The 56306-nt window shown below is 67.6% G+C and carries 55 protein-coding genes (2 of these 55 only partly in view); 44 read left to right on the top strand and 11 right to left on the bottom strand.

The genetic code is table 11. The annotated features are described in order from the left end of the window. The 7 genes in view from AC3IMC_RS09395 to AC3IMC_RS09365 are tightly spaced (at most 45 nt apart) and all read left to right on the top strand, a layout consistent with a single transcriptional unit that may run on beyond the window. Nucleotides 1-1521 carry the 3' portion of a carboxyl transferase domain-containing protein gene (locus AC3IMC_RS09395; protein ID WP_490918244.1) on the top strand. Its footprint begins 87 nt before the window's first position, so only the last 1521 of its 1608 coding nucleotides appear in the window; its start codon lies off the left edge, out of view; its stop codon occupies nucleotides 1519-1521. Between the two features lie 7 nt (nucleotides 1522-1528). Beyond that, a complete protein-coding gene (locus AC3IMC_RS09390; protein WP_490918243.1) occupies nucleotides 1529-3721 on the top strand; it encodes an acetyl/propionyl/methylcrotonyl-CoA carboxylase subunit alpha in 2193 nt (730 codons plus the stop codon). Between the two features lie 2 nt (nucleotides 3722-3723). After that, nucleotides 3724-4887: an acyl-CoA dehydrogenase family protein gene (locus AC3IMC_RS09385; protein ID WP_490918242.1), complete on the top strand. Its 1164-nt coding sequence runs from the start codon at nucleotides 3724-3726 to the stop codon at nucleotides 4885-4887. 45 nt (nucleotides 4888-4932) lie between these two features. After that, nucleotides 4933-5700 carry a CoA transferase subunit A gene (locus AC3IMC_RS09380; RefSeq protein WP_490918241.1) on the top strand — a complete coding sequence of 256 codons (768 nt, stop codon included), beginning with the start codon at nucleotides 4933-4935 and terminating at the stop codon, nucleotides 5698-5700. A gap of 2 nt (nucleotides 5701-5702) precedes the next feature. After that, nucleotides 5703-6476: a CoA transferase subunit B gene (locus AC3IMC_RS09375; RefSeq protein WP_490918239.1), complete on the top strand. Its 774-nt coding sequence runs from the start codon at nucleotides 5703-5705 to the stop codon at nucleotides 6474-6476. Next, nucleotides 6473-7027 (top strand): MaoC family dehydratase, encoded by a 555-nt coding sequence (locus tag AC3IMC_RS09370; protein WP_490918237.1) that lies wholly within the window; start codon nucleotides 6473-6475, stop codon nucleotides 7025-7027. The genes AC3IMC_RS09375 and AC3IMC_RS09370 overlap by 4 nt, the downstream gene beginning before the upstream one ends. Nucleotides 7028-7031: 4 nt before the next feature. Then, nucleotides 7032-7871, top strand: coding sequence for an HpcH/HpaI aldolase/citrate lyase family protein (locus tag AC3IMC_RS09365; RefSeq protein ID WP_490918236.1), 840 nt, complete (start codon nucleotides 7032-7034; stop codon nucleotides 7869-7871). 6 nt (nucleotides 7872-7877) lie between these two features. Here the strand turns inward: AC3IMC_RS09365 and AC3IMC_RS09360 are convergent, their stop codons facing one another. Then, the gene (locus AC3IMC_RS09360; RefSeq protein WP_490918234.1) at nucleotides 7878-9338 is read right to left on the bottom strand and encodes a lipase maturation factor family protein; all 1461 of its coding nucleotides are present in this window, start codon (nucleotides 9336-9338) and stop codon (nucleotides 7878-7880) included. A 96-nt stretch (nucleotides 9339-9434) separates the two neighbouring features. Here AC3IMC_RS09360 and dxr point away from each other — a divergent pair, with 96 nt between their 5' ends. The 10 genes from dxr (at nucleotide 9435) to AC3IMC_RS09310 (ending at nucleotide 20166) form a co-directional block, all read left to right on the top strand. Further along, a complete protein-coding gene (gene dxr, locus AC3IMC_RS09355; protein ID WP_490918233.1) occupies nucleotides 9435-10619 on the top strand; it encodes a 1-deoxy-D-xylulose-5-phosphate reductoisomerase in 1185 nt (394 codons plus the stop codon). A 17-nt stretch (nucleotides 10620-10636) separates the two neighbouring features. Then, the gene (locus tag AC3IMC_RS09350; RefSeq protein ID WP_490918232.1) at nucleotides 10637-11968 is read left to right on the top strand and encodes a M50 family metallopeptidase; all 1332 of its coding nucleotides are present in this window, start codon (nucleotides 10637-10639) and stop codon (nucleotides 11966-11968) included. A 77-nt stretch (nucleotides 11969-12045) separates the two neighbouring features. Next, nucleotides 12046-12720: a MarR family transcriptional regulator gene (locus AC3IMC_RS09345; protein WP_490918231.1), complete on the top strand. Its 675-nt coding sequence runs from the start codon at nucleotides 12046-12048 to the stop codon at nucleotides 12718-12720. A 50-nt stretch (nucleotides 12721-12770) separates the two neighbouring features. Continuing rightward, nucleotides 12771-13313 (top strand): hypothetical protein, encoded by a 543-nt coding sequence (locus AC3IMC_RS09340; protein WP_490918230.1) that lies wholly within the window; start codon nucleotides 12771-12773, stop codon nucleotides 13311-13313. Between the two features lie 69 nt (nucleotides 13314-13382). Continuing rightward, on the top strand, nucleotides 13383-13676 hold the full coding sequence (locus AC3IMC_RS09335) for a YciI family protein (protein WP_490918229.1): 294 nt from the start codon (nucleotides 13383-13385) through the stop codon (nucleotides 13674-13676). 37 nt (nucleotides 13677-13713) lie between these two features. Continuing rightward, on the top strand, nucleotides 13714-14880 hold the full coding sequence (gene ispG, locus AC3IMC_RS09330) for a flavodoxin-dependent (E)-4-hydroxy-3-methylbut-2-enyl-diphosphate synthase (RefSeq protein ID WP_142134593.1): 1167 nt from the start codon (nucleotides 13714-13716) through the stop codon (nucleotides 14878-14880). Further along, nucleotides 14843-15733, top strand: a complete 891-nt coding sequence (locus tag AC3IMC_RS09325) for a GNAT family N-acetyltransferase (protein ID WP_490918401.1) — start codon at nucleotides 14843-14845, stop codon at nucleotides 15731-15733. The genes ispG and AC3IMC_RS09325 overlap by 38 nt, the downstream gene beginning before the upstream one ends. A 369-nt stretch (nucleotides 15734-16102) precedes the next feature. After that, nucleotides 16103-17914 (top strand): proline--tRNA ligase, encoded by a 1812-nt coding sequence (locus tag AC3IMC_RS09320; RefSeq protein ID WP_490918227.1) that lies wholly within the window; start codon nucleotides 16103-16105, stop codon nucleotides 17912-17914. Then, nucleotides 17911-18705, top strand: a complete 795-nt coding sequence (locus tag AC3IMC_RS09315) for a sulfite exporter TauE/SafE family protein (protein ID WP_490918226.1) — start codon at nucleotides 17911-17913, stop codon at nucleotides 18703-18705. The genes AC3IMC_RS09320 and AC3IMC_RS09315 overlap by 4 nt, the downstream gene beginning before the upstream one ends. A gap of 69 nt (nucleotides 18706-18774) precedes the next feature. Next, nucleotides 18775-20166: a pyridoxal phosphate-dependent decarboxylase family protein gene (locus AC3IMC_RS09310; RefSeq protein WP_490918224.1), complete on the top strand. Its 1392-nt coding sequence runs from the start codon at nucleotides 18775-18777 to the stop codon at nucleotides 20164-20166. Here the strand turns inward: AC3IMC_RS09310 and AC3IMC_RS09305 are convergent, their stop codons facing one another. The 3 genes from AC3IMC_RS09305 to AC3IMC_RS09295 form a co-directional block, all read right to left on the bottom strand. Beyond that, nucleotides 20167-21195: an aminoglycoside phosphotransferase family protein gene (locus AC3IMC_RS09305; RefSeq protein WP_490918400.1), complete on the bottom strand. Its 1029-nt coding sequence runs from the start codon at nucleotides 21193-21195 to the stop codon at nucleotides 20167-20169. A 12-nt stretch (nucleotides 21196-21207) separates the two neighbouring features. After that, entirely contained in the window at nucleotides 21208-21975 is a 768-nt protein-coding gene (locus AC3IMC_RS09300; RefSeq protein WP_490918222.1) for a VIT1/CCC1 transporter family protein, read from the bottom strand. A 61-nt stretch (nucleotides 21976-22036) separates the two neighbouring features. Continuing rightward, the gene (locus tag AC3IMC_RS09295; RefSeq protein WP_490918221.1) at nucleotides 22037-23203 is read right to left on the bottom strand and encodes a DUF4439 domain-containing protein; all 1167 of its coding nucleotides are present in this window, start codon (nucleotides 23201-23203) and stop codon (nucleotides 22037-22039) included. A 103-nt stretch (nucleotides 23204-23306) separates the two neighbouring features. Here AC3IMC_RS09295 and rimP point away from each other — a divergent pair, with 103 nt between their 5' ends. From rimP to rbfA, 5 genes are all read left to right on the top strand, one after another. Then, nucleotides 23307-23921: a ribosome maturation factor RimP gene (gene rimP, locus AC3IMC_RS09290; protein WP_490918220.1), complete on the top strand. Its 615-nt coding sequence runs from the start codon at nucleotides 23307-23309 to the stop codon at nucleotides 23919-23921. Continuing rightward, entirely contained in the window at nucleotides 23921-24901 is a 981-nt protein-coding gene (gene nusA / locus AC3IMC_RS09285) for a transcription termination factor NusA (protein ID WP_490918219.1), read from the top strand. The genes rimP and nusA overlap by 1 nt, the downstream gene beginning before the upstream one ends. A 175-nt stretch (nucleotides 24902-25076) precedes the next feature. Then, nucleotides 25077-25424 (top strand): YlxR family protein, encoded by a 348-nt coding sequence (locus AC3IMC_RS09280; protein ID WP_490918218.1) that lies wholly within the window; start codon nucleotides 25077-25079, stop codon nucleotides 25422-25424. A 152-nt stretch (nucleotides 25425-25576) separates the two neighbouring features. Beyond that, the gene (gene infB, locus AC3IMC_RS09275) at nucleotides 25577-28477 is read left to right on the top strand and encodes a translation initiation factor IF-2 (RefSeq protein ID WP_490918217.1); all 2901 of its coding nucleotides are present in this window, start codon (nucleotides 25577-25579) and stop codon (nucleotides 28475-28477) included. Nucleotides 28478-28733: 256 nt separating this feature from the next. Beyond that, nucleotides 28734-29243 (top strand): 30S ribosome-binding factor RbfA, encoded by a 510-nt coding sequence (gene rbfA, locus AC3IMC_RS09270; protein ID WP_490918216.1) that lies wholly within the window; start codon nucleotides 28734-28736, stop codon nucleotides 29241-29243. A gap of 73 nt (nucleotides 29244-29316) precedes the next feature. Here the strand turns inward: rbfA and AC3IMC_RS09265 are convergent, their stop codons facing one another. Beyond that, nucleotides 29317-30444 (bottom strand): ScyD/ScyE family protein, encoded by a 1128-nt coding sequence (locus tag AC3IMC_RS09265; protein ID WP_490918215.1) that lies wholly within the window; start codon nucleotides 30442-30444, stop codon nucleotides 29317-29319. Nucleotides 30445-30619: 175 nt separating this feature from the next. Here AC3IMC_RS09265 and AC3IMC_RS09260 point away from each other — a divergent pair, with 175 nt between their 5' ends. Beyond that, nucleotides 30620-31105, top strand: a complete 486-nt coding sequence (locus AC3IMC_RS09260; RefSeq protein ID WP_490918214.1) for a nucleoside deaminase — start codon at nucleotides 30620-30622, stop codon at nucleotides 31103-31105. Between the two features lie 2 nt (nucleotides 31106-31107). After that, nucleotides 31108-31545 carry a thioredoxin gene (gene trxA, locus AC3IMC_RS09255; RefSeq protein ID WP_490918213.1) on the top strand — a complete coding sequence of 146 codons (438 nt, stop codon included), beginning with the start codon at nucleotides 31108-31110 and terminating at the stop codon, nucleotides 31543-31545. Here trxA and AC3IMC_RS09250 read toward each other — a convergent pair. Beyond that, complete coding sequence (locus tag AC3IMC_RS09250; protein ID WP_490918212.1) at nucleotides 31542-32714, bottom strand: pyridoxal phosphate-dependent aminotransferase; 1173 nt, start codon at nucleotides 32712-32714, stop codon at nucleotides 31542-31544. The two genes, trxA and AC3IMC_RS09250, sit on opposite strands and share 4 nt — an antisense overlap. A gap of 64 nt (nucleotides 32715-32778) precedes the next feature. Here AC3IMC_RS09250 and truB point away from each other — a divergent pair, with 64 nt between their 5' ends. The 10 genes from truB (at nucleotide 32779) to AC3IMC_RS09200 (ending at nucleotide 42842) form a co-directional block, all read left to right on the top strand. Then, a complete protein-coding gene (gene truB / locus AC3IMC_RS09245) occupies nucleotides 32779-33714 on the top strand; it encodes a tRNA pseudouridine(55) synthase TruB (RefSeq protein ID WP_490918211.1) in 936 nt (311 codons plus the stop codon). 2 nt (nucleotides 33715-33716) lie between these two features. Then, entirely contained in the window at nucleotides 33717-34070 is a 354-nt protein-coding gene (locus tag AC3IMC_RS09240) for a hypothetical protein (RefSeq protein WP_490918209.1), read from the top strand. Nucleotides 34071-34089: 19 nt separating this feature from the next. After that, on the top strand, nucleotides 34090-34566 hold the full coding sequence (locus tag AC3IMC_RS09235) for a hypothetical protein (RefSeq protein WP_490918207.1): 477 nt from the start codon (nucleotides 34090-34092) through the stop codon (nucleotides 34564-34566). A 79-nt stretch (nucleotides 34567-34645) separates the two neighbouring features. Continuing rightward, on the top strand, nucleotides 34646-35629 hold the full coding sequence (locus AC3IMC_RS09230; protein ID WP_490918206.1) for a bifunctional riboflavin kinase/FAD synthetase: 984 nt from the start codon (nucleotides 34646-34648) through the stop codon (nucleotides 35627-35629). 36 nt (nucleotides 35630-35665) lie between these two features. Beyond that, nucleotides 35666-36520, top strand: coding sequence for a tryptophan 2,3-dioxygenase (gene kynA, locus AC3IMC_RS09225; RefSeq protein ID WP_490918399.1), 855 nt, complete (start codon nucleotides 35666-35668; stop codon nucleotides 36518-36520). Then, a complete protein-coding gene (locus tag AC3IMC_RS09220; protein ID WP_490918205.1) occupies nucleotides 36517-37773 on the top strand; it encodes a kynureninase in 1257 nt (418 codons plus the stop codon). The genes kynA and AC3IMC_RS09220 overlap by 4 nt, the downstream gene beginning before the upstream one ends. A gap of 183 nt (nucleotides 37774-37956) precedes the next feature. Continuing rightward, entirely contained in the window at nucleotides 37957-38226 is a 270-nt protein-coding gene (rpsO, locus tag AC3IMC_RS09215) for a 30S ribosomal protein S15 (RefSeq protein WP_009372966.1), read from the top strand. 243 nt (nucleotides 38227-38469) lie between these two features. Further along, the gene (locus tag AC3IMC_RS09210; RefSeq protein WP_490918398.1) at nucleotides 38470-40728 is read left to right on the top strand and encodes a polyribonucleotide nucleotidyltransferase; all 2259 of its coding nucleotides are present in this window, start codon (nucleotides 38470-38472) and stop codon (nucleotides 40726-40728) included. Nucleotides 40729-40842: 114 nt separating this feature from the next. Continuing rightward, complete coding sequence (locus AC3IMC_RS09205) at nucleotides 40843-42204, top strand: M16 family metallopeptidase (RefSeq protein WP_490918203.1); 1362 nt, start codon at nucleotides 40843-40845, stop codon at nucleotides 42202-42204. Nucleotides 42205-42296: 92 nt separating this feature from the next. Continuing rightward, on the top strand, nucleotides 42297-42842 hold the full coding sequence (locus AC3IMC_RS09200) for a DUF1579 family protein (RefSeq protein ID WP_490918202.1): 546 nt from the start codon (nucleotides 42297-42299) through the stop codon (nucleotides 42840-42842). Nucleotides 42843-42852: 10 nt separating this feature from the next. Here AC3IMC_RS09200 and AC3IMC_RS09195 read toward each other — a convergent pair whose 3' ends face one another. Then, nucleotides 42853-43131 carry a hypothetical protein gene (locus AC3IMC_RS09195; RefSeq protein WP_490918201.1) on the bottom strand — a complete coding sequence of 93 codons (279 nt, stop codon included), beginning with the start codon at nucleotides 43129-43131 and terminating at the stop codon, nucleotides 42853-42855. Nucleotides 43132-43297: 166 nt separating this feature from the next. Here AC3IMC_RS09195 and AC3IMC_RS09190 point away from each other — a divergent pair, with 166 nt between their 5' ends. After that, the gene (locus AC3IMC_RS09190) at nucleotides 43298-44422 is read left to right on the top strand and encodes a helix-turn-helix transcriptional regulator (RefSeq protein ID WP_490918199.1); all 1125 of its coding nucleotides are present in this window, start codon (nucleotides 43298-43300) and stop codon (nucleotides 44420-44422) included. A 112-nt stretch (nucleotides 44423-44534) separates the two neighbouring features. Here AC3IMC_RS09190 and AC3IMC_RS09185 read toward each other — a convergent pair whose 3' ends face one another. The 3 genes from AC3IMC_RS09185 to moaA form a co-directional block, all read right to left on the bottom strand. Next, nucleotides 44535-46100 carry an HNH endonuclease signature motif containing protein gene (locus tag AC3IMC_RS09185; protein ID WP_490918197.1) on the bottom strand — a complete coding sequence of 522 codons (1566 nt, stop codon included), beginning with the start codon at nucleotides 46098-46100 and terminating at the stop codon, nucleotides 44535-44537. Between the two features lie 63 nt (nucleotides 46101-46163). Further along, entirely contained in the window at nucleotides 46164-46430 is a 267-nt protein-coding gene (locus tag AC3IMC_RS09180; protein WP_490918195.1) for a MoaD/ThiS family protein, read from the bottom strand. 7 nt (nucleotides 46431-46437) lie between these two features. After that, on the bottom strand, nucleotides 46438-47565 hold the full coding sequence (moaA, locus tag AC3IMC_RS09175; protein WP_473692901.1) for a GTP 3',8-cyclase MoaA: 1128 nt from the start codon (nucleotides 47563-47565) through the stop codon (nucleotides 46438-46440). Between the two features lie 179 nt (nucleotides 47566-47744). Here moaA and AC3IMC_RS09170 point away from each other — a divergent pair, with 179 nt between their 5' ends. The 7 genes from AC3IMC_RS09170 (at nucleotide 47745) to AC3IMC_RS09140 (ending at nucleotide 53402) form a co-directional block, all read left to right on the top strand. Beyond that, the gene (locus AC3IMC_RS09170) at nucleotides 47745-49292 is read left to right on the top strand and encodes a molybdopterin-dependent oxidoreductase (protein WP_490918194.1); all 1548 of its coding nucleotides are present in this window, start codon (nucleotides 47745-47747) and stop codon (nucleotides 49290-49292) included. Between the two features lie 22 nt (nucleotides 49293-49314). Further along, a complete protein-coding gene (locus tag AC3IMC_RS09165; RefSeq protein WP_490918193.1) occupies nucleotides 49315-50565 on the top strand; it encodes a molybdopterin molybdotransferase MoeA in 1251 nt (416 codons plus the stop codon). Then, a complete protein-coding gene (moaC, locus tag AC3IMC_RS09160; protein WP_490918192.1) occupies nucleotides 50553-51047 on the top strand; it encodes a cyclic pyranopterin monophosphate synthase MoaC in 495 nt (164 codons plus the stop codon). The genes AC3IMC_RS09165 and moaC overlap by 13 nt, the downstream gene beginning before the upstream one ends. Next, nucleotides 51044-51574: a MogA/MoaB family molybdenum cofactor biosynthesis protein gene (locus tag AC3IMC_RS09155; RefSeq protein ID WP_490918191.1), complete on the top strand. Its 531-nt coding sequence runs from the start codon at nucleotides 51044-51046 to the stop codon at nucleotides 51572-51574. The genes moaC and AC3IMC_RS09155 overlap by 4 nt, the downstream gene beginning before the upstream one ends. Beyond that, nucleotides 51564-52040 (top strand): molybdenum cofactor biosynthesis protein MoaE, encoded by a 477-nt coding sequence (locus tag AC3IMC_RS09150; protein WP_490918190.1) that lies wholly within the window; start codon nucleotides 51564-51566, stop codon nucleotides 52038-52040. The genes AC3IMC_RS09155 and AC3IMC_RS09150 overlap by 11 nt, the downstream gene beginning before the upstream one ends. Before the next feature lie 108 nt (nucleotides 52041-52148). After that, complete coding sequence (dapB, locus tag AC3IMC_RS09145) at nucleotides 52149-52919, top strand: 4-hydroxy-tetrahydrodipicolinate reductase (protein WP_490918189.1); 771 nt, start codon at nucleotides 52149-52151, stop codon at nucleotides 52917-52919. A gap of 3 nt (nucleotides 52920-52922) precedes the next feature. Continuing rightward, on the top strand, nucleotides 52923-53402 hold the full coding sequence (locus AC3IMC_RS09140; RefSeq protein ID WP_490918188.1) for a hypothetical protein: 480 nt from the start codon (nucleotides 52923-52925) through the stop codon (nucleotides 53400-53402). 41 nt (nucleotides 53403-53443) lie between these two features. Here the strand turns inward: AC3IMC_RS09140 and AC3IMC_RS09135 are convergent, their stop codons facing one another. Then, nucleotides 53444-54679 carry a heparan-alpha-glucosaminide N-acetyltransferase domain-containing protein gene (locus AC3IMC_RS09135; RefSeq protein ID WP_490918187.1) on the bottom strand — a complete coding sequence of 412 codons (1236 nt, stop codon included), beginning with the start codon at nucleotides 54677-54679 and terminating at the stop codon, nucleotides 53444-53446. Between the two features lie 362 nt (nucleotides 54680-55041). Here AC3IMC_RS09135 and AC3IMC_RS09130 point away from each other — a divergent pair, with 362 nt between their 5' ends. Both AC3IMC_RS09130 and dapA read left to right on the top strand, forming a co-directional pair. Further along, nucleotides 55042-55326 (top strand): hypothetical protein, encoded by a 285-nt coding sequence (locus AC3IMC_RS09130; protein WP_490918186.1) that lies wholly within the window; start codon nucleotides 55042-55044, stop codon nucleotides 55324-55326. A gap of 119 nt (nucleotides 55327-55445) precedes the next feature. Further along, nucleotides 55446-56306, top strand: the 5' portion of a protein-coding gene (gene dapA, locus AC3IMC_RS09125; protein WP_490918185.1) for a 4-hydroxy-tetrahydrodipicolinate synthase. The gene runs 48 nt beyond the window's last position; the window shows 861 of its 909 coding nt (coding positions 1-861); it begins with the start codon at nucleotides 55446-55448; its stop codon lies beyond the right edge, outside the window.

Below are 56306 nucleotides of genomic sequence, written 5' to 3'. Positions count from 1 at the left end.
CGGAAGAAACTGGCGGACGCCGCCCTGGGCGGCCCGCAAAAGTCGCGGGACCGCCACGTCGCCCGCGGCAAGCTGCTCCCGCGGGACCGGATCGACCAGTTGCTGGATGACGGCAGCCCGTTCCTGGAAATTGCCCCCCTTGCCGCCAACGGGATGTACAACGACGAGGCACCCGGTGCGGGCGTCATTGCCGGCATCGGCCTGGTGCACGGCCGGCAGGTCCTGGTCATCTCCAACGACGCCACCGTCAAGGGCGGCACCTACTACCCGATGACCGTCAAGAAGCATCTGCGCGCCCAGGAGATCGCACTGGAGAACCGGCTGCCCTGCATCTACCTGGTGGATTCGGGCGGTGCCTTCCTGCCCAAGCAGGATGAGGTATTTCCCGATAAGGAGCACTTCGGCCGGATCTTCTACAACCAGGCGCGGTTGTCCGCAGCCAAGGTTCCGCAGATCGCCGCCGTCATGGGGTCCTGTACCGCCGGCGGCGCCTATGTGCCCGCCATGAGCGACGAAACCGTGATCGTCCGCAACCAGGGCACCATCTTCCTGGGCGGCCCGCCCCTGGTGAAAGCGGCGATCGGGGAGATCGTCACGGCCGAGGAACTCGGCGGCGGCGAGGTCCACTCCAGGGTTTCAGGGGTGACGGACCACCTTGCCGAAAACGACGAACACGCCCTGCAGATCATCCGCGACATCGTCGCCACCCTACCGCCCCCGGCGCCGCCCGCCTGGCAGGTGGAACCCGCCGTCGAGCCCGCCGCGGACCTGGAAGGGCTGTATGGCGCCGTGCCCACGGACGTCAACGCACCCTACGACGTCCATGAGGTCATCGCCCGGCTCGTGGACGGCAGCAGGTTCCACGAGTTCAAGAAGGACTACGGTTCAACCCTCGTCACCGGGTTCGCCCGGATCCACGGCCACCCCGTCGGGATCGTGGCCAACAACGGCGTGCTCTTCAGCGAGTCCTCGCTCAAGGGCGCGCACTTCATCGAATTGTGCGACCAGCGCGGCATCCCGCTGCTGTTCCTGCAGAACATCTCCGGATTCATGGTGGGCAGGGACGCCGAACAGGGCGGCATCGCCAAGAACGGGGCCAAGATGGTGACGGCCGTTGCCACCGCCCGCGTCCCCAAGCTGACGGTGGTGATCGGGGGTTCCTTCGGCGCCGGCAACTACTCCATGTGCGGGCGGGCCTACTCGCCACGGTTCCTGTGGATGTGGCCGGCAGCCCGGATCTCGGTGATGGGCGGGAACCAGGCGGCCAGCGTGCTGGCCACCGTGAAGCGGGACCAGTACGAAGCAGCGGGGGAGGAATGGGCGGCCGATGATGAGGAAGCGTTCAAGGCCCCCATCCGGCAGCAGTACGAGGAGCAGGGCAGCCCCTACTATTCCACCGCCAGGCTCTGGGATGACGCCGTGATCGATCCCGCGGACACCCGCACCGTCCTGGGCCTTGCCCTTGACGTCGTGTCCCGCACGCCCCTGCCCGAAACCTCCTTCGGCCTCTTCCGGATGTGAGCAAGCCATGACTATGCAGACCCAGGCGGACGCGTCCGCCAGCCAGGCCGGCGCCTCCGGCCAACCGTTGTTCAGCGCCGTCCTGGTGGCAAACCGCGGCGAAATTGCGTGCCGCGTCATCCGGACCCTGCGCCATCTGGGAATCCGCTCGGTGGCCGTCTACAGCGATGCCGACGCCGGCGCGCGCCATGTGCGTGAAGCCGACACTGCCGTCCGGATCGGCCCGGCCGCCGCTGCGGACAGTTACCTCAGCATCGACGCGATCCTCGAGGCATGCCGGCGCACCGGAGCCGAGGCGGTGCATCCCGGGTACGGCTTCCTGAGCGAGAACGCCGACTTCGCCCGCGCCCTGGAAGAAGCCGGCATCACCTTTATGGGCCCCGGCGTGGAGGCCCTGAACGTCATGGGCGACAAGATCCGTGCCAAAAACCACGTGGCCGGCTACGGCGTCCCGGTGGTCCCGGGCATCGCCAGGCCTGGCATGACGGACAGTGAACTGGTTGAGGCGGCTGCCGCCGTCGGCTTTCCGCTCCTGATCAAGCCCTCCGCTGGTGGTGGCGGAAAGGGCATGCACGTGGTGGAAAGGCCTCAGGACCTGCCGGCAGCGCTGGTAACTGCCCGAAGGGTGGCGGCCGCCGCTTTCGGTGACGACACCCTCTTCCTGGAACGCCTTGTCACCACCCCGCGGCACATCGAAGTACAGGTCCTGGCGGACAGCCACGGCAATGTCATCCACCTCGGCGAGCGCGAATGCTCCCTCCAGCGCCGCCACCAGAAAGTCATCGAGGAAGCCCCGTCGCCGCTGCTGGAAGGCCTTCCCAACGGCTCCGAGGTCCGTACGCGGATCGGCGAGGCCGCCTGCAACGCCGCCCGCAGCGTGAACTACACGGGGGCGGGGACCGTGGAGTTCCTGGTTTCCGATGACGCGCCGGACGAGTTCTTCTTCATGGAGATGAACACCCGGCTGCAGGTGGAACATCCGGTCACCGAGATGGTCACTGGACTGGACCTAGTGGAATGGCAGGTCCGGATCGCGGCCGGTGCCGAACTGTCGCTGGGGCAGGCCGACGTCGAACTCGCCGGCCACGCTGTGGAGGCACGGGTCTACGCCGAGGTGCCGGAGAAAAACTTCCTCCCGTCCACCGGAACGGTGCTCGTACTGGATGAGCGTCCGCAGGGCGCGGAGGGCCGGATCCGGGTGGACTCCTCCCTGGTGGAAGGCCTGGAACTTTCGGCCAACTACGATCCCATGATCTCCAAGGTGATCGCCTGGGGTGAAGACCGACAGGCCGCGCTCGCCGCCTTGGACGACGCTTTGGCCAGCTATACGGCACTCGGCATCGACACCAACGTCGAGTACCTGCGGCTGCTGCTCAACGACCCCGACGTCCGGGCCGGGCACCTGGACACAGGCTTGATCGAGCGGAAGCTGCCGGCACTGGAGTTCCGGCGTACCGGCGAAGCGGAGCTGGTGGCCGCCGCGTTGCATGCCCTCAGCATGGAAGCGCAGAACAGTCCGGCACCGGAAAGCGGCCCTTGGCAGGGCAGGAGCGGCTGGCGGCTCGGAGTCCCGGCGCCGCGCCGCATCAGCCTGAGAACACCCGACGGCGGTGTGGCCACCGTGCAGGTCAGCGGCAGCTTCAACGGGGGAGGCGAGGCCTTGGTGGCGGTCGACGGCGGTGCACAGCGGAGTGCGTCGCTGCACTGGTCCAGCCGGCGAAGCCTCCAACTCAACCTTGGTGGCCAGCGACGGACATACAGGCTGGCACCGGTCCTCCCGGTAACGGCCACGCCACCGCGGGACAACGCACTGCCCGGCATGCCCACACACCTCTTCCTCGGCAGCGAAGGCTGGTCCTGCCGGCTGGACATCCTCAGCCGCGAAGCCAGGCTGGAACGCGTCCTCGCCGAGGTCCAGCGGGAAGAAGGCTCCGCCGACCCGGAGGTGCGCTCGCCGATGCCGGGCACCGTCGTGGCCGTCCCGGTCAGCGAAGGGGACACGGTCGAAGCCGGGGAGGTGCTGGTCTCTGTGGAGGCCATGAAGATGGAGCACCACCTGGTGGCACCCCTGGCCGGGACAGTGCACCTCAGTGCACGGACCGGGGATCTGGTGAAGGCCGACCAGGTGCTGGCCACCATCCACCCCCACCGCGCGGAAGCGCATGCAGACACGCAGGAAAACGACGGCGAAGGAGCCTGACGATGACCGGATCCGAACTCAGCGGGGAATACCAGGACCTCAGCGACACCGTCCGCGACTTTGCGGACAACGTGGTGGCGCCGGTATCCGCGAAACACGACGAGGAGCACAGCTTCCCGTACGAAGTCGTCAAGCAGATGGCGGAGATGGGCCTGTTCGGCCTGCCGTTCCCAGAGGAATACGGCGGCATGGGCGGGGACTACTTCGCCCTGGCGCTGGCGCTGGAGCAGCTTGGCCGGGTGGACCAGTCCGTGGCCATCACACTGGAGGCCGGGGTTTCGCTGGGCGCCATGCCTGTGTACCGCTTCGGCACCGACGCCCAGAAGCAGGAATGGCTGCCCATGCTCGCGTCCGGCCAGGCGCTCGCCGGCTTTGGCCTCACCGAACCGGAGGCAGGCTCGGATGCCGGCGGCACCAAGACCCATGCGCGCGTGGAAGGCGGCCAGTGGGTGATCAATGGCAACAAGGAGTTCATCACCAACTCGGGAACGGACATCACGCGGCTGGTCACCGTCACTGCTGTCACCGGGCAGAAAGACCGCGAAGACGGGACCGCCCAGAAGGAAATTTCCACCATCCTGGTGCCCACGGATACGCCCGGCTTCAAGGCGGAGAAGCCGTACAACAAGGTGGGCTGGAACGCCTCCGACACCCACCCGCTGACGCTGAAGGACGTCCGCGTTCCCGAGGCGAACCTGCTGGGCGAACGGGGCAGGGGTTATGCCAACTTCCTGTCCATCCTGGACGAGGGCCGGATCGCCATTGCCGCCCTGGCCACCGGTGCTGCCCAGGGCTGCGTGGACCTGTCCGTCAAATACGCCCGGGAGCGGCGGGCCTTCGGGCAGGAAATCGGCAAGTACCAGGCGGTGTCCTTCAAGATCGCGCGCATGGAAGCGAGGGCCCACACGGCACGGCTGGCCTACTACGATGCGGCGGCGCGCATGCTCGCCGGGAAGCCGTTCAAGACGCAGGCGGCCATCGCTAAGATGGTCGCAGGCGAGGCGGCCATGGACAACGCGCGGGATGCCACCCAGGTATTCGGCGGCTATGGCTTCATCAACGAGTTCACCGTGGCACGCCACTACCGCGACTCCAAGATCCTTGAAGTGGGGGAGGGCACCACGGAGGTCCAGCTGATGCTGATCGCCCGCGAACTGGGGTTGTAACGGTTCGCAGCACGCAGGACTGTAGCCGGCCTGAAAGGATCAAGGATGATTGACAAGGTTGTTGCCAGCGCCGAGGAAGCAGTCGCGGACATCCCGGACGGCGCCTCGCTGGCCGTGGGCGGGTTTGGCCTGTGCGGAATCCCGGTGGCCCTGATCGACGCCCTGCACCGGGCCGGCACGTCCGGGCTGGAAACCGTCAGCAACAACTGCGGCGTTGATGACTGGGGCCTCGGCATCCTGCTCCGCGACGGCCGCATCCGCCGCACCATCAGCTCCTACGTGGGCGAGAACAAGGAGTTTGCCCGCCAGTACCTTGCCGGTGAGCTCGAGGTGGTGCTCACCCCGCAGGGCACGCTGGCGGAAAAGCTGCGGGCCGGGGGCGCCGGCATTCCGGCGTTCTACACCAAGGCGGGGGTGGGCACGCAGGTGTCCGACGGCGGCCTGCCGCAGAAGTACGACGCCCACGGCGGCATCGCGGTTGCCTCCGCCCCCAAGGAAGTCAGGTCCTTTGGCGGCGTGGACTACGTCCTCGAAGAATCCCTCACCCCCGACTTTGGGCTGGTGCACGCCTGGAAGGGCGACCGGCACGGCAACCTCGTCTTCCACGCCACCGCCATGAACTTCAACCCGCTGTGCGCGATGGCCGGGCGCATCACCATCGCCGAGGTCGAAGAACTGGTTGAACCCGGCGAGCTCGACCCGGAGCACATCCACACCCCCGGCATCTTCGTCCAGCGGGTGGTCCTGGCACAGAACGGCGAGAAGAGGATTGAAAAGCGTACGGTAGCCCTCACCCGGCAGGCAGGAGCATAGCGATGGATCCGAACAGCCCCGAAGCACCCCGCCCGGAAGCAGTCCGGCCCGAATATCGGCGCGCCGCCTCCCAGCACGACGCCCCCGGGGACGGGAGGGACACGACGGAAACCAAGGGCTGGACCCGCAACGAACTGGCGGCCCGGGTGGCCAAGGAACTCCACAACGGCCAGTACGTAAACCTCGGCATTGGGATGCCCACCCTGATCCCCAACTACATCCCCGCCGGCGTCGAAGTGGTGCTGCACTCCGAAAACGGAATCCTCGGCGTCGGGCCCTACCCTGCGGATGACGCCGTCGACCCTGACCTGATCAACGCCGGCAAGGAAACGGTGACGGTGAACAAGGGCGCGGCCTTCTTCGACTCCGCAGCTTCCTTCGGCATGATCCGCGGCGGCCATGTGGACGTCGCCGTCCTCGGCGCGATGGAGGTGGCCCAGAACGGCGACCTCGCCAACTGGATGATCCCCGGCAAGATGGTCAAGGGCATGGGCGGGGCCATGGATCTGGTGTTCGGTGCCAAGAAGGTGATCGTGATGATGGAGCACGTGGATCGCAACGGAAACCCCAAAATCGTGCGGGAATGCTCGCTGCCGTTGACGGGGAAGGGGTGCGTGGACCGCATCATCACCGACCTCGCCGTGATCGACGTCGTCCAGGACCAGTCCGGCCCGCGCCTGGTCCTGCGCGAACTGGCGCCCAACGTTTCGGCGGAGGACGTGGCCGCCGCCACCGGTGCGGACCTGTTCGAGGAAGACCAGGAACTGACGGTATGACGCACGGGGTTTCCACGGGGCCGGCCGCCGGGAAGGGCGACGCCGGCCCCCGGGTCATCGAGCAGCGCGGGCTGTACTTCGACGAGCTGGAGGAGGACGTCATCTATGCGCACCGCCCCGGCCGGACGGTGACCGAAACCGACAATGTCCTGTTCACCACCCTCACGATGAACACCCAGGCGCTGCACTTGGACGCAGCCTGGAGCGCCGCGCAGCCTTTCGGCCAGCGGCTGGTGAACTCCATGTTCACCCTGGCCACGATGGTGGGCCAGTCCGTCACACAGCTGACCCAGGGGACCATCATCGCCCAGCTCGGCCTGACCGACGTCTCCTTCCCGAGCCCTCTCTTCCACGGCGACACCCTCTACACCGAGACGGTAGTCACGGGCAAGCGGCTTTCCGCCTCACGCCCCGGCCAGGGCATCGTGACCATGGAGCACACCGGCCGCAACCAGGACGGAACGGTGGTGGCACGGGCCACCCGCAGTTGCCTCATGTGGACCCGGGAGGCACACAGGGAGGCACATCCCGGCCAAAACACCGGAGAATAGCCTTATGACCTTCGTGATGGGCCCTGCCCTCCTCTTCTGCCCCGCCGACCGTCCCGAGCGCTACCAGAAAGCCGCCGCCCGGGCGGACGCCGTGATCCTGGACCTTGAAGACGCGGTGGCGCCCGGAGACAAGCAGCGCGCCCGCGGCGCGATCCTCGCCCAGTTGGGGACTACCGGCGTGGAACCGGAGCTTGAGCCCAGCTGCACCATCGTCAGGGTCAATCCGGTGGGCACGGAGGACTTCGAAAAGGACCTGCACTGCCTCGCGCACACGCCCTACCGCACGGTGATGCTTGCCAAAGCCGAGAGCGCCGAACAACTCAAGGCACTTGAGGGCTACCAGGTGATCGCGCTGTGCGAAACGGCGCTGGGGGTGCTGAACGCCCCCGCCATCGCGGCCGCCCCCAATGTGGTGGGCCTGATGTGGGGCGCCGAGGACCTGCTGGCCACGCTCGGCGGTACCTCCAGCAGGAAGGACGACGGCGGCTACCGGGCCGTGGCGCTGCACGCACGTTCGTCTGTGCTGCTGGCCGCCCGCGCCCATGGCAAGGAAGCGGTGGACGCGGTCTACACCAACATCCCCGACCTGGACGGGCTGGCCGGGGAAGCTGCCGACGCTGTCGCCTCCGGGTTTAGCTCCAAGGCGTGCATCCATCCCAGCCAGGCGGCGGTGGTCCGCAAGGCCTACGCGCCCTCCGAAGCGGAGGTCGCGGCCGCTGCCGCTCTCCTGGAAGCCGCGGAGGCAGCCGGATCCGGGGTCTTCCAGCACGAGGGGAAGATGATCGACGGCCCCATCCTCAAGCATGCCCAGGAGATCATCCGCCGGGCCCAAGGGATGGGCTAGGCCGCCTTACCCCAGCCGCTTGGACCGGCGCAGCGACGACGGCGGGATCGGCTCGTACAGCAGCGTGCGCACCCAGCGGTTGCCGGTTTCCCGGAATTCCTGGCGGGTGGCAAAGCGGTAGTGGAAGCTGCGCACGCGCACCCAGCGGGGCGCCTCGCCGTCGAACGGGTCATGCCGGAGCAGCCGCAGCACCTGACGGTCCGCCTCCAGCAGCTTGCCGAGGAAGGCGTAGAACCAATCCTCGTGCACGCTGCGCAGCGGCAGGAACCACATCAGCCAGTCCAGGCGCAGGTGGTAGGGCGCCCACTGCCGTGGCAGCCGCCGCACGTCGCCGGGCTTTCCCTTGAAGCCGTACTCCCGCCAGTCCGAGGAGTCATCCGGGTCTTCATCGAACGTGCCTTCCACCACGATCTCGATCCGCTGCTTCGTCACGGTGCCGAAGGCACCGTAGGTGTTGACCAGCTGCCAGCGGTTGAAGCTGGCGTTCATCAGCTGGCGGCGGGAGAACAGGTTCCGCAGCGGCCAGTAGCTCAGGACCAGCAGCAGCACGGTGGCGGCCAATGTGATGGCCACCCACCACAACGGGGTGTCCCGGTCTGCTCCCGCGTGCCAGTCTGCGGGAACCGCCGGGATCACCGCGTGGGCCACCGGATCGCTGACTGCGGCAAACGCCAGCACGATCGCGATCCAGTTCAGCCAGGCGAAGTTGCCGCTTGCCACCAGCCACAACTGGGTGACGATGACGACCGCTGCCGCGACGCCGGCCACCGGCTGGGGCGCGAACAGGAAGAAGGGAACCACCAGTTGCGCGAAGTGGTTGCCCACGACTTCGATGCGGTGCAGCGGCTTGGGCAGCAAGTGCGCCTGGCGGCTGAGCGGCCCCGGCATGGGTTGGGTCTCGTGGTGATAGTACAAGGCCGTCAGGTCCCGCCACTCCCGGCCGCCGCGGATCTTGATCATGCCCGCCCCAAACTCCAGACGGAACACCAGCCACACAATCAGGATGAGGATGGTCCGCGGCGGGTCGGTCTGGTTCGAGCCCAGGAAACCCACAGTGAAGCCTGCTTCCAGGAGCAGCATCTCCCAGCCGAAACCGTAGAACGTCTGGCCCACGTTCACGATGGACATGTACAGCAGCCACAGGGCCAGGAAGGCGATCAGCGGAACCCATGGCGGCCCCAGCTGCGGGATGCCGGCCACCAGCAGCGCCGAGACCACCAGGCCGACGGCGCAGACACCGCGCAGCAATGCGTCGGAATACCGCCAGCGGAACAGAGTGGGGCGGCGCAGGCGGCTGAAGCCGGCAAGGAACTCCGGAACCGGAAGCAGGCCGCGCTCACCGAGCAGGGCAGGGAATTGGTTGAGCGTGGAGAGGAACGCGACGAAGTACAGCGCAGCCACCCCGCGCTGCAGTACCTGCCGCGCAAATTCATATTCCGGCGCATCAAACCAGGAGAGCCAGTCCACGAAAACCACGTTACGCCGGGCGGCCCTGTGGTCAAGGAGCAGGTCAAGGAGCGGTTTTGGCGCGGCAGGCCCGGATCGGTGCGGGATACTTAATCAATGCAGCCACGCAGAATCGTCCTCCTCGGATCCACCGGTTCCATCGGCACGCAGGCGATTGACGTCGTCGACGGCGCCCCGCACCTTTTCGAGGTGGTGGCACTCAGTGCCGGCGGCGGCAACCTGGAGCTGCTGGCCCGGCAGGCTGTCCACACCGGGGCCGCCGCCGTCGGCATCGCCGGCGGTGATCCAGCCCAGCTTGAAGCGCTCATCGCTGATGCGGCGACGGCAGCCGGACGCCGCGGCTACCGGCCGGAGATCATTTCCGGCCCGGACGCTTCCACCCGGATCGCTGCGGTTCCGGCGGACGTGGTGCTCAACGGCATCACCGGTTCCATCGGACTGGCTCCCACGCTGGCGGCCTTGCAGGCCGGGGCCACCCTGGCGCTGGCCAACAAGGAGTCACTGATCGTGGGTGGCAGCCTGGTCAAGGCGGCAGCCCGGGACGGCCAGATCGTTCCCGTGGACTCGGAACATTCGGCGATCGCCCAGTGCCTGCGCTCCGGCACCGCCGGCGAAGTAGAAAAACTCGTCCTCACCGCGTCCGGCGGCCCCTTCCGCGGCCGCAGCCGGGATGCGCTCCACGAGGTCACCCCGCAGGAGGCACTGGCCCACCCCACCTGGGACATGGGCGTCATGGTCACCACCAACTCCGCCACCCTGGTCAACAAGGGCCTGGAAGTCATCGAGGCGCACCTGCTGTTCGATATCCCGCTGGACCGGATCGACGTGGTGGTCCATCCCCAGTCCGTAGTCCACTCCATGGTCCAGTTCATCGACGGCTCGACCATAGCGCAGGCCTCCCCGCCGGACATGCGCCTGCCCATCGCCCTGGGGCTCGGCTGGCCGCACCGGGTGGCAAACGCCGCCCCGGCGTGTGACTGGACCCAGGCGGCCACCTGGACCTTCGAGCCCCTCGACGTGAAGGCATTTCCCGCCGTGGACCTGGCAAAGGATGCCGCCCGGCAGGGCAGCACCTTCCCCGCGGTCTTCAACGCGGCCAACGAGGAAGCGGTGACGGCGTTCCACGCCGGCCGCATCAGGTTCACCGACATCGTGGATACGGTGGAGGGCGTGCTCAGCGAACATTCAGGTTCCTCCGGGCTGACAGTGGAATCCGTGCTGGATGCTGAAAGCTGGGCACGCGCCCGCGCCCATGAACGTTTAGCAGTCAGCAGTCTCTAGGAAGCAGCAGCACCTCCATGACCCCTGTCCTACTTTTCATCCTCGGTGTCGTCTTCGTGGCGATCGGCATCGCTGTGTCCATCGCCCTGCACGAGGTGGGCCACCTGGTGCCGGCCAAGCTCTTCAAGGTGCGCGTCACCAAATACATGATCGGCTTCGGACCCACGCTCTGGTCCCGGCGGAAAGGCGAAACGGAGTACGGCGTCAAGGCCGTTCCGCTCGGGGGCTACGTCTCCATGATCGGCATGTACCCGCCGAACAAGGAAGACGGAACCGTCCGGCCCTCCAGCACCGGCATGTTCCAGACCCTGGCCACCGAAGCCCGCTCCATGGCGCACGAGGAGGTGGGGCCGGGTGACGAAAAGCGTGTGTTCTACCGCCTGCCGGTCTGGAAGAAGATCATTGTGATGCTCGGCGGCCCGGCCATGAACATGGTCCTCGGCCTGATCCTGACCGCCGTGCTGCTGATGGGCTTTGGCGTTGCCACGGCCACCACCACCATCGCCGACGTCTCCAAGTGCCAGGTGGCGGCGGGCGAGACCGTCGACCCGGATTCGGCCGACTGCCAGCTGACGCCCGCGGCGGCCGCAGGGCTCAAGCCCAGCGACACCATCACCTCCTTTGATGGCAAGACTGTCACCAGCTGGGCGCAGCTGACCGAATGGATCCGTGCCTCGGCCGGGCGCGAGGTGGCCATTACCGTGGAACGCGACGGTGCTGCCGTGTCCACCACGGTGACCCCGGTCCTCTCGGCCCGGCCGGTGATGGGACCCGACGGACGGCAGGCCACTGACGCCGCCGGCACCCTGCAGTACCAGGACGTAGGCTTCCTGGGCATCGGCGCGCAGACCGCGCTGGTGCCCCAGCCGGCGTCGTCCGTCCTGCCCATGGCGGGGGAGAACATCCGGCAGGTGGCCGGCGTGGTCTTCAACCTGCCGGCCCGCGTGGTGGGCGTGGCGAAGGCAGCCTTCAGCGAAGAACCGCGGGACCCCAACGGCCCCATCAGCGTGGTGGGCGTGGGCCGCGTGGCAGGGGAGGTGGCAGCCATGGAGGCGGTGCCGCTGCAGTCCCGGGTGGCGACGCTGGTGGGCCTGCTGGCCGGCCTCAACTTCGCCCTCGCCGTCTTCAACCTGATTCCGTTGCTCCCGCTTGATGGCGGCCACGTTGCCGGAGCACTCTATGAGGGCGCGCGGCGGCAGGTGGCAAAGCTGCGCGGCCGGCCGGACCCGGGGGCCTTCGACATCGCCAAGCTCCTGCCTGTCACCTATGTCGTGGCAGCCCTGCTGATGGGCATGAGCGTGCTGCTGATCTACGCGGACATCGTCAAGCCCGTCAATCTTTTCGGCTAGTCAGCCCGCAACGGTTGATATGAATATATCAGTCAATTTTGATTGATTATGAACAATCAGCCGGATATGGTTGATGAATGTTCGTTATGACCATCGACCAGCGGGGCAGCACCGGGGACGTGGACAGGGTCCCGGACCTCCTCTCCGAACTGGCCGCCCTCGACCTGCCGCAGGTGGCACGGCCCGCCTTCGAGCGGTCGGTGGGGGATGAGGTGCAGGGTGTGGTGCAGGATGCCGCCGCCGTAGTAGCCATCGCACTGCAGGCCCTTCGAGGAGGGCGATGGTATGTGGGAATCGGCGTCGGAACTGTCTCCCTGCCCGCGTTGGCCAGCCCGCGCGAGGGCACGGGAACGGCGTTCGTTGCTGCTCGGAAGGCCGTCGAACTGGCCAAGGCTGCCGGCTCCCAGGTCCCGTTGTCGGTGGTCGGCGGCACTATTGCCCGTGAAGCAGGGGGAGCGGCGGTGGAGGAGGTGGTGCAGGCGTGTGCCAACGCCGAAGCGGTGCTGCGGCTGCTGGGCCGGCTTGTCCAGGAACGCACCGAGGCCCAGTGGCGGGTGGTGGATGCGCTGCGCCGCCAAGGCCCTGGCCGGCACGGAAGCCAGAAGCAGGTGGCACTGGAACTTGGAATCACCGAGCAATCGGTGAGCCGTACCGTGCTCCGCTCCGGATGGCAGGAAGAATGGGCGGCACGGCCTGCCGCCGCCATGCTGCTGGAACATGCCGATTCCCTCATCCCCGGCGCAGGGGCATAAGGGCCGCCGCTCCGTGGCGGAGTGGATGACAACCCTGGAGGAGGAGTCCAATGGACGCACTGTGGATTGCTGCCGCCCTGGTGGTTGCCGGCTTCGCCGGCTGGCCCGTCACCGCGCTGGTGTTCAAGCTCGCCAGGACCATAGATGACAAGGCGGACGCCGCCAAAGCTGCCGAAGAAGCCCGCCGGGCAGCGGAAGACCCCGCCGCGGACGTCACAGTCGGCCCCGCCTCCAGCGAACCCGCCGACGCAGGCCACCTGGACTCCGGCGGCCAGTCCGTGGACAGCGAGCTGACGGTGCAGCCCGGCCAGCCGGCGTCGGGCACTCCCGCCGGGGCAGCCACCGCCCACGGCCAGCGCATCCTGCGCGGCGGAGCCATCATCGGGATGCTGGAGCGGCTGGGAGTCTGCCTGGCCATCCTCACCGGCCAGCCCGTGGCCATCGCCTACATTGTGGCCATTAAAGGCCTGGGCCGGTTCGCCGAGCTCAAGGAAACGCCCGTGGCCGCTGAACGCTTCATTATCGGGACACTCGCCTCGATGCTGTGGGCGGCAGGAACGGCCGCCGCGGTCAAGGTCCTGTTCCTGCGCTGAGCCGCCCTTGGGCGCTGGGCACGTGCCGCCGGATACGTGCGAAGCCGGCCATGGCGATAGGGTAGCCGTATGACAGTTTTTGCCGTTGAGTATGTTTATGCCGCCAACTCCACCGAAGCCCGCAACGAGATCCGGCCCGCGCACCGCGAGTGGAGCGGCAACCTGGCGCAGGACGGCGTCATCCTGGCCAGCGGCCCCTACGGTGACGGTGCCGGCGCCCTGCTGATCTTCAAGACCGCAGACGAGGCCACGCTCAACTCAATCCTCAAGCAGGATCCCTACGCAGCAGTTGACGTCATCGCCGGAATCCGCATCACCGAATGGTCGCCGGTGATCGGGATGTTCGCCGGGCTCGCCGCGTAGCCGCCGCCTCCATACCGCTTCAACTCAAGGAGTCCACGTGACCTCGGTCAGCCTGGGAATGCCGTCAGCACCGCCGCCCGTCCTTGCCCCGCGCCGCAAGACGCGCCAGATCAAGGTCGGCTCAGTGGGGGTCGGGTCCGATTACCCCATCAGCGTGCAGTCCATGACCACCACGCCCACCACGGACATCAATGCCACCCTGCAGCAGATCGCTGAGCTGACGGCTTCCGGTTGCGACATTGTCCGCGTGGCCTGCCCCTCTGCGGACGACGCGGAGGCGCTGCCCATCATTGCCCGGAAGTCACAGATCCCGGTGATCGCGGACATCCACTTCCAGCCCAAGTACGTTTTCGCCGCCATTGAGGCCGGCTGTGCCGCCGTCCGGGTGAACCCGGGAAACATCCGGAAGTTTGACGACCAGGTGAAGGAGATCGCCGCCGCCGCAAAGGATCACGGCACCTCCATCCGCATCGGCGTCAACGCCGGATCCCTCGAACCCGGCATCCTCAAGAAGTACGGCAAGGCCACTCCCGAGGCGCTGGTCGAATCGGCCGTCTGGGAAGCTTCGCTCTTCGAGGAGCACGGCTTCCACGACTTCAAGATCTCGGTCAAGCACAACGATCCCGTAGTCATGGTGGCCGCATACGAGATGCTTGCCGAAAAGGGTGACTGGCCGCTGCACCTGGGCGTCACCGAGGCCGGACCGGCGTTCCAGGGCACCATCAAGTCCGCCACAGCCTTCGGCGCCCTCCTCTCCCGCGGCATCGGCGACACCATCCGCGTCTCGCTGTCGGCGCCCCCGGTGGAAGAGATCAAGGTCGGAAACCAGATCCTCCAGTCCCTGAACCTGCGCCCGCGCAAGCTGGAAATCGTCTCCTGCCCGTCCTGCGGCCGCGCCCAGGTGGACGTGTACACGCTCGCAGAGCAGGTCACCGCCGGCCTGGAAGGCATGGAGATCCCGCTGCGCGTTGCGGTCATGGGCTGCGTCGTGAACGGTCCGGGCGAAGCCCGCGAGGCCGACCTCGGTGTTGCCTCCGGAAACGGCAAGGGACAGATCTTTGTGAAGGGTGAAGTCATCAAGACTGTCCCTGAGAGCGCGATTGTTGAGACACTGATCGAAGAGGCCATGCGTATCGCGGAAGAGATGGGGGAGGCCGATGGCGAAGATGCTGTCAAGGGTAGCCCCGTGGTTAGCGTCTCGTAGGGACGTCCCGGACCCTGCGGGGCTTTCCGTCCGTACACTCGACGGCCAGGATACCGATGCGCTGAAGCTGCTGGCGCAGCAGGACCCGGTGGCCAACGTGTTCATCCTGGCCCACTTGCGGGCTACGGGCACCGCTGCACCAACCAGCGGCGGCGCAGGGATCATCGGCATTTTCGACGACGGCATCCTTTCGGGTGCCTGTTGGGCCGGGGCCAACCTGGTCCCGGTCCAGCTGGACCCGGCCCTCGCACCCCTCATAGCGGAGGCGGCCAACAGTTCAGGCCGCCGCTACGCCTCAGCCTTCGGCCCCGCGGAGGCCGTCCTCGCCATCAACGCAGAACTGGCGGAACTGGGCCACCGTGCGCACGAAGTCCGCGATGACCAGCCGCTGATGGTCATCGACGAACCTCCCCGGGTGCAGCCCAACCCGGGGCTGGGCCACGGAAACCTGGCCGACTTCGACCGCATCCTCCCGGCGTGCGCAGCCATGTTCGAGGAGGAAGTGGGCTATTCGCCGTACCTTGGCGGCAGGGAGTTCTACAGCCGCCGGGTGGAAGGCCTCATCCGGCAGGGCCATTCCCTCGTCCACCTTAACGACGCCCGTGAGGTGGTGTTCAAGGCCGAGCTCGGGGCTGTCACCGCGGACGTCACCCAGGTCCAGGGCGTGTGGATGAACCCGCTCTTCCGCGGCCAGGGGCTGAGCTCCGGCTACATGTCCGCCGTGGTGGAACAGGCGCAGAAGATTGCCCCCATCACGAGCCTGTACGTCAACGGCTTCAACACCAGGGCGCGGTCCACCTATGAGCGGGTGGGCTTCCGCCAAGTGGGCACCTTCGCTACGGTCCTCTTCTAGTTGCCCTGCCTCTAGTTGCCCTGCCGCCGCAATGGCTTCGATCCCGCTTTTGAAAACTACTTGTCAAACGTGTGCGCGATCACATAGGTTCGTTCTAGCTGCGCTGGAAGTGGGGTGGGCGGTCTCACCAGTCCTCACCAGTACTCAGGCGATAACGGCGTTGAGCCACGCCCGGATGCGATGACCAGCCTCTTTGGGGGGCCAGGGGCTTTGTTATTCCGGGCGTGGCTCTACTGTTTCCCAGGCCTGTCTCCCGGCCCGGGCCGGCCGGCGGGAGTCCGTGGCAGAGCCGCGGTGCCGGTAGATTAGTACCCAGACGAATTGTCCGGCCCTGCTGACCCAGCACTTCCCCAGAAACGGATACCACCCGTGGTCCTACGCCTGTCCCAGCTTTTCCTGCGCACGCTGCGCGAAGATCCCGTCGACGCCGAGGTCGCCAGCCACAAGCTCCTCGTCCGCGCCGGCTACATCCGCCGTGCTGCCCCTGGAATCTACACCTGGCTCCCGCTGGGGCTGAGCGTCCTGCGCAAGGTCGAGCAGGTGATCCGCGAGGAGATGGCTGCCATCGGTGCCCAGGAGGTGCACTTCCCGGCGCTGCTGCCCCGCGAGCCCTACGAGGCCACCAACCGTTGGACCGAATACGGTGAGGGACTCTTCCGCCTCCAGGACCGCAAGGGCGCCGACTACCTGCTGGCCCCCACGCATGAGGAAATGTTCACCCTCCTGGTCAAGGACCTCTACTCGTCCTACAAGGACCTGCCGCTGAGCCTCTACCAGATCCAGAACAAGTACCGCGACGAGGCACGCCCCCGGGCCGGCCTCCTGCGCGGGCGCGAATTCATCATGAAGGATTCCTACTCCTTCGACGTCGACGACGCCGGCCTGGACGCCAGTTACGCCGCCCACCGCGCCGCGTACCTCAAGATCTTCGAACGGCTCGGACTCGAAGTGGTCCCCGTGGCAGCCACCGCCGGGGCCATGGGCGGTTCCAAGAGCGAAGAGTTCCTCTTCCCCACCGAGATCGGGGAGGACACCTTCGTCCGTTCCGCCGGCGGCTACGCAGCCAACGTCGAAGCGGTCACCACCGTTGTCCCCGCGGACATCGACTTCAGCAACGCCCCGGCCGCCGAGGTCCTGGACACCCCGGACACGCCCACCATCGAAACCCTTGTCAGCGCGTCCAACCAGATTGCCCCCCGGGCAGAGTCCGACGGCGGTGCATGGACTGCCGCGGACACGCTCAAGAACGTGGTCCTCGCCGTCACGCTGCCCACCGGTGAGCGCCAGCTGGTGGTCATCGGCGTGCCGGGCGACCGCGGCGTGGACCTCAAGCGCGTCGAGGCGAACATTGGCGCCTTCCTCCCGGTCGCCGGCGAAATCGGGCTGGAGCAGGCGGGCGAGGAAGACCTCAAGAAGCAGCCGCTGATCGTCAAGGGCTACCTCGGCCCCGGCCTGTCCCTGGACGAGCCGCTCCTCGGCGCCAAAAGCGCCACCAACCTGCTGTACCTGGTGGACCCCCGCGTGGTCCGCGGCACCACATGGATCACCGGCGCCAACGAGGCGGGCAAGCATGTCTTCGGCCTGGTGGCCGGCCGCGACTTCGGCTGGGACGGCGTGATCGAATGCACCGAGGTCCGCGCCGGTGACCCCTCACCTGACGGCTCCGGCCCCCTGGAAACGGCGCGCGGCATCGAAATGGGCCACATCTTCCAGCTTGGCCGCAAGTACGCCGAAGCGCTGGACCTGAAGGTCCTGGACCAGAACGGCAAGCAGGTCGTCGTCACCATGGGCTCCTACGGCGTGGGCGTCACCAGGGCCGTCGCTGCCCTGGCCGAAGCCAACCACGACGACCGCGGCCTGGTCTGGCCGCGCGCCGTCGCCCCGGCCGACGTGCACGTGGTGGCGGTAGGGCGCGGCGAGGAAATCTTCGAAGCCGCCGAAAAGCTTTCCACGGAACTCGAAGCGGCCGGCCTGGATGTCATCTATGACGACCGGCCCAAGGTTTCGCCCGGCGTGAAGTTCGGTGACGCGGAACTCGTCGGCGTGCCCACCATCCTGGCCGTCGGGCGCGGCCTGGTGGACGGCGTGGTGGAAATCAAGGACCGCCGCAGCGGACAAGCCGAGAACATCGAGGTGGACAAGGCTGTTGACTACGTGGTCAACGCCGTTCGCAACCAGTGACCTCCGGCTTCGAATCGATCCAGCTCACCACCATCATCCTGATCGTGGTGGCCGGATTCGCTGCAGGGTGGATTGATGCGGTGGTGGGCGGCGGAGGACTGATCCAGCTGCCCGCCCTGCTGCTGGTGCCGGGCATTGCGCCGGTCCAGGCCCTGGCAACGAACAAGATGGGGTCCATCTTCGGGACCGCCACCAGCGCCGCCACGTACTATCGGCGCGTGGGTCCCGACCTGCGCACGGCCGTACCGATGGCGGTCATAGCGCTTGCGGGAAGTTTCGGCGGTGCCACATTGGCCGCCACCCTTCCCGCGGGGGTGTTCAAGCCCATCATCGTGGTGGCCCTGGTCGCCGTCGCGCTTTTCACCGCGCTCAGGCCAAGCGTCGGGGAGCTGACGGCGCTCCGGCACGACGGGCACAAGCACTACGTTGTCGCCTGCCTGATCGGTGCCGTGATCGGCTTTTACGACGGCCTGATCGGACCTGGCACCGGCTCGTTCCTGGTCATCGCCCTGGTGTCCGCCATGGGCTATGCCTTCCTGGAGGCCAGCGCCAAAGCAAAGATTGTCAACATGGCAACCAACGCGGGGGCCCTGCTGTTCTTCCTGCCGCACGGTTCCATCCTGTGGGGCATCGGGCTGCTGCTTGGCGGGGCAAATATGGCCGGCGGCTACCTGGGTGCCCGCACCGCCGTGAAGCAGGGCAGCAGGTTCGTCCGGGTGGTCTTCCTGCTGGTCGTTGCGGCCCTGATCGTGAAGCTCGGTTACGACGTCTGGCAGGAAAACTTCTCCTGACCCGCCCGCCGCAGTGGTCCCGGCAAAGTGGTCCTCGTGGCTTGTCCGGGCCCGGCGTAGCATGCAGGTATGTCACACGGCGACGACGAGTACGCCCGGGCCCTCGCGGCCGCGGCACGCCATTCGGAAGCCTGGCTGCATAGCCTTCCGGACCGCCCAGTGGGGCCCCGCAGCAACGCATCGGAACTCGCCGCGGTGTTCGGCGGCCCACTGCCTGCCTCGGGGATGCCGGCCGCGGACGTCATCGAGTTCCTGGCCCGGGAAGCCGAACCGGGACTGATGGCCATGCCCTCCGGCCGCTTTTTCGGCTGGGTCATCGGTGGCACCCTGCCGGCGGCCCTCGCCTCGGACTGGCTGGTCAGCGCCTGGGACCAGAACGCGGCCATGCGCTACGCCACCCCCGCCACAGCAGCCATCGAGGACAGTGCCGGAAAGTGGCTGCTGGAACTGCTGGGGCTGCCCGGCGGGTGCGACGTCGGCTTCGTCACCGGGGCCACCATGGCCAACTTCACCGGGATGGCCGCCGCCCGCTGGCGGCTCCTGGCTGACGCCGGGTGGGACCTGGACCGGGACGGGCTGTCCGGCGCGCCACGAATCCGCTGCTTCGTAGGCCGGGAAAGGCACGACACGGTCGACCTGGGCCTCCGGTACCTGGGCCTCGGAAAGCCAACCCAGGTGGACGCCGACGGGCAGGGCCGCCTGCTTCCCGCCGCGCTCGATGCTGCCCTCGCTGCCGGCACGGGCCCCGCCCTGGTGTGCCTCCAGGCCGGCAACCTGCACTCCGGCGCCTTCGACCCGTTTGCCGAGGCGATCGCCGTCGCACGCAAACACGGCGCGTGGGTCCACATCGATGGGGCCTTCGGGCTCTGGGCCGCCGCTGCACCCGGACTGCGCCACCTCACGGAGGGCTACGAGGAAGCCGACTCGTGGGGAACTGACGCCCACAAGACCCTGAACGTGCCCTACGACTGCGGGATCGCCGTCGTCCGGGACCCATCGGCGCTGCGCGCCGCCATGAGCCTGCACGCGAGCTACCTGGTGCACGAGGGGGAAGGCCCCGGCGATCCGTTCGAGAAGGTCCCCGAACTGTCCAGAAGGGCGCGGGGCGTGCCCGTGTGGGCCGCCCTCAAGAGCCTCGGCAGGGACGGCGTGGCTGCCCAGGTGGCGGGGCTGGCAGCTGCTGCCTCCGCGATCGCCGAAGGGCTGGGAGCCCTGGACGGCGTGGAGGTGCTCAACGACGTCGGCTACACCCAGGTGTGCGTCGCCTTCGGCGATGACGCCACCACCCGTGCGGTCACCGCGCGGATCATCGGGGAGGGGCGGGTCTGGATGTCCGGCTCGCACTGGCGGGACCGCGACATCCTCCGGGTTTCCGTGAGCAACTGGCACACGGCAGGCGAGGAAGTCGGCGCCGCCGTGGACGCCGTCCGGTCCGCACTGGCCGCGGTGCGCGGAACCTGATTACTGCCCGGGCTCCGGCAGCGCGTGGGCGTGCGGCAGACCCTCCACGGTCCGGCCGGTGAGGGTGCTGGCCACCCAGAGCGAGCGGGCCAGGTCCCCGGGGTGGCCGTGCGCTGCCGACCACAGGGCGTTGTCCACCTCCCTGGCGATGGCCCACTGCCGCGACACTTCCGGATCGAGGCCGGCGGCGGCGCTGAAGTCACGGCAGCGCCGGAGCAGGCCCTTGCCGGGCTGGCCCGCCGGCAGGTCCCGGAGGCGGTTCCACAGCAGCGGCGCCACCGCGAACTCGGGCTCGCCAATCATGGGTTGCGGGTCGATGGCGGCGTACCTGCCGGACGTTCCGCCCCCATCTTCGGCTGCCGGGGCACCTTCAACCGGCGGCGTGGGCCGTGCCAGGATATTGAGGAAATGCAGGTCGGTGTGCACCAGGACATCATGGGCTGAGCGCCGTCCCACCGCGCCACGGGTCTGGCAGACCTCCAGTGCCGCTTCCAGCAGCCAGCGCGGGAAGGGGCGGCCCAGCTGTTCCCACTCGGCCGGAAAGTCATCGCTCCACTGCTCGGCCCGGGCGGCGATGTGGCCAAACTCCTGCCACTCGGACCGGTGGTCCGGGGCCAGTCCCAGTTGCCGTACCAAGCTGCCCCAGACCTGGGCAGCCTCGTCCATCGGCAGCTCCGCCGCGGACCGGCCGGCGTCCAGGCGCTCGAGCAGCATGGAGCAGGCCTCGGCATCTGCTGCTACAAGTGACACCGCACCCCGCCCATCCCACAGTGCCAGCGCATGGCGTTCCAGTTTGGCTTCGTCGTGGGGAAAGGCAACCTTGAGCACTGCGGCACTTCCGTTGTCCCGGCGGACCGGAACCACGATGGCGCCATGGCCGTGCCACGGAACACTGCCGGGCGCCAGGTCAGCCGTGAGCCGCCACTGGTCCAGGCATTGCTGTACCAGCTCCGGAAGCAAGGAGAGCCAGGACCGTCCGGCGCTGCTGCCGGAGTACCGCGCCGACAGGCCAGCGGGAATGGGGATCAGGGGCAACACGCCTCAGACCACGCCCGAGGCGCCCAGCAGGTTGCCGATGATGAACGTCGCCGCGAGCGCCAGGGCGCCGCCCACCACTACCCGGACCGCAGCCCTGGTCCTTGAACCGCCGCCGATCCAGGCGCCCAGCGCCCCGGTCAGCGCCAGCGCCACCAGGACCGCAGCGAATGTCAGTGGTACCCGTATCTCCGGCGGGGGAAGAAGGATCGCCAGCATCGGCAGGACCGCGCCGATGGTGAAGGCGATGGCGGAGGCGAAGGCCGCATGCCACGGGCTGACGATGTCTGTCTCGTCGATATTGAGTTCGGCGGACAGATGCGCCGCGAGGGCGTCGTGCGCGGTCAGTTCTTCGGCCACCTTCGCTGCCGTCTCCGGGGTCAGCCCCTTCGCCTGGTAAATCGAAGTGAGCTCTGCCAGTTCTTCTTCCGGTTCCTCCGCCAGTTCCCGGCGTTCCTTGTCGATCAGGGCGCGCTGGCTGTCGCTCTGGCTGCTGACCGAAACGTATTCGCCCAGGGCCATGGAGACGGCGCCGCCCACTAGGCCTGCTGCGCCGGCGGCCAGGATGGGACCGGTGTCGGCCGTCGCGCCGGCTACGCCCACCACAATTGCCGCGACAGAGACGATGCCGTCATTTGCGCCCAGGACTCCCGCACGCAGCCAGTTCAACCGGTGCGCGATGTCGTTCCCGTGCGGTTCGGTGTCCAGATGGCGGTTCAGCCCGCGGGCGGCATCAGGTGTCCCGGCAGGCCCGGCCGGTTCGTATGGGTCCATGCCTCCAGCAAACCATTACGGCATGGCGGTCGCCACTCTCCGGGCAGCGGGTTCCGAAAGATTATTCCGGTGCGGCCGCTGCCCGGGTTGCCGCCGGGGAGGGAACCTGTGCCGGCCCGGAGGGAAGGTCTGGCAACTGGTCCACATCCAGACGAAGTCCGGGAACAGGCCCCGGGTCGGCGCCCCAGTGGGTGGCGCGGCCGGCTGCCGACTGCAGAGCCGCCAGCGCCCATGCCCGGACTGTCCCCTGCGAAAGTGCCACCAGATCGCCGTAGGCCGCCATTGTTGCCGCCTCAAGCCCGCCAAGGCCGGTTGCCGGCGCTGCCAGGAACTGGGCGTCCAGCGCGTACCCGGGCTGCTGCGGCGCGGCTGTTGCGCAGAGCAGGCGGAGCCGGGTTTCCGCTCCCTCCAGGAGGTCGTCGTGCTGCCCCAGGTAGGTCAGAGCAGTCCCCGCGTCGGCGGCAGCGAGGCGGGGGAGGGCCGCCTGGTAGCCATAGACCGCCTGCTGCTCCGCGGCCAAGGCGGCGGCCAGCGCCGCACCCGGCCCGGCGTCTCCCCGCCCGGCGCTGCCCGGCCCGGTGCTTTCGCCTGTGGGAACGGCAGGGCAGGAAGGACCTGTTTCGGCCGGATCAGGGACTGGCTCCGCTGGCCCCGGATCAGTTGGTGCCACCGGTGCTCCTGCCGCCGTGGCAAGCCGGGCGGCGGCCAGGAGCTGCGCGGTGCCCGTGCCGGCGAGAAGCCGGGCCATCCCGCCGTCGGCTTCCTGCGCGTCCTTGAGGCGTTTGTTGCCGCTGGCCACGAGTGCGCTGGCAAGGCCGCCCACCCCGTCCGGTGCGGATGCCGGTGCGGGTGCCGGCGGGCCGGACGCGGGGGTGGCGGAAGGGGATGCCGAAGCGGGCGCGGCGCTCCCTGTGCCCGCCTGCCCTTCCCCGGCAGCAGGGGGCAGCAAGGCCCTGGCCTGGATGGTCAGCAAGGTCACAACAGGGTCCACCGATGCGGCATCGGCGGTACGGACGGCCGCAAGTTCCAACCCCGCTGCCCGCAGGTCCATGGCGTCCTTCAGGGCGGCCGCGCGGGCCAGCTCGGTGAACGGCGGCTGCGCCGGGGCGGGCTTTTCAGCGGGAATGAGGGCGAAACCGAGGCTCAGGACAACCAGGGCTGCCAGCGAAAGGACGGCGTAGCGGACTCTGCGCATGCGGGGGCTGTTGTCCTGGCTGTCGTCTTTCACAACAGACCATGGTGCCACGGCGGCGGCAACCCGGTGCACCACGGGCCCGGTAAAATAGCTACGCTAGTAACACCACATCATCTATAGGGAGGCGGCCGGCATCGTGAGCAATGCAGAAGCCACGGCTTCACCAGACCACACCGGAACGGGAAGCGGAACCGCACCGGCCCACAACCCCGAAGCCGCCCGGCTCAGGGCCCTCCTGGAACCAGCGGTCCAGGCCAACCGCCTGTACCTCGAAGACGTCGCCATCAACATTGCCGGCTCCCACCGCGTGGTCCACGTCGTGGTGGACCTGCCCCAGGAAGAGACCGGCGGCGTCAGCCTCGACGTCATCGCCGACATCTCAAAGGTGCTCTCGGATGTCATGGACAGCGACCCCAGCGCCGACAGCCGGCCGTACGACCTCGAAGTGTCCTCGCCCGGCGTTGCGCGCCCGCTGACCGAGCCGCGGCACTGGCACCGGGCCAAAGGCCGGATGGTCAAGGTCAACGTCATCCAGGGCGAAAACATCACCGGCCGCATCCAGTCGGTGGACGGCGGGGGAGTGACCCTCGTCCCGGAAATCGCCGTCAAGAAGGGTATGAAACCCCGCCAGGGTGAGCCCGTAAAGCTTCCTTTCGACAGGATCCGCAACGGAAAAGTCGAGATCGAATTCAGCCACCTCACGGAGGACGGTCTGGAACCTGAACACAATGGACCTTCTGAGGAGGCCTGATGGATATTGACATGAGCGCACTGAGACTTTTGGAGCGTGAGCGTGAAATCCCGCTGGACCTCCTGATCCCCACCATCGAGCAGGCGCTCCTGGTGGCCTACCACAAGTCGCCCGGCGCCTTCGAGAAAGCGCGCGCAGAGCTGGACCGCAAGAGCGGCCACGTCACCATTTGGGCTGTGGAGCTGGACGACGACGGCGCCCCCATCGGCGAATTCGAGCACACCCCCGAGGGGTTCGGCCGCATTGCCGCCAGCACCGCGCGCCAGATCATCCTGCAGCGCCTGCGCGACGTCGAGGACGACAACGTCCTGGGCGAGTTCAAGGGACGCGAAGGTGAGCTGGTCTCCGGCACCATCCAGCAGGGCAACAACCCCCACATGGTCCAGGTCAACCTCGGCTCGGTGGAGGCGCTCCTGCCGCCGCCCGAGCAGGTCCCCGGCGAGAAGTACATCCACGGCAACCGGCTGCGCGCCCTGGTGATCGACGTCCACCGCGGCACCAAGGGCCCGTCCGTCACCCTGTCCAGGTCCCACCCCGGACTGGTCCGGAAGCTCTTCGAACTGGAAGTGCCGGAAATCGCCGACCGCTCCGTGGAGATCGTGGCGCTGGCGCGTGAAGCCGGCCACCGCACCAAGATCGCGGTCAAAGCCAAGACTCCCGGCATCAACGCCAAGGGTGCCTGCATCGGCGAAATGGGCTCCCGGGTCCGCGCTGTCATGACCGAGCTCAACGACGAGAAGATCGACATCGTCGACTTCAACGAGGACCCTGCAACCTTCATCGCCAGCGCCCTCTCCCCGTCGCGCGTGAATTCCGTCACCATCACCGATGAAGCCACCCGGTCAGCCCGCGTGGTGGTCCCGGACTACCAACTGTCCCTGGCCATCGGCAAGGAGGGCCAGAACGCCCGCCTGGCCGCCAAGCTGACCGGCTGGCGCATCGACATTGTCTCCGACGCCGCCGGCGGCCGGGACAAGTAACGGGCTGCGGCGCAGCGACAGCCGCGCCGCAGCCGCCCGTTGGGGCAGAACGCCCCGGAGGGGCTAGAATAGATAAGACCGCGCCTAACGGCCGGCAGTCGTGTGCCCTGGGCATGCTCGTTTCCGTCACCGCGGAGCCGGGTTGTCCGTGGCCAGCAGAGTGAACGTCAGGACGATGACCGTGGAAGAAGTGCTTTCCCCCGGAAATCAGCCTGAACGCACCTGCATCGGATGCCGCAAGAAAGGCCCGCGGTCGCAGTTGCTCCGGCTCGTCGCCGCCGGCAGCGGGTCAACCGCTGTCGTGGTGGATGAACGACGCCGGATGGCTGGCCGGGGTGCCTGGCTGCACCCCACCGAATCGTGCCTGGCTCTGGCGACAAAGCGGCGGGCCTTCGGACGCGCCCTTCCGGGCGCGACCGGGACAGCCGCCGTCGAACACTGGATCACGTCAGGTCCGAACGTTGCGGAGGCGCAAGCCGCCACAACACCAACCGTCCAACCTGAAAGCGGGTCAGAAATCTGATGGAAACCCGATGAGTTCCCAGCGATGAGTGCGTAACGATGACAACTTTGTTGCGCTCTGCAATGGGCCCCCTCGCCTCAACAGCGGCCGGGGTCCGCAGTAAGAAGTAGACGGTTCGTGCCTGGCTCGGTGCGGACCGAGACAGGAGAAATGTGGCCAAGGTCCGCGTACATGAGCTCGCCAAAGAGCTCGGTATAACTTCCAAAGATGCAGTGACAAAACTGCAGGAACTGGGCGAATTCGTTCGCTCCGCCTCTTCCACCATTGAGGCCCCCGTCGTGCGGAAGCTGCGCAACGCCTTCCCCGACGCCGCTGCCAAGTCAGCAGCTCCCGCCGCCGCACCCAAGGCGCCGGCACCCGCAGCAGAATCACGTCCTTCAGCCCCGGCCCCCGGCCCGGCTGCGCCCAAGGCTCCGGCCCCCAAGGCACCGGCACCGGCAGCTCCCGCCCAGGCAGCAGCCCAGGCGGCCCCTGCCGCCGCAGCGCCTGCTGCCCCCGCGGCTCCGTCTGCGGGTGCGCCGTCTTCGGCTGCTCCCTCCACCGGCGCCAAGCCCGGTGCCCGTCCGGCACCCAAGGCTGAGACCCCGGCTCCTTCCGCCCGTCCGGGTGGTTCCACGCCGTCTGCCGGACCCCGCCCCGGCGGTCCCCGTCCGGGCAACAACCCCTTCGCCACCTCACAGGGCATGCCCCGTGGCCGCGGCGGAGACGGTGACCGCGCGCCGCGTCCGGGCAACAACCCGTTCGCTACGTCGCAGGGCATGCCCCGTCCCGGCGGCAGCCGCGCCGATGGCGAGCGTCCCGGCGGTCCCCGTCCCGCAGCCGGTGCGGGCGGACCCCGTCCCGGTGGTCCCCGTCCGGCAGCAGGCGCGGGCGGCCCCCGTCCCGCAGCTGGTGCAGGCGGCCCGCGTCCGGGCGCACCGCGTCCCGGCGGTCCCCGTCCCACTCCGGGCATGATGCCCAACCGCACTGAGCGTCCTGCACCCGCAGGTGCAGGCCGTCCCGGCGGCGGCCGCGGTCCAGGACGCCCCGGTGGCGCTCCCGGAACCGGTGGTCCCGGTGGCGGCGGCGGTGCTCCCGCCGGCGGTGGCTTCGGCAAGGGCGGACGCGGCCGCGGCGGCACCCAGGGTGCCTTCGGCAAGGGCGGCGCAGGCCGTGGCAAGCAGCGCAAGTCCAAGCGCGCGAAGCGCCAGGAACTTGAGCAGATGAGTGCACCGTCGCTGGGTGGCGTGAGCGTACCCCGCGGCGACGGCAACACTGTGATCCGGCTTCGCCGTGGCTCGTCCATCACGGACTTCGCCGACAAGATCGAGGCAAACCCCGCCGCACTGGTGACCGTGCTGTTCCACCTCGGTGAAATGGCCACCGCCACCCAGTCGCTGGACGAAGACACCTTCGCCCTGCTCGGCGAGGAACTGGGCTACAAGCTCCAGGTCGTGTCCCCGGAGGACGAGGAGCGCGAGCTGCTCTCCAGCTTCGACATCGACTTCGACGCCGAACTGGAAGCCGAAGGCGACGAGGAACTCGAGGCACGTCCTCCGGTTGTCACCGTCATGGGCCACGTCGACCACGGTAAGACCCGCCTGCTTGACGCCATCCGCAAGTCCGACGTCATGGCGGGCGAGCACGGCGGCATCACCCAGCACATCGGTGCCTACCAGGTCACGCACAACCACGAAGGCGAAGACCGCAAGATCACCTTCATCGATACCCCTGGCCACGAGGCGTTCACCGCCATGCGTGCCCGTGGTGCGAAGGTCACCGACATCGCCATCCTGGTGGTTGCAGCGGACGACGGCGTCATGCCCCAGACCGTTGAAGCCCTCAACCACGCCCAGGCGGCCAACGTGCCGATCGTCGTGGCCGTGAACAAGATCGACAAGGAAGGCGCCAACCCGGACAAGGTCCGCGGCCAGCTGACCGAGTACGGCCTGGTTCCCGAGGAATACGGTGGCGACACCATGTTCGTGGAGGTATCTGCCCGCCAGAACCTGCACATCGACGAGCTGCTCGAGGCTGTCCTGCTCACCGCGGACGCTGCCCTGGACATGCGCGCCAACCCGAACAAGGACGCCCGCGGTATCGCCATCGAAGCGAACCTGGACAAGGGCCGCGGTGCCGTGGCTACCGTCCTGGTGCAGTCCGGCACGCTGCGCGTCGGCGACACCATCGTTGCAGGCACGGCCCACGGCCGCGTCCGTGCGATGTTCGACGACGACGGCAGCGCCCTGACCGAGGCCGGCCCGTCCCGCCCCGTCCAGGTGCTCGGCCTGTCCAACGTCCCGCGTGCAGGTGACACCTTCTTCGTGACCGCTGACGAGCGCACCGCCCGCCAGATCGCCGAGAAGCGTGAAGCCGCCGACCGCAACGCCGCACTGGCCAAGCGCCGCAAGCGCATCAGCCTCGAAGACTTCGACCAGGCCGTTGCCGAAGGCAAGATCGACACCCTCAACCTCATCCTCAAGGGTGACGTGTCCGGTGCCGTCGAAGCCCTCGAAGACGCGCTGCTCAAGATCGACGTCGGCGAAGGCGTGCAGCTGCGCGTCATCCACCGCGGTGTGGGTGCCATCACGCAGAACGACGTCAACCTGGCAACGGTCGACTCCGCCGTCATCATCGGCTTCAACGTCAAGCCGGCCGAGCGGGTCGCCGAACTGGCCGACCGCGAAGGCGTGGACATGCGGTTCTACTCCGTCATCTACGCTGCGATCGACGACATCGAGATGGCTCTCAAGGGCATGCTCAAGCCGGAATACGAAGAGGTCCAGCTCGGTACCGCCGAAGTCCGCGAAGTCTTCCGCTCCTCCAAGTTCGGAAACATCGCCGGCTCGATCGTCCGCTCGGGCATCATCCGCCGCAACAGCAAGGCACGCGTCAGCCGCGACGGCAAGATCATCGGTGACAACCTCACCGTCGAGTCGCTCAAGCGCTTCAAGGACGACGCCACCGAGGTCCGCACGGACTTCGAGTGTGGTATCGGTCTTGGGTCGTACAACGACATCGTCGAAGGTGACATCATCGAGACCTTCGAGATGCGCGAGAAGCCGCGCGTCTAAGGTGTCTTAGCCTTACCGGTGCGGGGCCGTCGGGATTTTCCGGCGGCCCCGCCCCTTCGCTGGGTGGCCTACGTCTGACGACGTCGGCCACCCAGCTTCGGCAGGCCCGATGCCACTCCCAGGCCGCCGGAAAATCCCGACGGTAGTCCCGTCGTAGACTCGCCCTAGGTGCGTGGCAAAAACCTCAACGTGCGCTGGCAGCTCCTGTTGCCGCCGTCGTACGTCCCTTATTTTTTCTTTTTATAGGAGTTTGTTCATGGCTGATCCGGCACGTGCTGCGAAGTTGGCGCAGCGGATTAAGGTTGTTGTTGCTGAGGCCCTGGGCCGGCGGATCAAGGATCCTCGGGTGGAGGGCGTTACTGTTACCGACGCCCGGGTGACCAATGACCTGCAGCACGCCACTGTCTACTACACGGTTTTCGGCGACCAGGCCGTCCAGGCTGATGCTGCCAAGGGGCTGGAAAAGGCCAAGGGTGTGCTTCGGCAGGAAGTTGGCCGGAACATCACTGCGCGGCTGACTCCCACCCTCGAATTCGTTGCCGACCAGATCCCTGTCAACGCATCCAACCTGGAGGAACTGCTCCGGGAGGCCCGGAAGCGGGACGCCGAGGTAGCCGCCCTGGCCGCCAACGCGCGGCACGCCGGCGACGCAGACCCGTACAAGTCCGACGCGTCCGCCGACGTCGACATCGATGAAGACGACTTCGACGAAGAGGACCTGGACCTCAGCGGCGACGACGACTTCGACGAGGACGGCAGCAAGTAGAACGCACACCCAGGGCCCGGGAGCTGATCCCGGGCCCTGGGGGTTTAAAAGGCTGCCGGCTTGATGCCGGTGCCTACCGCAGGTCGGCCTTGATGACCTTCCCCGCCGGTGGCTGTGACGGATCGCCGAGGGCGTCGATCGTGGCGTAGAGGTTGTGGCCCTTGACCTCGACGTCGGCCGGCAGGTTCACCTTGAGGAACTGCGACCGGTGGCCCGAGCAGGTGAACTTCACAATCTCGCCGCCGAACAGCGAGGCGACGTAGATGTCGCCCTCATCAGTGACGGCCAGACCGGTGGGGGTCAGGATGTGGTCCGCCCACAAGTCAACGTCGCCGTTGGACGGATTAATCTTGAAGACCGCCCCGCGCTCACCCAGTTCCGGGCCCTCCGTACCGCCCGGCAAGGACGTCACATACAGCATGCCGTCGGGACCCAGCGCGACATCGGTGGGAACGGGCTCAAAGGCGTACTTGTGCCCTGCCACGCAGTCCGGCACCTTGAAGGTTCCGCCGTGCATGTCGGTGGGAACCACGAATCCTTTCGGAATGACCGCCGGCCGTGGCGGCAGGACCGCAAGGGTGTCGATGTCACCGTCCTTCAGGTTGACCTTGAGGATGGCATTCATGCCCGCATCCGCGACGTACGCGGTGTCGTCCTTCACTGCGAGGGCGTAGGGATGGGAGTCCACAAGGCCCTTGTACTTGGCGGGCGGGAAGGCTGGCCAGCCGGCCAGGCACTGGTCGCTGACGTCGCGGCCGAACCCATAGCGCTGCTTTCCATCCGGGTTGTGGCTTCGTTCGTAGTCCGCGAAGTCGGCGATCTTCTCCACGTGCCCCTTCGCGTCAATGGACTTCAGGAAACCACCAAGGGCTTTGGGGTCCCCCTGCCCTGCGCCCACGCTCTCAAGGAAGAAGGTGGTGCTGCCGCGCGTGTCCGAGCCAGCCACCTCCCAGCCCTCGGGAGTGTCGGTGGCCAGGTTGTCAGTAGAACCGTCACGGCTGATGCGGGTGAGCTTCCCGATGAAGTCCTGGGAGACGAGGACCGATTTGCCGGTTGCGACGCTCAGGTGCAGCGGTGAAACGAATCCGCCGGCCAGCACGTCGTAGTCCGCTGTGGAGTCGCCGGCGACGGCAGGGCCCGCGGAGGCTATGAAAGCAGCAGTGGCCGCTATTGAGGCCAAGAGAGTGAGTCTTTTCTTCATTGGGTACTCCGGGCTGGAAGCCCTTGTTGGTCCGGTTAAGGAGCCTCCGCAGAGGCGAAATATGGGAACCCCCGGCGTAAGAGTAGGCCCCTACCAGCGGGTATGCACTGCAGGCATGCCCCCCAATTTCCCCCTTTTCCATCCCCTAACGCTGCGCTGTGGCTAGGATCGTGCTATGACGTCCGAAGACCGGGGGAACGGCCCCTTCCAGTACCTTCAACAGGCCGTGCAATTGGCCACCTGGAACGTCAGCCAGGGCGGCGGCCCCTTCGGCGCGGTGGTGGTGACGCCGGACGGGACAGTCCATGAGGGCGTTAACCGGGTGACCCGGGACAACGACCCCACCGCCCATGCCGAAGTTGTCGCCATCCGGGCAGCGGCCGCGGCGACGGCGAACTTCGACCTCGGCGGCTCAATCCTGTACGCCAGCTGCGAGCCGTGCCCACTGTGCCTGGCTTCCGCATTGTGGGCAAGGATCGGCCACGTCTACTTTGCCGCCGACCGCCACGGGGCAGCGGCCGCGGGTTTCGACGACGCCCTCTTCTACGACTACTTCAGCGGCAGCAAGCCCGAACTGATGCCGGTCACCAGGGATGACATCCCGACGTCGGATATCCCCTTCCAGACCTGGCGCGCCTTCGAGGGCAGGACGGAATACTAGCCATGGAACCGGTGCTCATCAGCTGCCCGGCCTGCGGAAAGACGAACCGGGTGCCCGCCTCGGCAGCGGGCCATCCCCGGTGCGGCAACTGCAGGGCCGACCTGCCGTGGATCGTGTCCGCGGACGACACCGACTTCACCGAGGTGGCCGAAAACTCGCAGGTTCCCGTGCTGGTGGACTTCTGGGCCGCGTGGTGCGGGCCCTGCCGCATGGTCAGCCCGGTGCTGGACAAGCTCGCCCGGGAGCGCCCCGGAAAGATCAAGCTGGTGAAAGTGGACGTGGACAAATCCCCACGGCTGTCGCAGCGCTTCGATGTACAGGCCATCCCCACGCTGATGGTGATCGTCGACGGCAAGGTGGCTGCCCGCCAGGCAGGCGCCGCCCCGGCGAACGTCCTCCGCTCCTGGCTGGATAACGTCGTCGCCCGCGCCGGCAGCTAGTCCCCGGAACCCCTGCCGTGCCTGGGAGGGAGCCGTGAGAGCCCCTCGAGCAGGTCCTGCTTCCGGCCGCACAACGCGATGCGCACCCACCCCTCGCCGATGGACCCGAACGCTGTCCCCGGTGCCAGCGCCACCCCTGATTCGGCCAGGAAGCGCCGCACCCAACTGCGTACGTCACCGCCGGTGACGTGGGACATGTCCGCCCAGAGGTAGAAAGCGCCATCGGCCCTCAGATACGGGATGCCCTTGGCGTCGAGCACGGCGGAAGCGGCGTCCCGGTTGGTCCGGTAATGCCCATGCGCGTGCCGCACGTAGTCCTGGGGGCCGGTGAGGGCCGCAAGCGCCGCGTACTGCGGCGGTGACGCCACGCAGGAGACGATCGACTCCATCACGTTGTCCATTTTTTGTTCCAGCCCGGGCGGGCAAATCAGGGCGCCGATCCGCAGCCCCGTCAAGCCGTAGGTCTTGGACAGCGTCAGGGAGGTGAAGACGCGCGCGTCGCCGGCAGTACCGCCGTCGAACCTTGCCGGGCTGATGTGCGGCACATCGTAGGTGAAGGCCTCGTAGCACTCGTCGGAGATGACCCACAGGTCGTGGCGGCGGGCCAGGTCCATCAGTTCCCGGATCGTGTCCTCTCCAAGCACCGCGCCGAGGGGGTTCGAGGGGGAATTCAGGACCAGCACCCGGGTGCGCCCGGTGATCAGGGCCGCAACGTCGTCGACCCGCGGCTGGAAGCCATGGTCCGGGTGCAGCGGGTACCCCACGGGCACGGCGTTGAGCAGCCGCGCGGTCATCGCGAAGGTGGGGTAGCCCGGATTCGGGATCAGGATCTCGTCGCCGGGGGAGAGCAGCAGGCTCATGGCGAAGTGGAGCCCCTGCTGCGCCCCGGACACCACATAGACCCGGTCCGCCCCGACATCGACGCCCTGCTCAGCCCGGAACCTCGCGGCGAAAGCTTCACGCAGGGCGGGGATCCCCGCGTTCGGGGTGTAATTCGTTTCATCCCGGTCAAGGCACGCGATGCCGGCATCGAGGACGTGGCGGGGAAGGGGGAAGCCCGGCTCACCGATGCTCAGCACCAGCGCATCCGGCGTCCGCCAGGCGGCCTCCGTGATCTCACGTATCTGGTTCACGGGCACGTCGCGGACATGGGCGGCAAGCTCAGGCATGCCAGCCATCCTAGCTGCGTCCCGCTGCGCCGGGGCGCCCACCAGCGCCGATATACTGGGAGGCGTGCTTTCTGGACTGGTGATAGTGGACAAGCCGCAGGGATGGACCAGCCATGATGTGGTTGGCCGGATGCGGCGCCTCGCAGGTACCCGGAAAGTGGGCCATGCAGGCACCCTTGATCCGATGGCCACGGGCGTGCTCGTGGTGGGCATCAACAAGGCCACCCGGCTGCTCACCTACATCGTGGGCACCTCCAAGACCTATACCGCCACGATCCGCCTGGGCCAGTCCACCGTGACGGACGACGCCGAGGGTGAGGTGGTTGCCACAGCCGGCACCGCCGCCGTCGACGAGCAGGCAATCCACGACGGCGTCGCCGCCCTCAGGGGTGACATCCAGCAGGTGCCCAGCAGTGTCAGCGCGATCAAGGTCAACGGCGAACGCGCCTATGCGCGCGTCCGTTCCGGCGAAGACGTCAAGCTGGCTGCGCGTCCGGTCACCATCCACCGGTTCGAGGTCCACGGCATCCGCCGCGACCCCGAAGCGGACGTGATCGACCTGGATGTGACGGTGGAATGCTCCTCGGGAACCTACATCCGCGCCCTGGCCCGTGACCTCGGCAACGCGCTGGGCGTCGGGGGACACCTCACCGCGCTGCGCCGCACCCACGTTGGCCCGTACTCGCTCGAACAGGCCCGCACCCTCGAACAACTCGCCGAAGAGCTCAACGTGCTGGACATGTCCGACGCCGCCCGTGCACTCATGCCCAACCGCGAACTGAGCGCAGAGGAAACCACGGAGATCTCCTTCGGGCGGCGCATCGCCTCAGGCACCGCCCCCGGGAGCCCGTCAGCAGCCACCCCCGAGCACCCCGCCGCTGCCTTCGCCCCGGACGGCAGCCTGGTGGCCCTCCTTGCCGACGCCGGAAACTACGCCAAACCCGTGCTCGTGTTCGCCCCCGGCAGCGGCTCGCCGGCCAGCGCGCCCGCGGAGGCCTAGGCGTGGACGCATACTTTTACATCATCCTCGTCGTCGGCCTGGTGTCCACGGTGCTGTGCCTGGGCGCCGGCATCCTTCGAAAGGCGCCGAACGACGTCACCCTCCTGTCCGTCGTGGCGGTGGAAGTGGCCCTGGTCGTGTATCTCGTCGGCTCCATCGTGCGGGTGATCGCCGGCGAGGCAATGGCCGGCGAGGCCTGGGAGTTCTGGGGCTACATGGCCACCGCCATGCTCCTGCCTCCGGCCGCCGTCTACTGGTCCATCCTGGAACGCACGCGGTGGAGCAACTTTGTCCTGGCTGCCGTCGGCGTCACCGCGCTGGTGATGGCCGCCCGAATGAACCAAATCTGGTACTGAAGTGGAAGAAGCACGCAGCATGAAAGACCAGCAGCCCCGTACCGCCGCGGGCAGCGCGCCCCTGCAGGACAGCCGCAACACCCGCAACACGGGCCCGGGCCGGCTGCTGATTGCCGTGTACGGGGTGTTCGCCATCTCCGCTACGGCACGTGCGGGCTACCAGATCCTCACCAAGTTCTCCGAAGCCCCGGTGGCCTACCTGCTCTCTGCCTTCGCCGCCCTCGTATACGTGGTGGCCACGGTATCCCTGGCCAAGTCCGGCACCACCTGGTTCAAGGTGTCCGTTGCCGCGGTGCTGGTTGAACTGGCAGGAGTCCTGGTGGTGGGAGCCCTGAGCGTGTTCGATTCCGTGCAGTTCCCGCACGAGACCGTGTGGTCCCTTTTTGGCCGCGGCTACGGTTTCATCCCCCTCCTGCTTCCAGTGCTCGGCCTGGTGTGGCTGTACCGCCGCCGCCCCTCACGGGCCACGGCGCCGCAGGCCAAGGCGCGGCAGTGAATCCGGGTACCCTTGAAGAGTTCCGCGGCCGCCAAGGTGCCGGGACACTGAATTTCCGCAGTCAGCTAAGGCGAGGGTGATGGTCTACATCTGGAACGATCCGTCCGAGGTCCCGGTTGACTTCGGCCCATCCGTCGTTACCTTCGGGAACTTCGATGGCGTTCACCGCGGGCACCAGCAGGTGCTCTCCCAGCTGATCCGCTCGGCGCGCCGCACCCACGCAAAGGCCGTGGCAGTCACCTTCGACCCGCATCCCGCCCAGGTCCACCGGCCCGAGGCCGCGCCCGAACTGATCATGGGCCTGGACGACAAACTGGAAGCACTGGGCGAACTCGGCCTCGATGCGATCCTGGTGGTCAAGTACTCACTGGACCTTGCCAGCCTGACGGCCGAGGAATTCGTGGAGCAGTACCTGGTGGACTGTTTGCACGCGAGCCAGGTGGTGATCGGCCACGACGCCCGCTTCGGGAGGGGCAATTCCGGCGACCTGGACACCATGAAGGCGCTGGGCGACAAGTTCGGTTTCGACGTCCAGGTCATCAGCGAGTTCGGCTCCGAGGGCTACCCGCTTCACGACGACGACGGCAAGGACCGGCGCTGTTCGTCCACCTGGGTGCGTGAAGCCCTGCAGGAGGGCGACGTCGTCACCGCGGCTGCCGTGCTGGGGCGCGCGCACAGGATGCGCGGCGAAGTTGTCCACGGCGCAGCCCGGGGCAGGGCGCTCGGTTTCCCCACAGCGAACCTTTCATCCAACGCCACCGGGCTGATCCCTGCGGACGGGATTTACGCGGGATGGCTCGTTGACCAGGCCGGGAAGCGCTGGCCGGCCGCCATCTCCGTGGGTTCCAACCCCACGTTCGACGGCGTCAGCCGCCAGGTGGAGGCGCACGTGATCGACAGGCCCAAGGAGGCCGTGGAGGACTTCGATCTGTACGGCCAGACAGTAATCGTGGAATTCGTCGAGCGGCTCCGGGGCATGGTGGCCTACCGTGGCCCTGAGGCTTTGGTGGAACAGATGCGCCTGGACGTGGTGCAGGCGCACCAGCTCCTGGCCGGCCACTGACGCATCCGCCGGGTGGACCACAACGAAAGGCAGCACGTGTCCGTCGAGAAGAACACCCGCAAGCTGGACAAGGGGATCGTCCGCGACTTCAGCTCCCGGATGAGCTACGCCTCCTACCTGCAGCTGCCCACGCTGCTGAGCGCCCAGCAGCCCGTCAGCCAGCCCGAGCACCACGACGAACTGCTGTTCATCATCCAGCACCAGACCACCGAGCTGTGGCTCAAGCTGGTCCTGCACGAACTGCGGAGCGCCGCGGCCTGGCTGCGGTCTGACGACCTAGGGTCGGCGTTGAAGGGGATTGCCCGGGTCAAGCACATCCAGAGGACGCTCACGGAGCAGTGGTCCGTGCTCGCCACCCTGACGCCCACGGAGTACTCCCAGTTCCGCGGTTTCCTGGGGAATTCCTCGGGCTTCCAGTCCGCCCAGTACCGCGCCGTGGAATTCGTGCTCGGCAACAAGAACCGCAAGATGCTGCCCGTTTTCGAATCCGATCCCCAGGCCCACGCCATGCTGGAGGAGCTCCTTACTGCCCCGAGCATCTACGACGAATTCCTGGCCTACCTTTCGCGGCATGGGTTTGCGGTGCCGCGTGCCGTCCTGGAACGGGACGTCACCCGGGCCCACGAGTTCGCTCCGGACCTGGTTCCGCTCTTCAAACACATTTATGAACACGCCGCGGACAACTGGGCCGCCTACGAGGCGTGCGAGGAACTGGTGGACCTGGAGGACAACTTCCAGCTGTGGCGTTTCCGGCACCTGCGCACCGTCCAGCGGACCATCGGCATGAAGACCGGCACCGGCGGATCCAGCGGCGTGACCTTCCTGCAGAAGGCGCTGGAACTGACGTTCTTCCCGGAACTATTCGCTGTCAGGACGGAGATCGGGCAATGAGCCAACACCTGCAAAACATTCCAGTAACGGCCCAGGCTTGGCAGCAGCGCGCCGCCGACCTTGACCGCCACGATCCCCTGGCGCAGTACCGGGAGCGTTTCGTGGGAACTGACACCGCCCTGTCCTACCTGGACGGCAACTCCCTGGGCCGGCCCCTGAAGCGGACAGCCGCGGATATCGCCGCCTTTATCAATGACGAATGGGGCGGCCGGCTCATCCGCGGCTGGGACGAGCGCTGGCTCAACCTGCCCCATGCGATCGGGGACCAGCTGGGCCGCGCAGTACTTGGGGCAGCCCCGGGACAGACCATCATCGCCGATTCCACCACCGTGGTGCTGTACAAGCTGATCCGCGCGGCGCTGGCGGCCGTGGCCGATCCCGACCGGAACGAACTCGTCCTCGACACCGAGAACTTCCCCACCGACCGCTACCTCGTGGAGGGCATCGCCCTTGAGGAAGGCCTGACGCTGCGCTGGATCACTCCCGATCCCGCCGCCGGGGTGACCGTTGAACAGGTGCGCGAAGCAGCCGGGCCGCGCACCGCCGTCGTACTCCTCAGCCAGATCGCCTACCGCTCCGGCCACCTCGCGGACCTGCCGGGCATCACAGCGGCGGTCCACGACGCCGGCGCGGTGGTCGTATGGGACCTGTGCCATTCCGCGGGGTCGGTGGAGATCGGTCTCGACGGCACAGGAGTGGACTTCGCTGCGGGCTGCACCTACAAGTACCTCAACGGCGGGCCGGGGTCGCCGGCGTTCGCCTATGTCAATGCCCGGCACCTGCCCTCGCTGAACCAGCCCATCTGGGGATGGATGGGCCGCAAGGACGCCTTCGAAATGGGCGCCGGCTACCAACCTGCCGAGGGTATCCGCCGGTTCCTCAGCGGCACGCCAGCCATTTTCGGGATGCTGGCCATGCAGGGCACCCTGGATCTCATCGAGGAAGCCTCCATGGCCGCCGTCCGCGCCAAATCCGAGAAGCTGACAGCCTTCGCCGTGGAGCTGTTCGACGCCTGGCTGGCACCGCTGGGCGCTGAACTGGCCTCGCCGCGTGACCCCGCCCTGCGCGGAAGCCACATCACGGTGGACCACCCGGACTTCACCAAGGCCACCGTGGAGGCGCTGTGGGCCCAGGACGTGATCCCCGACTTCCGGTCACCGCGCGGCATCCGGGTGGGCCTGTCGCCGCTGAGCACCAGCTTCGGGGAAGTCCTGCAGGGCATGGCAGCCATCCGTGACAGGCTGGCCGGCTGATCGGCACTTTTTCGACAAGGTTAGGGCGCGGCCGGTAAACTGGACGATGGATCCGGCTGCAGTCCGTGGCGGCTGGGTCCTGTTGCCCACGGCCAGATCCGGTTGACCGGTCCTGGACGGAGGCGGCAGACCCGGCGGTGAGTTTCCGACCGGGCCCGCACGGCACATTTCCAAGGAGTAATTGTGGCACTTGACGCCGCTGTAAAGCAGTCCATCATCAAGGAATACGCAACCGCGGAAGGCGACACCGGTTCGCCCGAGGTCCAGGTTGCCGTCCTGACCCAGCGGATCAAGGATCTGACTGAGCACATGAAGGAGCACAAGCACGACTTCCACACCCAGCGCGGTCTGCTGGCCATGGTTGGTCGTCGCAAGCGTATGCTGAGCTACCTCAAGAAGACCGACATCGCCCGCTACCGTTCGCTCATCGAGCGCCTCGGCCTGCGCCGCTAGTCTGGCTTTGGGGCGGCCCTTCCACCATGGAAAGGGCCGCCCTTTCCAAAAGAAAAACTAAACAGGAGGATCAACCGCATCACGCATTCGCGGTCCTCGGTAGTGATCCCCGGGAACGGCTTCAGCGACTGAAGCCGGCGGCCCGTGGGTCTCGATCGATGACCGGGTGCAGGGCCAGTAGACAGATGCTGGGCTGGGTTGATGCGGCTGGACTTCCGTGAAACAGAAACGGAGGTGACTCTCTTGGAGGGTCCCGAAATCCAGTTCTCAGAGGCAGTCATTGACAATGGCCGTTTCGGCAAGCGGGTCATCCGCTTCGAAACCGGCCGCCTCGCCAAGCAGGCAGCAGGCGCTGCCATGGTGTACATCGACGATGACACCGCGCTGCTGTCCGCCACCACCGCCGGCAAGCACCCGCGCGAAGGCTTCGACTTCTTCCCGCTCACGGTCGACGTCGAAGAGCGCATGTACGCCGCCGGCCGCATCCCGGGCTCGTTCTTCCGCCGCGAAGGCCGCCCGTCCACCGAAGCCATCCTGGCCTGCCGCCTGATGGACCGCCCGCTGCGCCCGGCCTTCATCAAGGGCCTGCGCAACGAAGTCCAGATCGTCGTGACCGTCCTGGCCATCAACCCTGACGAGCTCTACGACGTGGTGGCCATCAACGCCTCCTCGATGTCCACCCAGCTCTCCGGCCTGCCGTTCTCCGGCCCCATCGGTGGCGTCCGCGTTGCCCTGATCGCCGACGACAACGGTTCCCAGTGGGTTGCTTTCCCCAAGCACTCGCAGCTGGAAAACTCCGTGTTCAACATGGTGGTGGCCGGCCGCGTTGCTGGTGACGACGTCGCCATCATGATGGTGGAAGCCGAAGCCACGGACAACTCCTGGAACCTCATCAAGGAACAGGGCGCCACCGCCCCCACCGAAGAGGTCGTGGCCGAAGGCCTCGAAGCTGCCAAGCCGTTCATCAAGGCACTTTGCGACGCCCAGGCTGACCTGGCTGCCCGCGCAGCCAAGCCCACCGTCGAATTCCCGGTCTTCCTGGACTACGAGGACGACGCCTACGCCGCCGTCGAAAACGCTGCCGCCGAGAAGCTGGCCGCTGTCTTCCAGATCGCCGACAAGCAGGAGCGCGACAATGCCTCCGACGCCCTGAAGGACGAGGTCCTCGCCGACCTTGCCGGCCAGTTCGAGGGACGCGAGAAGGAGCTGTCCGCAGCATTCCGCTCGGTCACCAAGCACGTGGTGCGCCAGCGCATCCTCAAGGACCAGGTCCGCATCGACGGCCGTGGCCTGACGGACATCCGCCAGCTCACCGCCGAGGTCGAGGTCCTTCCCCGTGTCCACGGCTCGGCCATCTTCGAGCGCGGCGAGACCCAGATCATGGGTGTCACCACGCTGAACATGCTGAAGATGGAACAGCAGATCGACTCGCTGTCGCCGGTGAAGACCAAGCGCTACATGCACAACTACAACTTCCCGCCGTACTCCACCGGTGAAACCGGCCGCGTGGGCTCCCCGAAGCGCCGCGAAATCGGCCACGGTGCCCTGGCCGAGCGTGCGCTCGTCCCGGTCCTGCCGTCCCGCGAGGAATTCCCCTACGCCATCCGCCAGGTATCCGAGGCCCTCGGTTCCAACGGTTCGACGTCGATGGGTTCCGTCTGCGCCTCCACCCTGTCCATGCTGAACGCCGGTGTGCCCCTGAAGGCCGCCGTCGCCGGCATCGCCATGGGCCTGGTTTCCGACCAGGTTGACGGCCAGACCCGCTACGCGGCACTGACCGACATCCTCGGCGCCGAAGACGCCTTCGGCGACATGGACTTCAAGGTCGCCGGTACGTCCGAGTTCGTCACCGCCATCCAGTTGGACACCAAGCTGGACGGCATCCCCGCCTCGGTCCTGGCGGCAGCGCTGAAGCAGGCCCGCGAAGCCCGCCTGCACATCCTCGAGGTCATCAACTCGGCCATCGACACCCCGGACGAGCTCTCCGAGTTCGCCCCGCGCGTCATCGCCGTGAAGATCCCCGTGGACAAGATCGGCGAAGTCATCGGCCCCAAGGGCAAGATGATCAACCAGATCCAGGAAGACACCGGCGCCGACATCTCCATCGAGGATGACGGCACGGTCTACATTGGCGCTACCAACGGTCCGTCTGCAGAAGCAGCACGCTCCGCCATCAACGCCATCGCGAACCCGCAGGTCCCGGAAATCGGCGAGCGCTACCTGGGTACGGTCGTCAAGACCACCACCTTCGGTGCCTTCGTGTCGCTGACCCCGGGCAAGGACGGCCTCCTGCACATCTCCGAACTGCGGAAGCTCGCCAACGGCAAGCGCGTGGACAACGTCGATGACGTCGTCTCGGTCGGCCAGAAGATCCAGGTGGAAATCACCAAGATCGATGACCGCGGCAAGCTCTCCCTCGCCCCGGTGGTAGCCGAGGACGAGGCCGCCGGCGACACCGAGCGTGCCCACGCTTCGGAGCCCGCTGAAGGCTCTGACGCCTAGTCAGTTTCCGGACTTCCGGCATAGCACTGAATCGGCGGGGCCGGTGGATGATCCACCGGCCCCGCCGCTGTTACGATGGCAGCCAGATCCGGCTGCCCCCTTTGAAAGGCCTTCATGACTGTTGTACCCCTGCCGCTTGAGCAGAACCACGCCGGCGACACCCTGGTCCACGGCTCCGACGGAGGGTCCGAGGTGCGCCGCTCAGTGCTGCCCGGGGGAGTGCGGGTACTGACCGAGGCGATGCCGGGCCAGCGGTCGGCCACGATCGGGTTCTGGGTTGGCGTGGGGTCCCGCGATGAGGCCCCGGGCCAGCATGGTTCCACCCACTTCCTGGAGCACCTCCTGTTCAAGGGGACCAGGCGGCGTACGGCCCTGGAGATCGCTTCCGCGTTTGACGAAGTGGGCGGGGAATCCAACGCCGCCACGGCCAAGGAAAGCACCTGCTACTTTGCCCGCGTCCTGGACACCGACCTGCCCATGGCCATCGATGTCATCGCGGACATGATCACCGGGGCCGTGCTGGATCCGGACGAGATGGAGCAGGAGCGGGACGTCATCCTCGAGGAAATCGCGATGGACAGCGACGACCCCACCGACGTCGCCCACGAGCACTTCGTCTCAGCTGTCCTCGGCAGCCACCCCCTGGGCCGGCCCATCGGCGGCACGCCGAGCGCCATCAAGGCCGTGGCCCGGGACTCCGTCTGGGAGCACTACCGCAGGTACTACAAGCCGGAGGAACTGGTCATCACTGCGGCCGGTGGGCTGGACCACGACGTCGTTTGCGGACTCGTGGTTGATGCGCTTGAATCGGCCGGCTGGTCACTGGAGCCCGACGCGGCCCCGGTCAAGCGCCGCTCCACCGAACGTGCCTTGATCACCGGAACGGCAGGCCTGCACGTGGTCAAGCGTGCCGTGGAACAGGCGAACATCATTATGGGCTGCCCCACGATCGTGGCCACGGACGAACGCCGCTACGTGATGAGCGTCCTGAACGCGGTCCTGGGCGGCGGCATGTCCTCCAGGCTGTTCCAGGAGATCCGCGAGAAGCGGGGACTGGTGTACTCCACCTACTCCTTTGCATCCTCCTACGCCGACGCCGGCTACTTCGGCATGTACGCCGGCTGCACGCCGTCCAAGGTGCGGCAGGTGCTGGACCTGCTGGCCGTCGAGCTGGAGAAACTGGCAGAACACGGAATCTCCGAGGACGAACTCCGCAAGGCCGTGGGCCAGCTCGGGGGCGGAATCGTCCTGGCGCTCGAGGACACCGGATCCCGGATGTCCCGGCTGGGCCGTGCCGAACTCGTCTCGGGCGAGTACCAGGACATCGACGAGACGCTGCGGCTCATCAAGGCAGTCACGGCCGAGCAGGTCCAGGAGCTCGCGGCCGAACTTGCCGCCGCGCCCCGCACTGTCACGGTAGTGGGCCCCTTCGAGGAGTCGGAAACCTTCGGGTTCCCTGCCCGGGTACCCGTCTAGCCCCACAGCTACTGTTCCCCCGGACACGCACTGTACTGCGGGCTTAAGATAACCCCATCCGGCGCCGATTCCGCCGGGGTGAGGGGAGTGCAGTGCAGGGATCCGCGCCCGGAGGCGGCCAGGGGGTTCACGACGACGGTGGCGCGCCCGCCGCCGGCCATCCCGCCTTGACAGGTTTGATCGGTCACTGGCGGGGAAGCACCCTTCTAGCGGCAGGTCCGTGGGGGCCTGAGCGCAGCGTGGACGCTGAGGTGTCCTACAGCCCCCTGGCCGGCGGTTTCGGGGTGGTGCAGAGCTACCGGCACGTGGAGGCCGACGGCAGGCACTTCGAAGGACATGGCATCTTCAGCATCGACCCCGTCCGCAAGGACGTGCTCTGGTACTACGTCGACAGCACAGGCGCACCTCCCGCTGCCGCCGCCCGGTGCACCTGGCATGGCGGCGTCATCAGGGTCGAGCGGCAAAGCGGCGCAGGCTGGACCCGCCATGCCATCAGCGTTGAGGGCGGCGTCCTGCAGCACGTGACTAAGTTGCGCTCAGCGGGCACGTCCGACGCCGATGCCGGGCCACGTGCGGATGCCGACGGAAAGTATCCGGCCTACAGGCCGTTCATGCGGTCAGTCTTCCGCCGCGCCTGACGGCTTGGGCTCACTGCGTTTCAATGATGCGGGTGGTCGGTGTGCCAGCGAGGGCGGGAGCATTCGCGGGGGAACGCCAGACCTTGGTCCGCAGGTTCATCAACAACCGCTCCGCCTGGGCGAGGTCTGCGAAGTCCAGTTCCACCACGATGTAGTGTGGCTCGCCCACCGGACGGCCAATCCGGTGCGTGAGCACGCCGGAAGCTGCCCTGCCAACCGGATCCCGGTCGAAGGCCGCCTTCCAGGTGTCGAAGTCCGTGATGCTGTGTTCTATCTGCAGGGTGTACATGCCCGCTCCTCCTTGCTTTCTCTTCCCGGGTTGCCCCAGCCCTGGGACTTCCCACGCTGCCAAGGTAGACCGCTGCGCCTGCGGCCGGTATCCCAGAAATCTGGGTTGCTTGCCTTTGCGGTGATGATCCTGCGGTTGGAGACCGGTGCGGGAGCATACTGGGGACATGACCAAGGGCTGGGCTGAAGATCGAAGCCTGGAGCGCATCCGGCTCCTTGCAGGCTCGGACCTGGACCACAAGGTTCTGCGCGGAGCAGTGCTCGCCGAACTTGGCAGGATGCTGGCCTTCGATGCCTTTGTGTGGCCCCTCTGCGATCCACGGACGGCTGTCGGGATGGCGCCGCGGGCCAGGATTCCCTGCCCGCAGGAGCTGCCGCGCCTTATCCGCCTCAAGTACCTTTCCGGACCGGGTCGGTGGACCTCCCTGATGCATGCTTCGCCTCCGGCAACCACCCTTATGCGGGCGGCACAAGGAGACCCTTCACGCAGCCCCGTCTGGAATGGATTACTGCAGCGCTACGGCGTCCGCGACGTGCTGTCAGCCGTGTTCGCGGACAAATACGGTTGCTGGGCATGGCTCGATCTGTGGCGGACAGGCGCGTCGGGCCGTGTCACCGGCGCTTTTTCCGACCACGAGATTGCCTATCTGGGCCGGGTCGCAGAGGCAGTAACGCCGGCGCTGCGCGGCGCAGCTGCCAGGGAGTTCCGCAATTTGCCGGCACCCGGACCGAATTCGGAGCCTGCAGCCGTGCGGCCGGACCTTCCAGAGCAGGCCGTCCTGACCCTGGACGAAGAACTGGCGATAGCAGGCCAAACCGCATCCGTGGACGAATGGCTGCAGTTGCTGCAGCCCGGACCGTTCCCGCATCAGCACGTTCCTGCTGAAGTACTGAACGTGGCTGCCCAACTGATGGCCAGGGAGGCCGGCGTTGATACCCACCTTGCGGAGTGCCGGGTCCATGTCGGGGCGGGACACTGGGCGTCCCTCCGGGCCAGTCGCATGGCGTCCGGGATGCCTGGTTCGACCCCACCTCTCGCAGTGACCATCCAGGCCTGTTCCGCTCCTGAACGGCTCGACCTCTTTGCCCGGGCATTTGGCCTCACGCCCCGGCAAGGGGAACTTCTTCGGCTGGCCGCGGCAGGGGTGGACACGGCGGCCATGGCCGAGGCCCATAACGTGACGGTGTACACGGTGCAGGACCAGTTCAAGCAAATCTTCCAGACCTGCGGAGTCCACAGCCGAGCAGCCCTGCTTGCCATGGCCTTGGGGACTCGTGCCAGGACGCAATAGCCGGGTGCTTCTCCCAATGGCACCGGCCCTCCACGCACTTCAAACCAAAGCTGTGACTCCCCACCGGACTCCGCGCGGCAACTCCGGTCTTAACCTGCTGCTGCCAAGGCCTTTACGTCAGCAGCAGGCGCCAGTCCGTCTGGGGGTCGGGCGGCAGGACAAAGGGCTTTGCATAAAAATCGTCCCAGAGCGGGTCTGCGGGGCAGAGGTCATCCGGGTCGAGCAAGTTGCCGCCGGGTGGTTCTTCGGGGGGCGGATTGATGTCAAGGGACAGTGCACCATGAGGCCAGTGGGTTGGTTTGGGGTCGTGTTGTTCGGGGTTGTAGTGGCGGCCGGTGGGTGAGGTCCAGCCGGGTGGTTCGTTGGTGGTGGCGGGGGTGGGGGTCCAGCCGCTGTGGTGTTTGAGCCGGTGGTGCTTGGGGCAGAGTTGTCCCAGGTTGGAAGCGCCGGTTTTACCGCCGTTGTGCCAGGCGGTGAGGTGGTCTGTGTCGTTGTCCAGTGATCGGTTGGTGCAGCCGGGGAAGGTGCATTTGCCGTCGCGCATCCTGATCCAGCGTTTGATTGTGTCGGGGAGCCGGTAGCTTCTGCGGCCGATTTCCAGGGGTGCGCCGTCGCGGGGGTCGACGAGGACGCGGTAGAAGGAGTCCGCCCCGTCCGCGACCAGCCGCCGTGCCATGGAGGCGGGGATCGGTCCGTGGCCGTCGAGTTCGGCGGGTTCGTCGGTGAGGCCGAGGAGGGAGAGCACCGGAACCATCACCAGGACGTCGGCCCGGGGTGTGGGGATCTTGCCGGGGTCTGTGTTGTCCGAGTGGGGAGAGCTTCCGGCGCCGAGGAGCAGGCTGGCGGCGATGTCGGGGCGGAGTTGGGTGAGGGTGCGTGGTTCGTCGGGTCCTTGGAGGCCGCGGGCGGTGGCGGTGGTGCGGTTCCAGATCGCGGAGGCGGTGTCGCCGGGGAGGTAGAGCGTCACGCGGGCCATGCCGTCCCGGTCGGGCCGGTATTCCATCCGCCGGTCCGCGATCCCTTTGGTGTGCCGCTTCTCCAAAGACTCGGGGTGGTGGCGTTCGCGCCAGGCGCGGGCCTTGGCCCGGAACCGGGACGGGACGAGTTTCCCGGGGGCGGCGCCGCGGGCAGGGTTCGGGGCGTGGGGGTCGAAGAAGTGCGCCACCAAAGAGGCCGCCCCGGCAGGGCTGAGGCCCTCGGCTTCATCCACGACGACCTTCGCGTGCTGCCACGACACCGCCCCGGCGGCCAGCGCGTTCATGACCGGCGGCAGCGAACAGACCTGCTGCGACTCGTGGACGAAAGCCCCGGCGGCCCCGGAACTGATGGTCAGGACCCCGGCGATCTCCTCCACCGCGGACATCTCCGCGTAGGTGCGTTCCGGCACGGACGCGTCCGGCGGCGTCATGGCCTGCTGAATCCGGATGCAGTCAGCCGCGTCCTGCGCTTTAGCGGCGGCAATCATTGACTCCAGCTTCGAATACCCGGCCAGCCGCTCCAGCCGGATCCCGTACTGCCGCTGCAACACATCCACCCCAGCGCCGGCACCGTCACCGGCACCGCCAGGGGAAGCAAGCGCAGCCTCCTCCAGGAACAGCGCGTCAAGGGCAGCAACAGAGGCATGAACACCCTCCATCCCCGCCCCTGAACCGCTCACTGCGCCGCTGCTGATTCCCATACGAACATCATCCAACGAGGCACTGACATTCAAAGCGGGGCGGCTCCCCGAGGCAGGAAAGTCCTACCCGCCGGCGAACGGAGGCAGCACATCCACCACGTCGTCGGCACCCAGCACGGTCGCGTGATCGCGGACGGCCACTTCATTCAACAGGAAGCTGCTGCGGGCGAGGATCCTCGCCAGGGGCGGGGTGCCGGCCGGCGGCTCCGGCCGCTCCACGGCAAGTACTGCCTCTAGGAGGTCGGCCACGGTGGCCCCTTCGGGCAGGTCGAACTTCTCTTCCTCGAAACCGGCGGCAGCGCGTGCGGCAGCGAAGTAACGTACTTGCATTGTCTTGTCAGCCCCCGATGGCGCTCATGCTGCGGTCCGGCTGGACGAAGTCCGGAGCGTCAAGGCCCACGTGGTCCATGCCGTGGGCTTTTGGTTTGATCCACATGGCATCCTGCCACCGCCGGGCCAGTTCGTCGTCCCCGGCCCCTGAACGCAGCAGGCCCAGCAGGTCGAATTCCTCCCGGGAAAACAGGCAGCTCATGATCTTGCCCTCGGCAGTGATCCTGGTGCGGCGGCAGTCCGAGCAAAACGGCTCGGTGACTGAGGCAATAATCCCCACGGTTCCCAGCACGGGACCGTCCGGCTCCGCAGAACCCGCCGCCCGCCGTCGTACTTCAAAACGTTCCGCGGGTGCGCCGTCACGGGCCCGGCGGTCGGGACTCAGGACGAAGTCGCGGGAGAGCAGTTCGCGGATCTCGGCCGCGGTGATCATGTTCCGGCGGGTCCAGCCGTGGTCGGCATCCAGCGGCATCTGTTCGATGAAGCGGAGTTCGTAGCCGCGTTCCAGGGCCCATGCCAGCAGCTGCGGCGACTCGGCGTCGTTGATGCCGCGCATCAGCACCGCATTGAGCTTCACGGGGCCCAGCCCTGCTGCCCATGCGGCGTCCACGCCGGCCAGGACCTGGTCCAGGAAGGGCCGCCGGGTCAGTTTGGTGAACGTTTCCTCGTGCAGGGAGTCCAGCGACACGTTGATCCGGGTCAGGCCGGCCGCCTTGAGCGCCGCGGCCTTCTTGGCCAAACCAACCCCGTTGGTGGTCATCGAAATCGGCAGGTCCGGGTGGTTCCGGCGCAGGGCGGCGATGATATCCACCAGGTCGTGCCTGACCAGCGGCTCGCCGCCGGTGAGCCGGAGTTCACGGACCCCCAACTGCTCCACGCCGACACGGACAATCCGCACGATTTCCTCCGCCGACATGACGGCCTGCTTTGCGAGCCACTCAAGGCCCTCCGCGGGCATGCAGTACGTGCAGCGGAGATTGCATTTGTCCGTCAGCGACAGCCGCATGTCCGTGGCGCGGCGGCCGTACCGGTCCGTCAGTCCGGCAGGCGCGTCCGCAGGCCGGCTGGGGGGAACGGCGGGCAGCGTCGGCGCTGCCTCCTGCCTTGGCTGCGGCATGCCTAGCTGGACACTCATGAATTCAGGCTACGCCACGATGAGCCACGCATCACAGCCGTGACCCTTCCGAGTCGCCGGCGGACCGCTGGGAAAGGGACGGCGCATGGGACTGCCGGCCAACTAAGCTGGAGGTGGAGTCCCCGGCCAGCGCAACGCACGACGGCGGAGCGGGCCTTGGGGAGCGAACGGACAGTCGCATGCGGCAAGAGGCAGCGCCAACGAGGCATGGGGGCCTTGCAGCCGCCGCCGGCATCGCGGCCATTGCCGGCGGCGTGGTAGCAGGGGAGCTGCTGGCCGGTTTTGCCAGCCCCTCACTGTCACCACTGACAGCCGTTGGCGGTGCCGTCATCGACGCCGTCCCGCCGGGCCTCAAGGACTGGGCCATTTCGCTTTTCGGCACTGCTGACAAGGCAGCGCTCCTGGCCGGCATGGCGCTGGTCATCGCCGCGCTCGCCGGGCTGGCCGGCATGCTGGAGGATCGCCGCCGGTTTGCCGGTGTGGCACTGTCAGGGCTGTTCGGCCTCGCCGGTGCTGCCGCCGTTCTGACCCGCGCCCAGGCAACCCCGGCCGCCTTGACGCTCCCGGTGGTGGCCGCGCTCGTCGCCGCCTTCCTGCTGCGGTTCCTGATCCGTAACCTGCAGGCGCGCGAGGCGGAGCCCGTCCCAGGGAGCCAGCCGCGCCGCAGCTTCCTGCGGGCCCTTGCCGTTACGGGGGCTGCTGCCGCGGTGGGAGGAACGCTTGCGGGAATCTGGCGGGGTGCGGCGGTGGCCGTCAGCGAAGCCAGGGCCCGCCTCCGCCTGCCCGCGGCCGCGTCACCGGCGCCGGACATCCCAACAGGTGCAGAAGCGGGCGTACCCGGAACGCAGCCACTGGTCACCCCGAACCGGGATTTCTACCGGATCGACACAGCCTTGTCCGTTCCCTCGGTCAACCCGGACCAATGGACACTGAAAGTGACCGGAATGGTGGACCGGGAGGTGGAACTGAACCTCGCCGAACTCCTGGCCAAACCACTGGTGGAGCGGCACATCACCATCGCCTGCGTCTCCAACGCGGTGGGCGGGGATTTGATCGGGAACGCCCGCTGGCTGGGCTGGCCGGTCCGCGAACTGCTCGCCCAGGCCCGTCCACGCCAGGGGGCGGACATGGTGCTCTCCCGCAGCGCCGATGGCTGGACCGCCGGCACACCGCTGGACGTCCTGACGGACGAAGGCCGCGACGCCCTGCTCGCCGTCGGCATGAACGGGGAACCGCTGCCGCTTGAGCACGGGTTCCCCGTCCGCCTGGTGGTCCCGGGCTTGTACGGGTACGTGTCGGCCACCAAATGGGTCACGGAACTCAAGGTCACCAGGTTCGCCGACGACGCAGGTTACTGGACTCCCCGCGGCTGGTCCGAGCGCGGCCCCATCAAGACCTCGTCGCGGATCGATGTGCCCCGCAGCGGACGCCCGGTCAGCGCCGGAACCGTTGTCTTCGCCGGCGTAGCCTGGGCACAGCACACCGGCATAGGGAAAGTGGAACTGCGGATCAATCGGGGGACGTGGCGCGAGGCGGAACTGGCCCCCGGCATTTCAGATGACACTTGGTACCAGTGGAAGCTCGGCGCAGACCTCACCCCGGGGGAGTACGAGGTGCAGGTCCGGGCTACCGACCTGCGGGGCAACGTCCAGGATGAAACGCAACGGCCGCCGGCCCCTGACGGGGCCACTGGATTCCACACGGTTAGAGTGGACGTGAAATCCTGAAGGCCGCGACCGAAGGCGTACCATGACCAGCCACCCCCAGCACGGCCATGCCCGGCCCGCAGCAGGGCATGCACGCTCCGTTGCCGATCATGCCGCCGCCGTCGTGGAACTCCTCCACGAGGTCCGGGCTGCGGACCGCGCCGAAACACTTCCGCTGAACCAGGCATTGGGCCGCGGCCTGGTGCGGGACATCGCCGCCCCGGTCAGCCTGCCGCCCTTCGCCAACTCCCAGATGGACGGTTATGCCGTCCGTTCCGGGGACATCCCCGACGGCGGCACGGACCTTCGCATCATGCCCCCAGTTCCTGCCGGGTCGCGTCCGCGGCCGCTGGAGCCCGGGACGGCCGCTCCCATCATGACCGGTGCCATGATCCCGGCGGGGGCCGACGCCGTCGTACCCATTGAACGCGCCGTACCGGACCACTTCCTGGACGTACGGGACGGAGCCACCGTGCAGCTGCCCGCCGTGCAGGCCGGAACCTACGTGCGCGCCGCTGGCAGCGACATCACCGTGGGGGAGCGGGCGCTGGCCGCCGGGACGTTCCTGGGCCCGGCACAGCTGGGGCTGCTCGCCGCGCTCGGCATCCCGGACGTCGAGGTCTACAAGCCCGTTGCCGTCCTGCTCGTGGCCACCGGGGACGAGGTGGTGGAACCTGGACAGGTGTTGGAGCCAGGGAAGATCTACGACGCCAACGGTACCCTCCTGGAAGCGGCCATGCGGCAGGCGGGGCTGGCCGTCAAGCGCGCCGGGATCTCCACCGACAATCCGGATGATCTGCGGAACCTGCTGCGTTCCAAAGGCCAGGGAGTCGACCTGATCGTCACGACGGGCGGGGTCAGCAAAGGGGCGTACGAGGTGGTCCGCCAGGCGATGGCGGAACAGCCCGTGGAGTTCCTGCACGTGGCCATGCAGCCGGGCGGACCGCAGGGGATTGGAAGGTTTGACGGCATCCCTTTCCTAGGCTTTCCCGGCAACCCGGTCAGCTGCCTGGTGTCCTTCGAAATGTTCCTCCGCCCGGCCCTGGCCACACTGTTGGGGGCACCGGCGCCCAGGCTGCCGCTCCCCGCCCGCCTGGGCCAGGCGCTCACCTCGCCAGGGCGGAAGCACCAGGTCCGCCGCGGCAACCTGCACGCGGACGGCACGGTTCACCTGGAGGGCGGCGAAAGCTCGCACCTGATGCACGCGCTCGCAGGATCGAACGTCCTGGTCCACGTCCCCGAAGGCGTCCCGGCGCTCGACGCAGGGGATGAGGTGGAAGTATGGATGCTGTGAAATCAGAACAGACACCGGCTGCCTTGACGCATCTGCGCCAAGACGGCAGCGCCCAGATGGTGGACGTCTCCGCCAAGGCAGAGACCACGCGCGAGGCCACCGCCACCGCCACCGTCCACACCACCGCCGAGGTGATGGAACTCCTTGGTACCGGCGGCCTTCCGAAGGGTGATGCCTTGGCGGTTGCCCGCGTAGCCGGCATCATGGCCGCCAAGAAGACCCCGGAACTGATCCCGCTCTGCCACCCGTTGCCCATCTCCAAGGTCACCGTGGACTTTGACCTCGGCCCGTCCGCGGTCACCATCATGGCCAGCGTCAAGACGCGCGGCGTCACCGGCGTTGAGATGGAGGCCCTGACCGCCGCATCGGTGGCGGCCCTGAGCGTCTATGACATGATCAAGGCCGTGGACAAGCACGCGGTCCTGACGGACATTAAGGTGCTGGCCAAGAGCGGCGGCAAGAGCGGGGACTGGGCGCTGTGACCAACCCTGGAATCCTTGATGTCCCGGAACCGCACCGGCACGGCGATGTGCAGGGGCGCAAGGCCGGCATTGTGATCGCCTCCACCCGCGCCGCGGCGGGGATCTACGACGACGAGACCGGCCCCGTCATCGCCGACTGGCTGGCCGAGCACGGCTTCGACGTCTTCCCGCCCATGGTGGTCCCCGACGGGGAGCCCGTGGCAGGCGCCATCCGGGCGCTCCTGACCCAGCGACCCGCCGTCGTCATCACCAGTGGCGGTACGGGCCTGAGCCCGGATGATCGGACCCCGGACGTCACCCTTCCCTTCCTCGACCGGGAAATCCCGGGGATCATGGAAGCCATCCGGCGCGCCGGCGCCGCCAAGACCCCCCTGGCCGCACTCAGCCGGGGCTATGCGGGCGCAGCCGGACAAACCTTTATAGTGAATCTGCCCGGTTCACCGAAAGGGGTCATGGACGGGCTGACCGTCCTGGACCCGGTGATCGGGCACCTCTGCGACCAGCTGGAAGGCGGACATGGGCACTGAAGCAGCATTCGAGGTGGTATCCGCCGTCCTGAGCGCGGAGCCCATCTCCGTTGACCAGGCGATCGCCGCCGTGGAGAGCGACACCGCAGGCGCGGTGGTCAGCTTCAGCGGTGTGGTCCGCAACCACGACGGCGGTAAGGCCGTCGAGCGCCTTAGTTACAGTGCGCACCCCACGGCACACCAGGTGATGTCCGACGTCGTCGCGCGCCTTGTTGCCGAACAGAACGAGGCCGGGCGCAACGGCGGGGATGCCGTGCAGCAGCCGGTCCGGATCTGGGCGGCGCACAGGATCGGGATGCTGGAGATCGGTGACCCCGCGCTCGTGTGCGCTGTTTCCGCCGCCCACCGGGGACAGGCTTTCGCTGTCTGCTCCGAGCTGGTGGACCGGATCAAGGAGCAGGTCCCCATTTGGAAGGAGCAGTTCTTCTCCGACGGGACCGTGGAATGGGTCGGCGCGGGCGGCTGACCGCTGGCTTCAAGTCCCTAATATCCTGGACTGAAACGCCGCTTCCTGCGAGGTAACGCACACGGCCCGGTTCCTGCACGGGGCGGCCTCGCCGGTAGGCTTAACGGCATGACCGAACAACACTCCGCACCCAAACTGGTGGCCGTCCTGGGCGCCAACGGACGCATGGGCGCCGAGGCCGTCAAGGCCGTCGACGCCGCGCCCGACATGAAGCTCGTCGCAGCCCTGGGTCGGGGTGACTCGCTGGACCAAGTGGCCTCTGCCGGCGCCCAGTACGTGGTGGACCTGACCGTCCCCGAAAGCACCGAAGCGAACGTCCGCTTCGCCGTCGAGCACGGCATCCACGCCGTGGTGGGCACCACCGGCTGGGACGCCGGCCGGCTGTCCGCGCTCGAATCGCTGCTGGCGCAGCACCCGCAGACGGGGGTGCTGATCGCCCCCAACTTCGCCCTGGGCTCGGTGTTGGCCTCGGCCTTCGCTGCCAAGGCATCCAAGTACTTCGAGTCCGTGGAGATCATCGAACTGCACCATCCGGACAAGGTGGACGCCCCCTCCGGCACCGCCGTGCGCACTGCCCAACTCATTGCGGCTGAGCGGGCTGCGGCCGACGTACCGCCCAGCCCCGACGCCACCACCAGCGAAATCGCCGGAGCCCGCGGCTGCGAGGTGGACGGCGTGCGCGTCCACAGCGTACGGCTCCGCGGCCTCGTGGCCCACCAGGAAGTCCTGCTGGGTGGTCCAGGGGAACAGCTGACCCTGCGCCACGATTCCTTTGACCGCGCCTCCTTCATGCCCGGCGTGCTCCTGGGGGTGCGCAACGTCGCGGCACATCCCGGGCTGACCGTCGGCCTCGACGGCTACCTGGACCTGGGGCTCTAGGCCGTGGACGCGCTCCTCTCCGGTTTCCGGAGGAACCGCACCAAGATCTGGGTGGGCGCGGTGACGCTGCTGCTGGTCTTCTACCTGGTGGTGTCCTTCCAGCGCTCGGTCCTGCTGCTGGGTGACAGCAACCTGACGGCCAAGGCCATCGGCGCCGCCTACCTGGTGTTGCCTGTTATTGGTGCGTGGGCCCTGATCCGCGAGCTGCTGTTTGGCGCCCGGACCGAACAGATGGCCAAGGTCCTCGAGGCCGAAGGTGGGCTGCCCGTGGACGAACTGCCGCGCACGCCCGGTGGCCGTATCGTCCGGGCTGCGGCGGATGCGGAATTCGAAAAGTACCGTGCCGAAGCCGAGGCCGCCCCGGATGACTGGCGGTCCTGGTTCCGGTTGAGCTGCGCCTATGACGCTGCCGGTGACCGCAAGCGGGCCCGCGCGTCCATGCGCGACGCCGTCCGGCTCTTCACCACGGCGTCCCAGCTGTAACCTGCCCGGCCGCCTGGTGGCCCGCGGGGTTCTGTCGTTGCCTAGTGCATGGCCCTGAGCCCGCCACGGCCCAGGCGGTTCGCGGCATGGCCCGCCCATTCCAAGGGGCCTCGCCACGACAACCGGGCAAATACCACGCCGAGAAGGATCGCAGCGGCCGCCTGGGCAAAGTACATTCCGTCCTCCGTCCAGCCGGCAGGCAGTGGTTTCAGGTAGAAGCCCGAGATTACCCAGACATGGACGGTGTACAAGGTCAGTGTCATTGCTCCGGCGCCCCGCAGCGGCAGCAGCAGGTCCAGGTCCACCCAATCCGCAAGCCGTTCCAGGAGCAGGCAAACACCGATGACGGTTGCTGCCACGGCCGAGGTATGCAGGAGGTCAAGGGAGGTGCCCGAGTGCGGTGCCGCCGAAGCCAGCCACCACCACGACCCTTCCTGCGATAACCCTGTCAGGTTCACCTGCAGCACGCTGTCCAGCGGGTAGCCCGGTGAGTTGAGGACCTTCTCCAGCGCCTCGCGGCCGCCCCAGCTCTCCATCGCGGCGACCCCCAGGGCCTTGGACGCTATCGCCACCACTGTCCCGGCCACGAGCAGGAAGACCGGTACCAGCGCCTTGGTGAGCGCCAGCCGGCCGATGACCAGTCCCACCAGCAAATAGGACAGCCACTGGAGCACCGGGTAGTAGCCCGTGAGGAAGAGATCTGCCAGCAGCTGCGAGGGGACGGACAAGTCTTCCCATGACGGATTATGGCCGAGTTTCAGCGGCGGTTCGGAAGCAAGGAGCCATGGACGCAGCAGGTATGCCAGCACCGGCGACGCCAGGATCCAGCCCGCAGCCCAAAGACACAGGCGCTTCACGCCCATCCCCAGGAACGGAAGGATGCACAGGAACAACACCGCGTAGTGGACCAGGATGATGGCCACATTGACTTCCAGCGCCCCCAAGGAAAGTCCGACGGCGGCGATCACCAGGGCACGCAGCGCCACGCCGCGGCGTGCGGCGGACAGCTCCCTGCCCTCCGCCGGCTCCTGCTTCCCCGTGGACAGCGCCAGTCCCACGCCGGCCAGCACCGCGAACAGGGCGGCCGAACGGCCGGAAAAGACGAGACCCACCCACGTTGGAGTGAGGCTGGGGTTGGACTCGAATGTGGGCAGCAGGTGCGTGGCCATCATGCCCAGCAAGGCGAGGCCCCGGGCAGCGTCGATGCCTCGAAGGCGGCCCGGTTTCTGCCGGCCTGGGGTCTTCCGGGACCTGGTGGCCGGGATGCGGGACGTCATGAGCAGATCGTCTCACACCGTCCTCCCGGCCCGCTGTCAAGCGGAGCGGGGGGAGCGGTCGGAGCCGCCGGAGCAGTGGGCCGGGGCAGTGGGCCGGGGCATTGGGGCTCGGCGCGCAATCCCTTGTATTCGAATATATGTTCGAATACCATGGCATCATGTCCACGCCATCGCCCGAAGCCCCGATGCAACCCGACAAGCGGCGCCCGGGAGGTTATCCTCCTGGCGGTCCTGAAAAATGCGGCCTTCCGTCCGGCCCTCCCTCCGCCGGGGCAGTCGGAGCAGCGGCGGCCCTAAACCGCGGGAGCGGCGCAGGGCTCGGCGCTCCGGACAGCGCCCGGGACGGTGGTCTGCTCAGGGCCATGAGCCCGGGAGTGGTGGACTACCTGTTCCGGCAGCTCGTGGCCGGGCGGGCGGCGGCGGACGTCCAGTGGGAAAACGAAGGCATCAGCCTCGATGCACAGCCTGAGGGAGCCGAGCTGGCCCGCCGCCTGTCGGAGACGGATATCGAAGCCTTGACCCCCACGGAGCTGTTCCACTACGTCAGGGCAGCGCAGCGGCTCGTGTCCTGGGCTGAAGACCTGCGGCAGGCTGCCGTCGGCCGGTACTGCCATTCCGGGGCCGAACCGCGGACGGAAGGCCCCTAGAGCAGGCGTTGCCCCGCCCCTCGAGCACGGCCGCGCCGGTGGCCGGAAGAACCGTATTTGACGCTCGTCACGCCCGTGGCATTGTCCTAACCAGCGGGAGACAGGGTAACGTTTTTTCCATGGCTGACTCTTCCGCGCACATCCCTGCCCTCGGTACCCTCCTGACCGCCATGGTCACGCCGTTCACCAAGGACGGCGCAGTGGATTACGACCAGGCGGCAGCGCTGGCCACCAAGCTGGTCGACGACGGCTGCGACGGCCTGGTGGTCACCGGCACCACCGGCGAAACGTCCACCCTCACGGACGAAGAGAACCTCGGCATGTTCCGCGCGGTCAAGGACGCCGTCGGCGGACGTGCCGCCATTATCGCCGGCACCGGCACCAACGACACCGCGCACTCGGTCCACCTGTCCCGGCAGGCCGCAGCCCTCGGCGTCGACGGCCTCCTCCTGGTGACCCCTTACTACAACAAGCCCAGCCAGGCCGGCGTCCGCGCCCACTTCGAGACCATCGCCTCCGCCGTGGACGTTCCCGTCATGCTGTACGACATCCCCGGCCGGTCCTCCATTCCGATCGAACCCGACACCCTGATCCGGCTGGCCCAGCACCCCAACATCGTTGCCGTCAAGGACGCCAAGGCCGACCTCACCGCCGCCACCCGCGTCATGGCCGAAACCGACCTCCTCTTCTACTCGGGAGACGACGGACTCACCCTGCCCTGGATGGCGCTGGGCGCCGTCGGCCTGGTGGGCGTGACCACGCACGTGGCCACCCGCCGCTTCCGCGAACTCATCGACGCCGTTAACGCCAACGACCTCGGCACCGCCCGGAAGATCAACTTCGAGCTCCAGCCGGTGGTCCGCGCAACCATGACCCGGGTCCAGGGTGCCGTGGCGGCCAAGCAGATTCTTAAATGGCAGGGAGTCCTGCCCAACTCGATTGTCCGTTTGCCCCTCGTGGAGCCGGACGAAACCGAGATC

It is taken from the genome of Arthrobacter sp. E70, assembly GCF_058266945.1.
The sequence above is the reverse complement of the archived record's forward strand: the minus strand, read 5'-3'. Positions and strand labels throughout refer to the sequence as shown.

What these genes read in the sequence shown, in the direction of transcription:
- AC3IMC_RS09390 (WP_490918243.1), top strand. Translation starts at nt 1,529, where the DNA reads ATGACTATGCAGACCCAGGCGGACGCGTCCGCCAGCCAGGCCGGCGCC.
- AC3IMC_RS09385 (WP_490918242.1), top strand. Translation starts at nt 3,724, where the DNA reads ATGACCGGATCCGAACTCAGCGGGGAATACCAGGACCTCAGCGACACC.
- AC3IMC_RS09380 (WP_490918241.1), top strand. Translation starts at nt 4,933, where the DNA reads ATGATTGACAAGGTTGTTGCCAGCGCCGAGGAAGCAGTCGCGGACATC.
- AC3IMC_RS09375 (WP_490918239.1), top strand. Translation starts at nt 5,703, where the DNA reads ATGGATCCGAACAGCCCCGAAGCACCCCGCCCGGAAGCAGTCCGGCCC.
- AC3IMC_RS09370 (WP_490918237.1), top strand. Translation starts at nt 6,473, where the DNA reads ATGACGCACGGGGTTTCCACGGGGCCGGCCGCCGGGAAGGGCGACGCC.
- AC3IMC_RS09365 (WP_490918236.1), top strand. Translation starts at nt 7,032, where the DNA reads ATGACCTTCGTGATGGGCCCTGCCCTCCTCTTCTGCCCCGCCGACCGT.
- dxr (WP_490918233.1), top strand. Translation starts at nt 9,435, where the DNA reads ATGCAGCCACGCAGAATCGTCCTCCTCGGATCCACCGGTTCCATCGGC.
- AC3IMC_RS09350 (WP_490918232.1), top strand. Translation starts at nt 10,637, where the DNA reads ATGACCCCTGTCCTACTTTTCATCCTCGGTGTCGTCTTCGTGGCGATC.
- AC3IMC_RS09345 (WP_490918231.1), top strand. Translation starts at nt 12,046, where the DNA reads ATGTTCGTTATGACCATCGACCAGCGGGGCAGCACCGGGGACGTGGAC.
- AC3IMC_RS09340 (WP_490918230.1), top strand. Translation starts at nt 12,771, where the DNA reads ATGGACGCACTGTGGATTGCTGCCGCCCTGGTGGTTGCCGGCTTCGCC.
- AC3IMC_RS09335 (WP_490918229.1), top strand. Translation starts at nt 13,383, where the DNA reads ATGACAGTTTTTGCCGTTGAGTATGTTTATGCCGCCAACTCCACCGAA.
- AC3IMC_RS09325 (WP_490918401.1), top strand. Translation starts at nt 14,843, where the DNA reads ATGCTGTCAAGGGTAGCCCCGTGGTTAGCGTCTCGTAGGGACGTCCCG.
- AC3IMC_RS09310 (WP_490918224.1), top strand. Translation starts at nt 18,775, where the DNA reads ATGTCACACGGCGACGACGAGTACGCCCGGGCCCTCGCGGCCGCGGCA.
- AC3IMC_RS09300 (WP_490918222.1), bottom strand. Translation starts at nt 21,975, where the DNA reads ATGGACCCATACGAACCGGCCGGGCCTGCCGGGACACCTGATGCCGCC.
- nusA (WP_490918219.1), top strand. Translation starts at nt 23,921, where the DNA reads ATGGATATTGACATGAGCGCACTGAGACTTTTGGAGCGTGAGCGTGAA.
- AC3IMC_RS09280 (WP_490918218.1), top strand. Translation starts at nt 25,077, where the DNA reads ATGACCGTGGAAGAAGTGCTTTCCCCCGGAAATCAGCCTGAACGCACC.
- rbfA (WP_490918216.1), top strand. Translation starts at nt 28,734, where the DNA reads ATGGCTGATCCGGCACGTGCTGCGAAGTTGGCGCAGCGGATTAAGGTT.
- AC3IMC_RS09265 (WP_490918215.1), bottom strand. Translation starts at nt 30,444, where the DNA reads ATGAAGAAAAGACTCACTCTCTTGGCCTCAATAGCGGCCACTGCTGCT.
- AC3IMC_RS09260 (WP_490918214.1), top strand. Translation starts at nt 30,620, where the DNA reads ATGACGTCCGAAGACCGGGGGAACGGCCCCTTCCAGTACCTTCAACAG.
- trxA (WP_490918213.1), top strand. Translation starts at nt 31,108, where the DNA reads ATGGAACCGGTGCTCATCAGCTGCCCGGCCTGCGGAAAGACGAACCGG.
- AC3IMC_RS09250 (WP_490918212.1), bottom strand. Translation starts at nt 32,714, where the DNA reads ATGCCTGAGCTTGCCGCCCATGTCCGCGACGTGCCCGTGAACCAGATA.
- AC3IMC_RS09235 (WP_490918207.1), top strand. Translation starts at nt 34,090, where the DNA reads ATGAAAGACCAGCAGCCCCGTACCGCCGCGGGCAGCGCGCCCCTGCAG.
- AC3IMC_RS09230 (WP_490918206.1), top strand. Translation starts at nt 34,646, where the DNA reads ATGGTCTACATCTGGAACGATCCGTCCGAGGTCCCGGTTGACTTCGGC.
- AC3IMC_RS09220 (WP_490918205.1), top strand. Translation starts at nt 36,517, where the DNA reads ATGAGCCAACACCTGCAAAACATTCCAGTAACGGCCCAGGCTTGGCAG.
- AC3IMC_RS09205 (WP_490918203.1), top strand. Translation starts at nt 40,843, where the DNA reads ATGACTGTTGTACCCCTGCCGCTTGAGCAGAACCACGCCGGCGACACC.
- AC3IMC_RS09195 (WP_490918201.1), bottom strand. Translation starts at nt 43,131, where the DNA reads ATGTACACCCTGCAGATAGAACACAGCATCACGGACTTCGACACCTGG.
- AC3IMC_RS09190 (WP_490918199.1), top strand. Translation starts at nt 43,298, where the DNA reads ATGACCAAGGGCTGGGCTGAAGATCGAAGCCTGGAGCGCATCCGGCTC.
- AC3IMC_RS09185 (WP_490918197.1), bottom strand. Translation starts at nt 46,100, where the DNA reads ATGGGAATCAGCAGCGGCGCAGTGAGCGGTTCAGGGGCGGGGATGGAG.
- AC3IMC_RS09180 (WP_490918195.1), bottom strand. Translation starts at nt 46,430, where the DNA reads ATGCAAGTACGTTACTTCGCTGCCGCACGCGCTGCCGCCGGTTTCGAG.
- moaA (WP_473692901.1), bottom strand. Translation starts at nt 47,565, where the DNA reads ATGAGTGTCCAGCTAGGCATGCCGCAGCCAAGGCAGGAGGCAGCGCCG.
- AC3IMC_RS09170 (WP_490918194.1), top strand. Translation starts at nt 47,745, where the DNA reads ATGCGGCAAGAGGCAGCGCCAACGAGGCATGGGGGCCTTGCAGCCGCC.
- AC3IMC_RS09165 (WP_490918193.1), top strand. Translation starts at nt 49,315, where the DNA reads ATGACCAGCCACCCCCAGCACGGCCATGCCCGGCCCGCAGCAGGGCAT.
- moaC (WP_490918192.1), top strand. Translation starts at nt 50,553, where the DNA reads ATGGATGCTGTGAAATCAGAACAGACACCGGCTGCCTTGACGCATCTG.
- AC3IMC_RS09150 (WP_490918190.1), top strand. Translation starts at nt 51,564, where the DNA reads ATGGGCACTGAAGCAGCATTCGAGGTGGTATCCGCCGTCCTGAGCGCG.
- dapB (WP_490918189.1), top strand. Translation starts at nt 52,149, where the DNA reads ATGACCGAACAACACTCCGCACCCAAACTGGTGGCCGTCCTGGGCGCC.
- AC3IMC_RS09135 (WP_490918187.1), bottom strand. Translation starts at nt 54,679, where the DNA reads ATGACGTCCCGCATCCCGGCCACCAGGTCCCGGAAGACCCCAGGCCGG.
- AC3IMC_RS09130 (WP_490918186.1), top strand. Translation starts at nt 55,042, where the DNA reads ATGAGCCCGGGAGTGGTGGACTACCTGTTCCGGCAGCTCGTGGCCGGG.